Annotated in this window: 41 protein-coding genes and 1 pseudogene (2 of these 42 running past the window's edge); 11 read left to right on the top strand and 31 right to left on the bottom strand. The window is 54.0% G+C overall.

Features of this window, described 5'->3' with window-relative positions:
- Together ACIGCM_RS22330 and ACIGCM_RS22325 are read right to left on the bottom strand one after the other, a co-directional pair.
- On the bottom strand, positions 1-619 hold the 5' portion of the coding sequence (locus tag ACIGCM_RS22330; RefSeq protein WP_397504259.1) for an acyl-CoA dehydrogenase family protein. The gene continues 545 nt to the left of window position 1, outside the view; 619 of the gene's 1,164 nt are visible here — the first part of the coding sequence; the start codon lies at positions 617-619; its stop codon lies beyond the left edge, outside the window.
- A 54-nt stretch (positions 620-673) separates the two neighbouring features.
- Positions 674-1,501: a MaoC family dehydratase N-terminal domain-containing protein gene (locus ACIGCM_RS22325; protein WP_397504258.1), complete on the bottom strand. Its 828-nt coding sequence runs from the start codon at positions 1,499-1,501 to the stop codon at positions 674-676.
- Positions 1,502-1,638: 137 nt separating this feature from the next.
- Between ACIGCM_RS22325 and ACIGCM_RS22320 the strand changes: the two genes are divergently transcribed.
- Positions 1,639-2,553: a LysR family transcriptional regulator gene (locus ACIGCM_RS22320; RefSeq protein ID WP_397504257.1), complete on the top strand. Its 915-nt coding sequence runs from the start codon at positions 1,639-1,641 to the stop codon at positions 2,551-2,553.
- Between the two features lie 97 nt (positions 2,554-2,650).
- On the opposite strand, the pseudogene ACIGCM_RS22315 reads toward ACIGCM_RS22320, so the two are convergent.
- A pseudogene (locus ACIGCM_RS22315) lies at positions 2,651-3,669 on the bottom strand (zinc-dependent alcohol dehydrogenase family protein).
- A gap of 213 nt (positions 3,670-3,882) precedes the next feature.
- Here ACIGCM_RS22315 and ACIGCM_RS22310 point away from each other — a divergent pair.
- The 5 genes from ACIGCM_RS22310 (at position 3,883) to ACIGCM_RS22290 (ending at position 11,983) form a co-directional block, all read left to right on the top strand.
- The gene (locus tag ACIGCM_RS22310) at positions 3,883-4,797 is read left to right on the top strand and encodes a LysR family transcriptional regulator (protein WP_397504256.1); all 915 of its coding nucleotides are present in this window, start codon (positions 3,883-3,885) and stop codon (positions 4,795-4,797) included.
- A 184-nt stretch (positions 4,798-4,981) separates the two neighbouring features.
- A complete protein-coding gene (mexE, locus tag ACIGCM_RS22305) occupies positions 4,982-6,229 on the top strand; it encodes a multidrug efflux RND transporter periplasmic adaptor subunit MexE (protein WP_397504255.1) in 1,248 nt (415 codons plus the stop codon).
- Positions 6,230-6,235: 6 nt separating this feature from the next.
- Positions 6,236-9,409 carry an efflux RND transporter permease subunit gene (locus tag ACIGCM_RS22300; RefSeq protein ID WP_397504254.1) on the top strand — a complete coding sequence of 1,058 codons (3,174 nt, stop codon included), beginning with the start codon at positions 6,236-6,238 and terminating at the stop codon, positions 9,407-9,409.
- Complete coding sequence (locus tag ACIGCM_RS22295) at positions 9,406-10,800, top strand: efflux transporter outer membrane subunit (RefSeq protein ID WP_397504253.1); 1,395 nt, start codon at positions 9,406-9,408, stop codon at positions 10,798-10,800. The genes ACIGCM_RS22300 and ACIGCM_RS22295 overlap by 4 nt, the downstream gene beginning before the upstream one ends.
- Positions 10,801-11,056: 256 nt before the next feature.
- Entirely contained in the window at positions 11,057-11,983 is a 927-nt protein-coding gene (locus tag ACIGCM_RS22290) for a YeeE/YedE thiosulfate transporter family protein (RefSeq protein WP_397504252.1), read from the top strand.
- 23 nt (positions 11,984-12,006) lie between these two features.
- On the opposite strand, the gene ACIGCM_RS22285 is transcribed toward ACIGCM_RS22290, so the two are convergent.
- Positions 12,007-12,741: an SDR family oxidoreductase gene (locus tag ACIGCM_RS22285; protein ID WP_397504251.1), complete on the bottom strand. Its 735-nt coding sequence runs from the start codon at positions 12,739-12,741 to the stop codon at positions 12,007-12,009.
- A 370-nt stretch (positions 12,742-13,111) separates the two neighbouring features.
- Between ACIGCM_RS22285 and ACIGCM_RS22280 the strand changes: the two genes are divergently transcribed.
- On the top strand, positions 13,112-14,119 hold the full coding sequence (locus tag ACIGCM_RS22280; protein WP_397504250.1) for a TRAP transporter substrate-binding protein: 1,008 nt from the start codon (positions 13,112-13,114) through the stop codon (positions 14,117-14,119).
- 44 nt (positions 14,120-14,163) lie between these two features.
- Here the strand turns inward: ACIGCM_RS22280 and ACIGCM_RS22275 are convergent, their stop codons facing one another.
- The 12 genes from ACIGCM_RS22275 to ACIGCM_RS22220 form a co-directional block, all read right to left on the bottom strand.
- Positions 14,164-15,615 carry an efflux transporter outer membrane subunit gene (locus ACIGCM_RS22275; RefSeq protein WP_397504269.1) on the bottom strand — a complete coding sequence of 484 codons (1,452 nt, stop codon included), beginning with the start codon at positions 15,613-15,615 and terminating at the stop codon, positions 14,164-14,166.
- Positions 15,616-15,659: 44 nt separating this feature from the next.
- Positions 15,660-18,767, bottom strand: a complete 3,108-nt coding sequence (locus ACIGCM_RS22270) for an efflux RND transporter permease subunit (RefSeq protein ID WP_397504249.1) — start codon at positions 18,765-18,767, stop codon at positions 15,660-15,662.
- Positions 18,764-21,865 (bottom strand): MdtB/MuxB family multidrug efflux RND transporter permease subunit, encoded by a 3,102-nt coding sequence (locus tag ACIGCM_RS22265; protein ID WP_397504248.1) that lies wholly within the window; start codon positions 21,863-21,865, stop codon positions 18,764-18,766. The genes ACIGCM_RS22270 and ACIGCM_RS22265 overlap by 4 nt, the downstream gene beginning before the upstream one ends.
- Positions 21,862-23,097, bottom strand: a complete 1,236-nt coding sequence (locus ACIGCM_RS22260) for an MdtA/MuxA family multidrug efflux RND transporter periplasmic adaptor subunit (protein WP_397504247.1) — start codon at positions 23,095-23,097, stop codon at positions 21,862-21,864. The genes ACIGCM_RS22265 and ACIGCM_RS22260 overlap by 4 nt, the downstream gene beginning before the upstream one ends.
- Before the next feature lie 222 nt (positions 23,098-23,319).
- The gene (locus ACIGCM_RS22255) at positions 23,320-23,655 is read right to left on the bottom strand and encodes a DUF3325 domain-containing protein (RefSeq protein WP_397504246.1); all 336 of its coding nucleotides are present in this window, start codon (positions 23,653-23,655) and stop codon (positions 23,320-23,322) included.
- A gap of 1 nt (position 23,656) precedes the next feature.
- The gene (locus ACIGCM_RS22250; RefSeq protein ID WP_397504245.1) at positions 23,657-25,213 is read right to left on the bottom strand and encodes a PepSY-associated TM helix domain-containing protein; all 1,557 of its coding nucleotides are present in this window, start codon (positions 25,211-25,213) and stop codon (positions 23,657-23,659) included.
- Positions 25,210-25,500, bottom strand: a complete 291-nt coding sequence (locus ACIGCM_RS22245) for an iron transporter (protein ID WP_397504244.1) — start codon at positions 25,498-25,500, stop codon at positions 25,210-25,212. Before ACIGCM_RS22245 ends, ACIGCM_RS22250 begins: the two co-directional genes overlap by 4 nt.
- Positions 25,497-26,402, bottom strand: coding sequence for an alpha/beta hydrolase (locus ACIGCM_RS22240; RefSeq protein ID WP_397504243.1), 906 nt, complete (start codon positions 26,400-26,402; stop codon positions 25,497-25,499). The genes ACIGCM_RS22245 and ACIGCM_RS22240 overlap by 4 nt, the downstream gene beginning before the upstream one ends.
- Before the next feature lie 104 nt (positions 26,403-26,506).
- Positions 26,507-28,735, bottom strand: a complete 2,229-nt coding sequence (locus tag ACIGCM_RS22235; RefSeq protein WP_397504242.1) for a TonB-dependent siderophore receptor — start codon at positions 28,733-28,735, stop codon at positions 26,507-26,509.
- A gap of 129 nt (positions 28,736-28,864) precedes the next feature.
- Entirely contained in the window at positions 28,865-30,208 is a 1,344-nt protein-coding gene (locus ACIGCM_RS22230; RefSeq protein WP_397504241.1) for a sensor histidine kinase, read from the bottom strand.
- A 2-nt stretch (positions 30,209-30,210) separates the two neighbouring features.
- Complete coding sequence (locus ACIGCM_RS22225; RefSeq protein ID WP_397504240.1) at positions 30,211-30,918, bottom strand: response regulator transcription factor; 708 nt, start codon at positions 30,916-30,918, stop codon at positions 30,211-30,213.
- An 82-nt stretch (positions 30,919-31,000) separates the two neighbouring features.
- Positions 31,001-31,906: a LysR family transcriptional regulator gene (locus ACIGCM_RS22220; protein WP_397504239.1), complete on the bottom strand. Its 906-nt coding sequence runs from the start codon at positions 31,904-31,906 to the stop codon at positions 31,001-31,003.
- A 120-nt stretch (positions 31,907-32,026) separates the two neighbouring features.
- On the opposite strand from ACIGCM_RS22220, the gene ACIGCM_RS22215 reads away from it, so the two are divergent.
- Positions 32,027-33,022: an aldo/keto reductase gene (locus tag ACIGCM_RS22215; protein WP_397504238.1), complete on the top strand. Its 996-nt coding sequence runs from the start codon at positions 32,027-32,029 to the stop codon at positions 33,020-33,022.
- A 73-nt stretch (positions 33,023-33,095) separates the two neighbouring features.
- Here the strand turns inward: ACIGCM_RS22215 and tpx are convergent, their stop codons facing one another.
- The 5 genes from tpx to ACIGCM_RS22190 form a co-directional block, all read right to left on the bottom strand.
- Entirely contained in the window at positions 33,096-33,596 is a 501-nt protein-coding gene (tpx, locus tag ACIGCM_RS22210) for a thiol peroxidase (protein WP_397504237.1), read from the bottom strand.
- A gap of 119 nt (positions 33,597-33,715) precedes the next feature.
- Positions 33,716-35,062, bottom strand: a complete 1,347-nt coding sequence (locus ACIGCM_RS22205) for an alanine/glycine:cation symporter family protein (RefSeq protein WP_397504236.1) — start codon at positions 35,060-35,062, stop codon at positions 33,716-33,718.
- A gap of 248 nt (positions 35,063-35,310) precedes the next feature.
- Entirely contained in the window at positions 35,311-38,982 is a 3,672-nt protein-coding gene (locus ACIGCM_RS22200; RefSeq protein ID WP_397504235.1) for a translocation/assembly module TamB domain-containing protein, read from the bottom strand.
- Positions 38,979-40,718, bottom strand: coding sequence for an autotransporter assembly complex family protein (locus ACIGCM_RS22195; protein WP_397504234.1), 1,740 nt, complete (start codon positions 40,716-40,718; stop codon positions 38,979-38,981). Before ACIGCM_RS22195 ends, ACIGCM_RS22200 begins: the two co-directional genes overlap by 4 nt.
- 134 nt (positions 40,719-40,852) lie before the next feature.
- A complete protein-coding gene (locus tag ACIGCM_RS22190) occupies positions 40,853-41,494 on the bottom strand; it encodes a GNAT family N-acetyltransferase (RefSeq protein WP_397504233.1) in 642 nt (213 codons plus the stop codon).
- A 144-nt stretch (positions 41,495-41,638) separates the two neighbouring features.
- On the opposite strand from ACIGCM_RS22190, the gene xthA reads away from it, so the two are divergent.
- Together xthA and ACIGCM_RS22180 are read left to right on the top strand one after the other, a co-directional pair.
- Positions 41,639-42,451, top strand: a complete 813-nt coding sequence (gene xthA / locus ACIGCM_RS22185; protein WP_397504232.1) for an exodeoxyribonuclease III — start codon at positions 41,639-41,641, stop codon at positions 42,449-42,451.
- A gap of 163 nt (positions 42,452-42,614) precedes the next feature.
- Positions 42,615-44,006 (top strand): substrate-binding domain-containing protein, encoded by a 1,392-nt coding sequence (locus tag ACIGCM_RS22180; protein WP_397504231.1) that lies wholly within the window; start codon positions 42,615-42,617, stop codon positions 44,004-44,006.
- A 163-nt stretch (positions 44,007-44,169) separates the two neighbouring features.
- Here ACIGCM_RS22180 and ACIGCM_RS22175 read toward each other — a convergent pair whose 3' ends face one another.
- From ACIGCM_RS22175 to ACIGCM_RS22165, 3 genes are all read right to left on the bottom strand, one after another.
- The gene (locus ACIGCM_RS22175; RefSeq protein ID WP_397504230.1) at positions 44,170-45,138 is read right to left on the bottom strand and encodes a hypothetical protein; all 969 of its coding nucleotides are present in this window, start codon (positions 45,136-45,138) and stop codon (positions 44,170-44,172) included.
- 1,094 nt (positions 45,139-46,232) lie between these two features.
- Positions 46,233-46,460: a CopG family transcriptional regulator gene (locus ACIGCM_RS22170; protein ID WP_397504229.1), complete on the bottom strand. Its 228-nt coding sequence runs from the start codon at positions 46,458-46,460 to the stop codon at positions 46,233-46,235.
- 335 nt (positions 46,461-46,795) lie between these two features.
- Complete coding sequence (locus tag ACIGCM_RS22165) at positions 46,796-48,025, bottom strand: acyl-CoA dehydrogenase (RefSeq protein ID WP_397504228.1); 1,230 nt, start codon at positions 48,023-48,025, stop codon at positions 46,796-46,798.
- Positions 48,026-48,179: 154 nt separating this feature from the next.
- Here ACIGCM_RS22165 and ACIGCM_RS22160 point away from each other — a divergent pair, with 154 nt between their 5' ends.
- Positions 48,180-49,121 (top strand): LysR family transcriptional regulator, encoded by a 942-nt coding sequence (locus ACIGCM_RS22160; RefSeq protein ID WP_397504227.1) that lies wholly within the window; start codon positions 48,180-48,182, stop codon positions 49,119-49,121.
- 69 nt (positions 49,122-49,190) lie between these two features.
- Here the strand turns inward: ACIGCM_RS22160 and ACIGCM_RS22155 are convergent, their stop codons facing one another.
- The 7 genes from ACIGCM_RS22155 to ACIGCM_RS22125 all read right to left on the bottom strand — a co-directional run.
- Positions 49,191-50,210, bottom strand: coding sequence for a LacI family DNA-binding transcriptional regulator (locus ACIGCM_RS22155; RefSeq protein ID WP_397504226.1), 1,020 nt, complete (start codon positions 50,208-50,210; stop codon positions 49,191-49,193).
- Positions 50,211-50,333: 123 nt separating this feature from the next.
- Positions 50,334-51,347, bottom strand: a complete 1,014-nt coding sequence (locus ACIGCM_RS22150) for a TRAP transporter substrate-binding protein (RefSeq protein ID WP_397504225.1) — start codon at positions 51,345-51,347, stop codon at positions 50,334-50,336.
- 101 nt (positions 51,348-51,448) lie between these two features.
- Positions 51,449-52,726 carry a TRAP transporter large permease gene (locus tag ACIGCM_RS22145; protein ID WP_397504224.1) on the bottom strand — a complete coding sequence of 426 codons (1,278 nt, stop codon included), beginning with the start codon at positions 52,724-52,726 and terminating at the stop codon, positions 51,449-51,451.
- A gap of 63 nt (positions 52,727-52,789) precedes the next feature.
- The gene (locus tag ACIGCM_RS22140) at positions 52,790-53,968 is read right to left on the bottom strand and encodes a gluconokinase, GntK/IdnK-type (RefSeq protein WP_397504223.1); all 1,179 of its coding nucleotides are present in this window, start codon (positions 53,966-53,968) and stop codon (positions 52,790-52,792) included.
- Between the two features lie 321 nt (positions 53,969-54,289).
- Positions 54,290-55,960, bottom strand: coding sequence for an AMP-binding protein (locus tag ACIGCM_RS22135; protein WP_397504222.1), 1,671 nt, complete (start codon positions 55,958-55,960; stop codon positions 54,290-54,292).
- 138 nt (positions 55,961-56,098) lie between these two features.
- A complete protein-coding gene (locus ACIGCM_RS22130; RefSeq protein ID WP_397504221.1) occupies positions 56,099-57,226 on the bottom strand; it encodes an acyl-CoA dehydrogenase family protein in 1,128 nt (375 codons plus the stop codon).
- A protein-coding gene (locus ACIGCM_RS22125) for an acetyl-CoA C-acyltransferase (RefSeq protein ID WP_397504220.1) crosses the window boundary here: on the bottom strand, positions 57,227-57,671 show its 3' end. Its footprint extends 755 nt past the window's final position; the window shows 445 of its 1,200 coding nt (coding positions 756-1,200); the start codon falls outside the window, past its right edge; the stop codon is at positions 57,227-57,229.

Here is a 57,671-nt window from a genome sequence, read left to right as displayed (position 1 = left end):
TGTTGGCAATCGGTTGCACCGTCATGCCGTTACCTATGGCTTCACGCAGATCAACCAGGAAGATCGACATGCCTTCAGATTTCTTCTTCACTTCAGCCAGTGGCGTGGTGCGGGCCAGAAGAATCATCAAATCAGAGTGCTGAACCCGTGAGATCCACACCTTCTGGCCGTTGATGACATATTTGTCGCCCTGCTTGACCGCCGTGGTTTTGATCTTGGTGGTATCAGTTCCGGTCGTTGGCTCGGTGACGCCCATCGATTGCAGGCGCAATTCGCCACTGGCGAGCTTAGGCAGGAAATAGCGTTTCTGTTCTTCGCTGCCGTGGCGCAGCAAGGTGAACATGTTGTACATCTGGCCATGTACCGTGCCGGAGTTACCGCCACAACGGTTTACTTCCTCAAGAATGATCGAGGCCTCGGCCAGTCCCAAACCTGATCCGCCATACTCTTCTGGAATCATTGCTGATAGCCAGCCAGCATCAGTCAGGGCTTTAACAAAGGCTTCCGGAAAGCCTTTGTCTTCATCAATTTTGCGCCAGTAAGCGGCATCAAATTCTGCGCACAGCGCACGCACGCCTTCGCGAATGGCATTAAATTCTGGATTATTGTTCGGGTTCATAATTCGCTTCTCGCTAAGGACTTTCTAAAAAGAGTGCCAAGGGGATTGGCTGTATCAGTCAAATTTCACTTCGCTACGCTGGGCTAAACCGGCTTCGTTACCGGCCCAGAGCTGAGCTTTTCCGACAGATTCGATTTTGCCGCCCACCTGAAAAGGTTCAGGCGCAACCAGCGGACGCAAGCCGCGGTAGGCAAATTCACGTAAACGCGCCTGTGGATTAGCGCGACAGAAAGCGCGCAGGCTCAAGGTAGCGGTCAACGGGCCGTGTACGACCAGGCCTGAATAACCTTCGGTGTCGGTGACATACGGCCAGTCGTAGTGAATGCGATGACCGTTGAAGGTGACGGCCGAATACCGAAATAACAGCGTCGAGGTCGGCGTTATAGACTCCTGCCAATCGCCCTCCAGCATTGGCTGGCCACTACTGGCCTTGGGTGGGCTAGGCTCGCGATAGACGATGTTCTGATCTTCACGAATGGCTAATTCGCCATCCTGAAAGTACTCATGCTGTACGGTGACAAACAACAGCGCGCCGGTACTGCCGTGCTTCTCTTCGATATGGGTGATGGTCGAAACCCGAGTAGCATCGCCCCCCACGCGTAACGCTTGAATAAACTCGATTTTACCGCCAGCCCACATGCGGTTGCGGTTGTCAGCCGGGGGTAAAAAACCACCGCGTGCTGGGTGGCCGTCTTCACCAAGGCCGCTCTCAGCCACAGGGTTCTGAAAAAATGCCCAATGCCACAAAGGCGGTAATCCTTCGCCGTGGGCCGGTGTCTCTTCGCCTAGGGTTGCGGCAATTCGCATCACCAGATTGCGGCTCAGTTGGTCATGAACTTCTTCGGAACGGCCAATCCAGGCAGATAATGCAGCGTCAGTCATGGGTTACTTCCAGCAGTGCTCTTGAGTTGCAACTAGAATGCGACTGAGCTGGCGTTCTGTAAATTTGCATTTACATAACTCGGCGTTCGGTTATGCTGAACGCTTAAGTTCGCTTATTTGCTGATGTTGTGACTGCCATGCATTTTGATCTGCCGGACCTGCGTTTGTTTATTCACATTGCCGAGTCACCGAGCCTCACGCAGGGGGCGCGGCGGGCATTTCTATCCCCCGCTGCTGCCAGCGCGAGAATCAAAGCCCTCGAAGCCCAACTCGACTCACGCTTGCTGTACCGCGATAGCCGTGGGGTTGAGCTGACGCCTGCTGGCGAGCGCCTGCTGCACCATGCAAGGCTGATCATGCGTCAGGTTGATTACCTTAAAAGTGAATTCACCGATTACGGTGTGGATTCCGCCGGACACATCCGCATATTTGCCAACACCACGGCGGTCACCGAATTTCTGCCGGAAGTGCTTGCTGGCTTTCTCGCCGCGCGCCCTGGTGTCAGCGTCGACCTGCAAGAACGCCTGAGCCGCGACATTGTGCGCGGTGTGCTCGATGGCACGACTGATTTGGGTATTATCGCCGGGCCGGTTGAGGTCAGCGGTTTACAAGTGCTGCATTTCAGCACCGACCGTTTGCTGCTGGCGGTGCCGAAGAATCATCCACTTGCAAACAAATCACGGGTGACCTTGCGCGACACCCTTGAATACCAACACATTGGTTTGCATGAAGGCAGCACTCTGTTGAGTTTTCTGCGTGAACATGTCGAAAAACTGGGTAAAAAACTGTCGCTGCGAATTCAGGTATCGAGCTTTGAAGCCATTTGCCGCATGGTCGAGGCTGACGTGGGCATCGGCATCATTCCTGAGTCAGCAGCGCAGCGTCACAGCCGAACCATGCAACTTACTACGATCGAGCTTGATGAGCCCTGGACGGTACGTGAGCGCAGCATCCTGGTGCGCGATCTCGAAGCCCTGCCCGGCAGCGTCAAAGCCTTGATTGCAACGCTAATGCCTGATCCAGAAAAGACAGCAATTAATGAGTCACACTAGCACCTAGCCAAATCTGGCCTGAACCTGAATCAGATCAAACCACCAGACACAAAAACGCCCCAATCTATCGGGGCGTTTGTTGTACAGCCTGGAACGACTAGCTTTGAACGTTAATCACCACTCGGCCACGACTTGGGCATTTACCCATATACAGGTGAGCTTGGCCCACCTTGTCGAACGCAAAGGATTTATCAATAAGCGGTTTTAGCAATCCATCACCGGTCAGTTGATTGATGCCCTGTAGCGCCCTGGCAACCGCCTCTTTATCCTGCGGAATACCAAGTTCCTGTTTGCCGGTAAAGTTACCAATGCAATGGACAAAGAACTGAATATTCTTCTGGAAAGCAGCACAGGCAGGGAATGGCGTTTCATTACCCCCTTGCAGCCCGTACAACACAAGGCGTCCACGTGGTGCAAGCGCATCACCGAGCAAGCACATTTGTGGGCCGCCCAATGTATCCATGACGATATCAACGCCACGATCATTGGTTAACTTTTTGACTCGGCTTACCAAGTCCTGTTCTTCGGTCAGGATGATGTGGTCAGCACCCAACTCACGGACAAAGTCGGTGTTTTCCGGGTTATCAATGGCGGCGATGACATGGGCACCCAAGGCTTTGGCCATTTGCACGACATAAGGCCCCAGCATTGGCTGGCTGCTGTAATAAGCACTGTTTCGCCCGCTTTGACCTTCGCCAACTCGACCATGCCGAACCAGCCGACCATAGACGGTAAGAAGTGCACGCAGGCTTGCTCAGGTGTTAAAGCATCCGAGTAGCGTGACACTGAGGTGCGCGGCAACACCACTTCCTCAGCGTAGGCTGGATAGTCGTTCGGGCTGTGCGCAGGGAAGCTGGCAACTTTATCGCCAACCGCCAAGTCATCAACGCCCTCACCCACGGCTAAAATAACGCCGGCGACTTCATAACCAAGTCCAGCCGGTAATTGAGCCTGAGTTGTTGCAAGATTTTGGCGCCAAAGCACGTCTTGCCAGCTGACACCGATAGATTCGACGCCTATCAACACTTCGCCAGCGGCAGGCGCAGGGCGCGAGCGCTCTTCGATTTTGAGGACATCTGCCTCGCCAAACTGATGAAAACGGATAATGCGGGACATCATAAACCTCTTCGGTTGACCCCTTTAGACTTAGACTTTATCGGGCCTTTGTAAGCAATACCACATGCCAGCAGTAATATTCATCATGTCTGTGGATGATGATTGGTGGTTACAATATTAACAGTGTGCACTAGTGTATTGCTAAGGCAGCATGAACCGCATTAGCCTGAAGTGCACAGAAGGCTGCGCATTTATACCTGATATGGACGACAGATGAACCGTAATGATCTCCGCCGTGTAGACCTTAACCTTCTGATCGTTTTTGAGACGCTGATGCACGAGCGCAGCGTGACTCGCGCAGCTGAGAAACTGTTTCTTGGCCAACCGGCTATCAGTGCGGCCTTGTCCCGCTTACGCAGTTTGTTTGATGACCCATTATTTGTCCGCACCGGCCGCAGCATGGAGCCTACGGCGCGCGCGCAGGAAATCTTTGGCTTGCTGTCGCCTGCGCTCGACTCTATTTCCACTGCTGTCAGTCGTGCGGCCGATTTCGACCCTGCCACCAGCACGGCGGTGTTCCGCATTGGCCTGTCGGATGATGTTGAATTTGGCTTGATGCCACCGCTGATCAAACGCTTGCGTGCAGAAGCCCCCGGCGTGGTTTTGGTCATCAGACGGACTAACTACCTCTTGATGCCGGGGCTACTGTCATCGGGTGAAATCTCAGTGGGCGTGGCTTACACCGAAGAACTGCCCGCAAACGCTAAACGTAAAGTGGTGCGCCGCAGTAAAGCCATGATGTTGCGTGCCGACACTGTGCCGGGCGCACTGTCGCTGGATGACTACTGCGCAAGACCCCATGCCCTGGTGTCATTCGCCGGTGATCTCGGTGGTTTTGTAGACAGCGAATTGGAAAAACTCGGGCGTAAACGCCGCGTCGTGCTTGCTGTGCCACAGTTCAACGCACTCGGCCCCTTGCTCAGCGGCACCGACATTGTGGCCAGCGTGCCCGACTACACGGCGGTTGCCTTGACCGCCGCCGGCGGTTTACGCACCGAACCCTTACCCTTAGAGACACAAACCTTCGAATTGCACATGGCCTGGCGCGGCGCGCAGGACAATGACCCTGCTGAACGCTGGTTACGCTCACGTATTCAGATGTTTGTCGGTGACCCTGACAGCCTGTAAATATGCACCTATTGCGTGCAGCAACCACTGATGCGATCAACCTGCGCACTACTATTGCCCTATGACAATAATAAGACCCACATAATCATTTTCAATAATACTTAACTTCGTAGCATTCGATTCGTTAGCTGGGACTTTGCGACTCAAACTCCGCCCAAACATTACATCCACGGGCGGAAAAATCATGGAACAGCCAAACACCAAGATCTGGCACCTTCCACTTGCAGTACTTGCGGCAGTGGTTCTCAGTGCTTGCGGTAAAACTGAGCAAACCTCTCAACAACAGCATGCAGCGAAGGTCAGTGTCGCTGAAGTTATTGAGCAACCAATCAACGAATGGGACGAATTCACTGCACGCCTGGAGGCGCCAGAGTCAGTTGAGATTCGTCCACGGGTATCTGGTTTTATCGACAAGGTCGCGTTCGATGAAGGCAGCCTGGTCAAGAAAGGTGATCTGCTTTTCCAGATCGACCCCCGCCCTTTCAATGCAGAAGTAAAACGCCTCGAAGCACAACTCAACCAAGCACGCTCAGCCTACACACGAACCCGCAGTGAAGCGCAACGTGGCGAGCGTTTGCGTAAAAGTAATGCCATATCAGCAGAGCTTGCCGATGCCCGTACCAGCAGTGCCCAAGAGGCCCAGGCCAACGTGGCAGGCATCCAGGCTGAGCTCGACAATGCGCGGCTGAATCTGAGTTTTACCCGCGTCACATCACCTATTGATGGCCGCGTCAGCCGTGCAGAAATTACCGCGGGCAACCTGGTTACAGCCAGCCAATCGTTGCTCACTTCTGTTGTTTCCACCGACAAGGTGTACGCCTACTTTGATGCCGATGAACAGGCTTTTTTAAAGTATGTCGAGCTGGCTAAGAAGTCAGGTACCAATACCCGCGACGCCAGCCCAGTCTATCTCGGCCTGTCCAATGAAGTGGGCAACCCACACCTTGGCAAACTCGATTTCCTGGACAACCAGGTGAATCCGAAAACAGGCACCATCCGCGGTCGCGCGGTGTTTGACAACAGCAGCGGCGAATACACCCCCGGCCTCTATGCACGACTCAAGCTGGTTGGCAGCGACACTTACTCAGCCAAGCTGATTCAGGATGCCGCTGTGGGTACGGATTTAGGCAAAAAGTTTGTCCTGGTACTCGCTGATGACAACACCGTGAGCTACCGCGCCATTGAGCTTGGGCCAAAAGTCGAAGGCTTGCGCATTGTTCGCAGCGGCTTGGAAAAAGGCGATCAGATAGTCGTCAACGGCCTGCAGCATGCCATGCCGGGCTCAACGGTTGACCCACAAAAAGTGACCATGGCCGATGAGCAAACGCTGGCCAAACTAGCAAGCCTGCGTAACGCCGTCGACTCAACAGTAGACAGCTCGATTGGTATTGCAGAAAGCCCTGTTCAGCCAAACGCTTCACCTCGCGGGTAAAGGTTTATGAATTTCTCTCAGTTCTTCATCAAACGGCCAATCTTTGCGGCGGTTCTCTCGCTCCTGATATTGATTGCCGGTGCTATCTCACTGTTTCAGCTACCTATTAGTGAATACCCTGAAGTTGTGCCACCCACTGTTGTGGTTCGCACCAGCTTTCCCGGTGCCAACCCAAAAGTAATAGGTGAAACGGTTGCCTCCCCCCTTGAACAAGCCATTACCGGTGTTGAAGGCATGCTGTATATGTCTTCCCAGGCCACCTCTGACGGCGCGCTGACCTTAACGGTTACCTTCGCCTTGGGGTCTGATCTGGATAACGCCCAGGTGCAGGTACAAAACCGGGTTACCCGAACCATGCCAACCTTGCCGACTGAGGTTCAGCGCCTTGGTGTGACAGTCGATAAGGCATCGCCCGACCTGACCATGGTGGTCCACTTAACGTCCCCTGATAACCGTTACGACATGCTTTACCTGTCGAACTACGCAACGCTCAATGTTAAAGACGAGCTCGCTCGACTCGACGGTGTGGGCGACGTGCAACTTTTCGGCTTGGGAGAATACTCGCTACGAGTGTGGCTTGATCCCAATAAAGTGGCCTCACGTAACTTAACCGCTACCGATGTAGTCAATGCCATCCGTGAACAGAACCGTCAGGTTGCCGCAGGTTCACTGGGTGCGCCACCTACCGCGGGCGATAACAGCTTTCAGCTGTCTATCAACACCCAAGGCCGTCTGGTTACCGAGGAAGAGTTCGAGAACATCATTATCCGGGCCGGCAATAACGGTGAGATCACCCGTCTCAGAGATATTGCTCGAATAGAGTTAGGTTCCAACGACTACGCTCTGCGCTCGCTCCTGAACAATAAACCTGCGGTCGCTATTCCGGTGTTTCAACGCCCTGGCTCCAACGCGATCGAGATTTCAGATTCGGTGCGTGCACGCATGGCTGAGTTGAAGAAAAGCTTCCCTGAAGGCATTGATTACGAGATCGTTTACGACCCCACCATCTTTGTCCGTGGCTCTATCGAGGCTGTTGTACATACCCTGCTAGAAGCCATAGTTTTGGTGGTGTTGGTGGTCATTCTGTTCCTGCAAACGTGGCGAGCATCGATCATTCCACTGGCCGCTGTGCCTGTGTCCTTGATTGGTACATTCGCGGTCATGCACCTCTTCGGCTTTTCTCTGAATGCGTTGTCGCTGTTCGGCTTGGTGCTGGCGATCGGCATCGTGGTGGATGATGCCATCGTGGTGGTGGAAAACGTCGAACGTAATATTGGCCTAGGCAAAACGCCGGTTGAAGCCACCAAGCAGGCAATGAAAGAGGTCACGGGGCCGATCATCGCAACGGCGCTGGTGCTCTGTGCGGTATTCGTACCAACGGCATTTATCTCCGGCCTTACCGGCCAGTTTTATCAGCAATTTGCCTTGACCATTGCGATCTCTACCGTCATTTCGGCGTTCAACTCGCTGACCCTGTCGCCCGCATTGGCTGCCGCTTTGCTAAAAGGCCATGACGCACCCAAGGACCGTTTCTCACGTGTGCTCGATCGCATGTTCGGCGGCTGGCTATTCAAACCCTTCAACCGCATGTTCGACCGCGCCAGCCATGGCTACGTCGGCACAGTGGCGCGGGTTCTGCGCGGCAGCAGTATTGCCATGTTGGTATACGGCGGTTTATTGGCCTTGACCTACTTCGGCTTCGCCAGCACACCAACCGGCTTTGTACCGCCGCAGGACAAGCAGTATCTCGTTGCCTTTGCGCAATTGCCGGATGCAGCAAGCATTGATCGCACAGAAGATGTGATCAAACGCATGTCAGAAATTGCCAATGAATATCCGGGCGTGGCCAATACCGTTGCCTTCCCGGGCCTGTCGATTAACGGTTTCACCAATAGCCCTAACAGCGGCATTGTTTTCACCACACTCAAATCCTTTGATCAACGCAAGGACCCCAACCTATCAGCTGACGCCATTGCAGCAGCACTCAATGCCAAGTATGCAGATATCCAAGAGGCCTACATTGCGATTTTCCCACCGCCGCCAGTTCAGGGCCTGGGAACCATCGGTGGCTTCCGTGTGCAAATTGAAGACCGGGGCAACCAAGGCTATGACGAGCTGTACAAGCAAGTGCAGAACGTAATTGCAAAAAGCCGGGATGTACCTGAGCTAGCGGGTTTGTTCACCAGCTACCAAGTAAACGTACCTCAGGTTGATGCCGACATTGACCGCGACAAAGCCAAGATTCACGGCGTTGCCATCAGCGATATCTTCGACACCATGCAGGTGTATTTGGGCTCGCTGTATGCCAATGATTTCAACCGCTTTGGTCGCACCTATCAGGTCAATGTGCAGGCCGACCAGAAATACCGGGTTGATGCAGACCAGATTGGCCAACTCAAGGTGCGCAACAACCGGGGTGAAATGGTGCCGCTTTCAACCTTCATCAAGGTGCAAGACAGTTCCGGGCCTGATCGGGTTATGCATTACAACGGCTTTATTACCGCAGAGATAAACGGTGGCGCTGCACCTGGCTACAGCTCGGGTCAAGCCCAGGCTGCGATGGAACGCCTGCTCAAAGAACAACTGCCGAACGGCATGAGTTATGAGTGGACCGAGCTGACCTACCAGCAGATTCTTGCCGGTAATACAGCGCTGTTCGTTTTTCCACTCTGCGTGTTGTTGGCGTTCTTGGTACTGGCCGCTCAATACGAAAGCTGGAGCCTGCCAATGGCGGTGATCTTGATCGTGCCTATGACCCTGTTGTCGGCCATTGCCGGGGTAATTCTGACCGGTGGCGACAACAATATCTTCACCCAGATAGGCTTGATCGTACTGGTCGGACTGGCCTGTAAGAACGCGATTCTGATTGTTGAGTTCGCCAAAGAACAGCAAGAAGCTGGCATGGACCCAGTGAGTGCAGTTCTGGAAGCTTGCCGCCTACGGTTACGGCCAATTCTGATGACCAGCTTTGCCTTCATCATGGGTGTGGTTCCACTGGTATTTAGCTCTGGTGCAGGTGCAGAAATGCGTCATGCCATGGGTGTTGCGGTGTTTAGCGGCATGCTGGGCGTGACCTTCTTTGGCCTGCTGTTAACCCCAGTGTTTTATGTGCTGATCCGTAAGTTTGTTGAAAAACGTAAAGCCAAACGCTTGCAACGTCCGCAGGAGGCAACGGTATGAAGTTGAAGTTATTCGCACCTGCCCTGCTCGCTTTAGCGGTATCTGCCTGCGCTGTTGGCCCAGACTTTAAACAACCTGAAAATAGCCCAGCGCAGTTGACTCAGTTAAATGCAGGTGAATATGACAGAGAGCACTTTGAGGCCTTGTGGTGGCAACAGTTTGACGACCCGACCCTCAACCAACTGGTGAGCCAGTCGTTACAGGAAAACCGTGAGCTGCGTGTAGCCTTCTCAAGACTGCGGGCTGCCAGGGCAATTCGCGACGACGTTGCCAATGATCGTCTACCGACTGTTACCAGCCGTGCCAGCAGTGAAATCGGCAAGGGGCAGCAGCCGGATGTGACGGAGGATCGGGTTAACACCGAGCGCTACGACTTGGGACTGGACATGGTCTGGGAGTTGGATTTGTTTGGTCGAATCCAACGCCAACTTGAAGCCAGCGATGCACAAATCGAGGTGGCCGAAGCCGACTATTACCAACTTCAGGTCAGTTTGATCGCGGAGTTGGTCGATGCCTACGGCAGTTTGCGGGGTGCCCAGTTGCGTGAGCACATCGCTCGCGAGAACTTGCACAACCAAGAGGAATCGCGGGGGATCACGGTAAAACTGCGCGACGCAGGTGTCGGCAGCGAGCTGGATGTACTGAGGGCCGACGCCAGGCTGGCGGCCGTTGAAGCCAGCGTGCCGCAACTGCAGGCCGAGCAAGTGCGTGCACGCAATCGCATCGCCACCTTACTCGGTCAACGCGCGGATCAACTGAGCATTGACCTCTCGCCCAAACCGATCCCGGCGATTGCCAAAGCGTTACCAATTGGCGACCCAGCTGAGTTACTGCGCAGGCGTCCAGATATACGCTCGGCCGAGCAAAGCCTGGCAGCGGCAACGGCTAATGTCGGCGTCGTCACTGCCGATTTGTTTCCGCGGGTGAGCCTCAGTGGTTTTCTCGGTTTCACCGCTGGGCGTGGCTCGCAGATAGGCTCTTCTGCGGCCCGCGCTTGGGCTGTTTCGCCGACCATCAGCTGGGCAGCCTTTGACCTGGGCAGCGTCAAGGCGCGGATTCGTGGTGCTGATGCCGAGGCAGAAGGCGCGCTGGCACAATACGAGCAGCAAGTCTTGTTAGCGCTGGAAGAGTCCGAGAATGCCTTCAGTGACTACGCCAAACGCCAACAACGTTTGCTGGCGCTCATTCGCCAGTCTGAAGCAAGCCGCGCAGCAGCCGAACAAGCAGCCGTGCGTTATCGCGAAGGCACAGTAGATTTTTTGGTCCTGCTCGACGCTGAACGTGAACGTCTTGCAGCCGAAGACACTCAGGCGCTGGCTGAAGTCCAACTCTATAGCGGTATCGTGGCAATTTACAAAACCTTGGGTGGTGGCTGGCAACCCAATAGTTAAACGCTTTTACCGCCCTAAAAGCCCTGCACGCTCTGCGTTGCGGGGCTTTTTGTTAGCGCAATATAGCTTCGAAGGCAGGCTGACGCTTTTACCCCCCCGCTCTTATCCTTGGCTGGCTCGCGGTGGATCCGTTTAGCGTTGAGGCAGCCGATAACCTCTATTTCCAGCCAAACCGTAACAAAACCGGCTTACGACACTCTAGTGATAACCCTGTGCCTAGCTCTACAAAGCCTGGGATTTAAACAACGAGGTTGTAGTGCTTATTACCCTTACACTGGCATTTATGATCGGCTGGATCTCGCAGCGCATGGGCCTGTGCCTCGTAGCGGCCATTACCATGGCGATGCATAAAAGACCCACACTGTTCGTTGCGCTTGCGTCCTGTGGGCTGTTCGGCCTGCTGCTGACGCCGTTGTATCAAAGCATTGGGGTGTCGCAACCCTTTTACCAGCCGATTGCACCTTACCCACACATCATTCTGGGTGGCTTACTCTTCGGTATCAGTTCGGTCGTTAATGATGGGTGCAGTGTCGGCACTCTAACCAAGCTGGCACGTGGGAATCTCAGCAAAGCCTTTACAATCATTGGCTGGGTTATTGGGATTTTGCTGTGGCATCAGTTCAATATGGATAAGACCGAAAAGCTCAGGCTTACGCCCTCGCCTTCGAGTTTTAATTACCTGCTGGCGATTGGCTTGGTCATTGGCAGTTTACTTCTACTCATCCGCTTTCAACGCGAGAAACACTTTGTTGGCTACGGCATTTTGCTGGGTCTACTGACCAGTGCCCTGTACACCTTCGAGCCAAACTGGACCCCAAGCTTGTTGTTTTATGATTTGGCAAAAGCGGTATGGGTACCCGGGCAATGGCACATCAGTTCGGCACGGATTGGGGTTTTCGCCTTGATGCTGATTGGCATGTACAGTTTTACCCTTGTCCGCAAAACATTCGACTACAGAGCAATCAATCTACGCGACTCATGTCGCTACCTCGCTGCCGGAATACTGATGGGCGGAGGCGCATCAATGATGCTCGGGGGTAATGACGCCCAAATTCTCTTGGTTTTACCCAACCTGCATCTGGTGACAACACTGCCGCTGCTGTCGGTGTGCATCGGCGTTGTTTTGAGTATTGTGCTTAAAAACCACATACTCAGGCGGCGCAACAGACCCAGTGAGCACTAGACCTGCCTTCACCTAGCGCTCACTCAGACGATGCCACCATTGACCCTGATAATCTGTCCATTGACCCATGCACCCTCTTCACTGACCAAAAATGCCACAGCACCTGCGATATCTTCGGGGGTGCCAAGTCGTTCAAGCGGTGGCTGCTGGGTCAGTTTTTCGATCAGGTCATCAGTCTTGCCATTAAAAAATAGGCTGGTTGCAGTCGGCCCGGGTGCAACAGCGTTGACACTAATACGTCGGCCACGCAGCTCCTTGGAAAAAATCTGGGTGAAAACCTCTACGGCAGCTTTAGAGGCGGCATAAACCGAATATCCAGGTAACGCCATACCAATCACGCTGGTTGAAAAATTGACGATCCGCCCACCCTCACGCAAACGGGTAGCGGCAAGACGCAAGGTGTTAAAGGTGCCTTGGGTGTTGATCGAGAAAATTCGCTGATACAACTCATCGTCCGTGTCTTTGAGCGGCACCAACCCTGGCTGAATGACACCGGCATTGTTGACGAGAATATCGATACCACCGAAAGCGACCTCGGTTTGATCAAACAATGCTTCGACAGCGACTGGATCAGCGATATCGGCCAACACCGCATAGGCTCTACCGCCTGTGGCCATGATCTCGCGAACTACATTTTCAGCATCCGCGGGATTGGAGGCGTAATTGACTACGACGCTGATACCCTCTTTGGCTAGGCGCTTGGCAATGGCTGCACCAATGCCTCTCGACGCGCCAGTGACTATGGCAACTTTAGACATAATTATTCTCTCTTATGGATCATTCGCCATCGAATTGCTGAGTGGCGGCAAACTGACATCATGCAAAATCTGTGACTTACATCTGTATAGCTGTGAATTGCCGGTTCTGACTGACCAATCATCTGGATCCAGGCAATCTAATGTTTGGTTTTGATCGCACCTAGCAAAGGGTTAAATCTGTTTAACCGGCAAAATTCCGCTGATCAAACCTCCTTAGATGGCGACATATCGCCACCCTCTGCGAACTGGTTCACCTAGGTTTTTCGGTAACCATTGTCCTCGCGCAAATCAGCGTAATTGGCACAGGCATTGCCATAGGAAGAGACGCGCAAAGCGCCAACACTGATAAAAAAAACAAAAGGAATCGAGCATGTTTAAGCAACTGTTTGCCGTGGCGGCCTGTGCCATAGCGATCACTTCAACACCGGCCATCAGTGCTCAGCAGAATGGCCCTATCGTCATAAAATTCGCCCATGTGGTCACTGATGACACCCCTAAAGGGCAAGGTGCGTTGCTATTTAAAAAACTGGTTGAGGAGCGTTTGTCGGGCAAAGTCTCAGTTGAGGTGTATGCCAACTCTTCACTTTACGGCGATGCTGATGAACTGCAGGCGCTCAAGGACGGCAAGGTACAGTTGCTTGCGCCTTCTTTGGCCAAGTTCGGTGACTACACCAAACAGCTGCAAATTTTCGATTTGCCCTTTTTGTTCGACGACCTGGAGGCCGTGAATCGCTTTCAAAAACGGGCAAAAGGCCGTCAGTTGCTGCGCAGCATGGAATCTAAAGGCATTGTAGGTTTAGCTTACTGGCATAACGGGATGAAACAGTTATCAGCCAACAAAGCGCTGTACGCTCCAGCGGATGCCGCTGGATTGAAGTTTCGTATACAGCCATCGGACGTACTCAGTGCTCAGTTCAACCAGCTAGCAGCGTCCCCTGAAGTACTGCCCTTCTCCGAGGTTTTCAAGGCCCTGCAAACCGGTAAGGTACAAGGCGCAGAAAATCCCTGGTCAAATATCTACAGTAAAAAACTCAATACTGTTCAGCCCTATATCACTGAAACCAACCACGGCGTGCTCGACTACATGCTAGTGAGCAATCCGACCTTTTGGTACAGCATTCCGCACGCCACCCGCGTGATACTTGAAGGGATCATCGATGAGGTGACTTACTCGGTGAATCGTCAGGCGGAGGAAGCCAACATGGCTGACCGTCACCGTATAGAAGCCTCAGGCAGCAGTCAGATCATTGCCCTTGACGACCAGCAGCGCCAAGCCTGGCGTCAAGCAATGAAACCGGTGTGGGCACAGTTTGAACAGCAGATTGGCGCGGATGTGATGAAAGCCGCAGAGGTCGTAAACCGTAAGTCACGCGACTGACTGCACAGCGCTAAGCCCGCCGGCGAAGACGTGCGGGCTTATACTTACTCCAATGTATCGTCTTGATCGGCCGGCGGCACCAACTGGGCGGTTGTCCAGCCACCGCCCAATGCAGCAATCAGCTGCACACTTGCCGTCAAACGGCTGCCCAAGAGCGTTAGGGCCGTGCGCTCATTGCTCAACGCGGTGGCCTGAACGGTGACCACGCTATTGAAGTCGACGGTTCCAGCCTTGTACTGATTTTGGATCAGTCGCAGTGATTCGCGCGCCGACTCAACGGCTTGCTGCTGCACCTGCGCCTCGTGTTCCATGACATTTAACTGGACAAGATAATCTTCAACTTCCCGGAAACTATCGAGTACCGACTGGCGATATTGGGCAACCGTTTGGTCGTATGCTGCCTCAGCACGCTCAACCTCAGCGCTGCGTGCACCGCCATCGAATAAGGTCATCGCCAGATTCGGGCCGATCGACCAAAAGCGGTTAGGCAGGTCAATCCAGTCATGAAAGCTACTGCCACGATAGCCGCCCGAAGCTGAAAGGGTTAAGTCCGGATACCAGGCTGCTTCGGCGACCCCAATATCTGCATTTGCCGCAATCACACGCCGTTCAGCCGCGGCGACATCAGGTCGGCGTTCGAGCAGCTGCGAAGGTAAGGCAACGGGGATTTGCGGCAGCTGCGGCAAATGCTCACGGGACGCAATGCTCAGTTCGGCAGGCGAAACACCCGCTAGCACAGCAATGGCGTGCTCAAGCTGTGCACGCTGCCAATTGAGATCAATCGCCTGTGCTTCAGTGCTTCTCAGCTGAGTAAGCGCCTGGCTGACATCAGACTTCGGCACAATGCCAGCTTTGTATTGGTTTTCAGTTAACTTCAGCGAGCGTGCATAGGCTGCTGACGTGGCATCCAGTAAACGTTTTTGATCATCAAGCACACGTAATTGCAGGTAGTTTTGCACCATTTCAGACTGATAACTCAGCTTTGCAGCCGCCAAATCACCCGCACTGGCCTCGAAACCCGCTTTGCTTGACTCTAACGAGCGACGCAATTTGCCCCAGATATCCAGCTCCCAGGCGACGTTTAACGTGGCATCGTAGTTTTTAGTGATGGTCGATGTGCTGCCACTGCCTGAATTGATAACATCCGATGTCGATACCACGTTACTGCCGCCGCCCTGGCCTGTGCGGGTCACCCCCGTGCTTCCGGAAACTGTTGGGTAAAAACCGGCACGCGCACCACGGACCAATGCCCGGGCCTGACGATATTGGGCTTCAGCAGCCGCCAGGTTCTGGTTAGACACATTGAGTCGTGCAACCAAGGCATTGAGTTCTGCATCACCGTACAGCTCCCACCAGGCACCACGCTCAAGTGCGTCTGCTGGCACCGCTGCCTTCCAGCCCTGCACCTCTTTGAACTGTGCAGGGGTATTGAGCTCAGGGCGTTTATAGTCTGGGCCAACCGCACAAGCACTTAGTGCAATACTCAATGCGAGCATGCTGAATAGGCGCGTGCTGCGTGCTTTTGTAGGGGCTGAAATCATCATAACGGTGTGTCCAAGGCTGCATCCGTACGCACGCCACGCCAGCGGTTAACCCGATGGCGCAAACGGTCGAAATAAAGGTAAATAACCGGTGTGGTGTAAAGGGTCAGCAATTGACTGAGGATAAGCCCGCCGACAATGGTGATGCCCAGTGGCTTGCGCATTTCCGAACCTTCTGCACTGCTCAGGACCAAGGGCAAGGCCCCGAGAATGGCAGCAAGGGTAGTCATCATGATCGGTCTGAAACGCAGCAAACATGCTTGGCGAATCGACTCGAAAGGACTCATGCGTTGCTGGCGCTCAAACTGCAATGCCAAGTCGATCATCAGGATCGCGTTTTTCTTGACCACCCCGATCAGCAAAAACAGCCCCAGTAAAGAAATCAGGCTGAATTCGGTATTGAGCAACTCCAGCGCCAACAAAGCGCCAACTCCAGCCGAGGGCAAGGTTGAAAGAATCGTCAGTGGGTGCACATAACTCTCGTAAAGCACACCCAAGACGATATAAACCACACCCAGTGCCAGCAAAATCATCAGTGGCTGGTTATCCTGGGTTTGCTGGAAAGCCGCCCCGGTGCCGCTCATCATACCCTGCACTTCGGTTGGCAAATTAACCTTGGCGACTGCTTTATCAATGGCCGCGGTTGCCTGATCGAGACTGACACCTTCAGCCAATGAGAACCCGATATTTTCCGAGGCAAACTGACCTTGGTGGTTAACCCGGTCTTCCTCGAGGCTACGTTCCCAGTGAGCAAAGGTTGAGAGTGGCACCCGATCACCATTGGCAGTGATCAGTTTGATCTGATCCAGGGATTCGGGATGCTCGGCATATTGCTTATCAACCTCCATGACCACGCTGTATTGGTTCAGCGTGTCATAGATGGTCGAGACCTGCCGCTGGCTGTAGGCGTTATTCAGCACGCTGGTGACCATGGCCATATCCACACCAAAGCGCTTGGCCATATCGCGGTCAACCACCAAGCTGATCTGTTGCGCGCCTTCGTTCTCCTTGGCGTCGATATCGGTCAGCTCGGGCAATGCGCGCAGAGCCTCACGTACTTTCGGCAGCCACTGGCGCAGTTGATCGAGGTCACCCGACAACAGCATGTATTCGTTTTCTGAGCTTCGCCCTTGCCTGCCGCCAATCTGCAGGTCTTGGTCAGGCATCAGGAACAACCTGCCGCCAGCTACTTTGGGCACATCTCGGCGCAATCGATTGATTACGTCTTGGGATGAGATCTTGCGTTCGGCCACAGGCTTTAGGCGCACGATAATAAAGGCGTTGTTGATGCCGCCTGCACCGCCGACGAAACCGGCCACGCTGTCGACCGCGGGGTCTTTCAGAATAGCCCGGCGGTAGGTCTCCATTTTTGGCTGCATGACCTGGAACGACAAGCCATCATCGCCGCGAACAAAACCAATCAACTGCCCGGTGTCTTGTTGCGGCAAAAAGGTTTTTGGCACGATGACAAACAGCACAATGTTCAAGGCGATGGTTGCGAACAAGCTCATCAGCATCAGTAACGAATGGCGCAACGCCCAATCCAGGCTGCGCTGGTAACCCTTTAAAATCACCGTGCCAAAGCGCTCCAAATACCGGTGCAAGCGGCTCGGTGGCAACTGGTGATCTTCAGCTTTAAGCCAGCGAGCACAGAGCATGGGCGTCAGCGTCAGTGAGACCAGCAAGGAGATAATTATCGACACGGCCAAGGTGATCGAAAACTCGCGGAACAGGCTCTCGACCAAACCGCCCATAAACAGAATAGAGACGAAAACCGCAACCAACGACAGGTTCATCGCCAGCAGTGTGAAACCCACCTCTTTGGCCCCTTTGAATGAGGCCGCCATTGGGGTTTCACCATTTTCGATATGCCGCGAGATGTTCTCAAGCACCACGATTGCATCGTCAACTACGAGCCCTGTGGCCAAAATCAACGCCATCAGCGACAGGTTGTTCAACGAGAAACCGAGCAGGTACATGGCTGCAAAGGTCCCGACCAGCGATACAGGCACCGCCAGTGCAGGAATCATCGAGGCGCGCCAACGACCGAGAAAGCCGTATACAACCAGAATAACCAAAGCCACAGCAATCAACAGCGTGCTTTCAGCTTCATGCAGAGTGGCTCTGATGACGGGCGAACGGTCCATTGCTACTTGCAGATTAACGCTGGCTGGAATCACCGCGCGCAACGCCGGTAATTGCTCGCGAATACTGGCGATGGTTTCTAGGATATTTGCGCCAGTCTGACGGTTGATGACCAGCAGCACCGAGCTTTGGTCGTTATAGAAGCCGCTGTTGTAGCGGTCCTCTACGCCATCGGTGACCTTGGCCACATCACTTAAGCGAACCACAGAACCATCCTGATACCGGATGATCATGGGTTTGTAGTCAGCGGCTTTCTCTAGCTGGTCACTGGCTTGAATCTGCCAGTGATTGTTTTCATCTTCGACTGCCCCTTTGGGCCGTTTGGAGTTGGCATCGCTAATGGCCTCACGCACCTCATCGAGCGCAATACCGTAATGATCAAGCATGCGCGGTTGCAGCGAAACCCGCACCGCAGGCAGAGAACTGCCGCCAATTTGGACTTCGCCTACCCCTGTTACTTGCGACAGTTTTTGCGCGATAACCGACGAGGCGACGTCGTACAGTTGACCTTTGCTCAGTACATCCGATGACAGTGCAAGCACCATAATCGGCGCTTGCGAGGGGTTGATCTTGCGGTAGGTAGGCATGCTGCGCATACCACTGGGCAACAGGTCGCGTGAGGCATTGATCGCCGCTTGCACTTCGCGCGCAGCGGCATTGATATCACGGTCCAGTTCAAACTGGATCATGATCCGCGTGCTGCCTTGGCTGCTGCGGCTGTTCATCTGGCTAATGCCTGCAATAGTGCCGAGCGAACGTTCCAGTGGCGTTGCCACACTCGACGCCATGATCTGCGGGCTGGCACCTGGCAAGGTGGCATCAACGGTAATCACCGGGAAGTCCATGTCCGGCAATGGCGCAACGGCAAGCAGGCCGTAGGTAACCGCGCCGACTAAAATAATGGCCAAGCTCAGCAGCAGTGTCGCCACCGGGCGGCGGATAAATGGCGCTGAAAGGTTCATGGTTTGACCAGAATCCCGGCAGCGCTGCGCCCGGTCAGATGGCGCGCCAAACGGTCAAAGTACAAATAAATCACCGGAGTGGTGAACAATGTCAGGACCTGGCTGACCAACAAGCCACCGACCATTACCAAACCCAAGGGCTGGCGCAACTCTGCACCTGAACCTGTGGCGAGCATCAGTGGCACGGCACCAAACAACGCCGCCAGGGTGGTCATCAAAATCGGACGAAAGCGCAACAGGGCCGCTTGGTAGATCGCCGCTTCAGGTTGCATGCCCTGATTACGCTCGGCGTCTAGGGCAAAGTCGATCATCATGATCGCGTTCTTCTTGACGATGCCAATCAACAAAATGATGCCGATAATCGCAATCAAACCCAGATCATTACCGGTCAGCAACAAGGCCAACAATGCCCCCACGCCGGCAGACGGCAAAGTCGAGAGGATGGTGATTGGGTGGATATAGCTCTCGTAAAGGACCCCGAGGACGATATACATGGTCACCACCGCTGCCAGAATCAGCAGCAATGTGCTCGACAACGATGCACGAAACGCCTGGGCTGCGCCCTGGAACTCAGTCTGGATACCCGCGGGTAAACCAATATCCTGCTGCGCCTGTTCAATGACCTTAACCGCATCACCCAACGCAATGCCGGGGGCCAAGTTGAACGACAAAGTGGCTGCCGGAAACTGACCGATATGGTTGACTAACAGGCTCGCTGCACGCTGCTCAATGTGAGCTAGGTCTGACAGCGCAACCTGTGCGCCATCGGGTGTTGCGACGTGAATTTGGCGCAGTGCGGCCGGGCCAATACTGCCCCCGTTCTCGCTTTCTAAGACAACGCGGTATTGGTTGGCCTGGGTGTAAATAGTCGAAATCTGGCGCTGGCCAAATGCATCGTACAGCGCATCGTCAATGTCCGAGACCTTAACCCCCAGTCGCCCAGCTTTATCACGGTCGATATCAAGGTAAACCTGCAAGCCACGGTTTTGTAGATCGCTGGTGACGTCTGTAAGCTCAGGGTGTTGTTGCAGGTTACTAACCAACTTGGGTACCCACTCCTCCAGCAGGGCCAAGTCCGGCGACTCCATGCTGAATTGAAACTGTGTGCGACTGACCCTGTCTTCAATCGACAAATCCTGCACCGGTTGCAAGTAGAGTTGAATACCGCTGAGCTTGGCTATTTCAGGACGCAGCCGGTCAATCACTTCGCTCGCGCTCAGATCGCGCTCACTGTGAGGCTTGAGGTTGATCAACATGCGTCCGCTGTTGAGGGTCGGGTTATCACCGTCAACACCAATGTAAGATGACAAACTGCTCACAGCCGGGTCTTTGAGTACCACTTCGGCGAGCCGCTGCTGGCGCTCGCTCATGGCGGTGAAGGAAATCGATTGCGGCGCTTCTGAAATGCCCTGGATCACCCCGGTGTCTTGTACCGGGAAGAAACCCTTTGGCACAGCCAGGTATAAAACGACGGTCAGGCCCATGGTGGCGATTGCCACAAACAAGGTCAGAGGTTGACGTTTGAGTACCCATTGCAACCCTATGCCGTAATGGTGAATCAGGCGGTCAATCCACTCGCCGCTGGCCTTGTAAAAACCGGATTGCTCTTCAGGCTTTGGCTCGCGTTTAAGTAAGCGCGCGCACATCATCGGCGTCAGGGTCAGGGAAATAACCAGCGAGATCAAAATGGCTACAGCCAGGGTGATGGCAAACTCACGGAACAAGCGCCCCACTACATCGGCCATAAACAGCAGCGGGATCAATACCGCAATCAGCGAGATGGTCAGCGACACCAAGGTAAAGCCAATCTGCTTGGCCCCTTTGAGTGCTGCATTAAATGGGGTTTCGCCCTCTTCAATATGGCGGGCGATATTCTCCAACATGACGATTGCATCATCGACCACAAACCCGGTGGCAATGGTCAGTGCCATCAACGTCAGGTTGTTGATGGTAAAACCGGCCAAGTACATGATGCCGAAGCTGCCGATCAGTGACAGCGGCACCACAATCGAAGGAATAATGGTCGCCGACAACCGACGCAAAAACAGGAATGTCACCAATACCACGAGCGCGATTGCCATCATCATCTCGTGCTGTACATCGCTGACGGCAGCGCGAATGGTTTGAGTGCGGTCTGTCAGCACTGTGACATCAACGCTGGCAGGCAAGCCTTCCGTCAGGTTTGGCAACAAGGTCTGAATGCGATCAACCACATCGATTACGTTGGCACCCGGTTGACGCTGGACGTTAACCAGAATGGTTTTATTCAGATTGGCCCAGGCAGCAAGGCGTTGGTTCTCGGCACCATCGACAATGGTTGCCACATCCTTAAGGCGTAACGTAGCGCCTTCGCTGTAGCTGATAATCAACTGACGGTATTGATCGACCGAGATCAACTGGTCATTGGCATCAAGCTGCGACACCCGTGTAGGCCCGTCAAAGTTACCTTTCGGCTGGTTGACGTTGCTGGCGGTAATCAGTGTGCGGATATCGGCCAGATTCAAGCCATAAGCGGCCAATGCATCCGGGTTAACGCGGATGCGCACCGCTGGCCGCTGGCCACCGGCTAGAGAAACCAGGCCAACACCGCTGGTTTGCGCTAGCTTTTGCGCCAGACGGGTGTCGACCAGATCGTTAATTTCAGGCAAACGTAGGGTTTTCGAGCTAATCGCCAAGGTCATGACTGGCGTATCAGCCGGGTTTACCTTGCTGTAAACCGGTGGTGCTGGCAAATCATTGGGTAATAGATTGGTCGCACCATTGATGGCTGCCTGCACTTCTTGCTCGGCCACGTCCAATTTTATTTCAAGGTTGAAGCGCAAGGTGATAACCGATGCGCCCCCTGAACTGGTCGAAGACATTTGCTTGAGACCAGCCATTTGCCCGAACTGGCGTTCAAGTGGCGCGGTGACCGCGCTGGTCATTACGTCCGGACTTGCACCCGGGTACAAGGTCATGACCCGGATAGTCGGGTAATCGACTTCAGGCAAAGCAGACACTGGCAACAAACGGTAGGCAATAATCCCGCTAAGGAAAATCGCCACCATAATCAGCGTGGTCGCAACCGGACGCAGGATAAACAGGCGAGAAACATTCATGCTTTGCGCTTCGGTTTGCCATCAGTATCAGCTGCAAGAGGCACGGGTGCAGCCTCAGGCTCAGGCGTAAAGCCTGTACCCAAAACGTCAACTTTGTTGCCATCACGCAAGCGGTCGGTGCCTTCAAGCACCACTCGCTCGCCGACTTTGATGCCCTTTTCGATCAAGGTTGTTTCGCCATTACTTGGGCCGACCTCAACCTGGCGAATACGGATCTTGTCTTCGTTGTCGACGATATACACAAAGGGACCTTGGGAACCGAACTGCAAGGCAGCAGCAGGGATCACATCGACATTTTTCCTGGTTTCGACACGCAAGCGAACATTCACAAATTGGTTTGGATAGAGCATTTCGTCCGCATTGGCGAACCGGGCCTTGAGTTTGACCGTGCCTGTTGCGGTGTCGATCAGGTTGTCCAGCGTCTCCAACTGTCCTTCAGCCAAGCGATTTTTCTCGCTGCGGTCCCAGGCCTCAACTTCAAGGGTCTCGCCGGCACGGTAATGTTTCAACACGGCAGGTAATTCCGCTTCAGGCAGGGTGAACATCACGGCAATAGGTGTGGTTTCAGTAATCACCACCAGCGGTAACTCATCCCCTGATGTCACGAGGTTACCGATATCAACCTGACGCAGCCCCAAGCGTCCACTGATAGGTGCGCGCACCTGAGTGAAGTCAAGATTGAGCTTGGCTTCAGCAACCGCAGCCTGATTGGTTTTAACCGTGCCTCGGTATTGATTGACCAAGGCCGACTGGGTGTCCAGGGTCTGCTTGGCAATGGAGTCTTCTGCGTAAAGACCTTTGTAGCGGGCCAAGTCAATTTCAGCATTTTTCAGCTGAGCTTGATTTTCCAGCACCGCGCCTTGTGCTTGCTGTAAGGCCACCTGATAAGGTCGCGGATCAATCACCGCCAATAAGTCCCCTGCCTTGACCCGCTGCCCCTCACTGAACAGCAGCTTCATAAGCTCGCCATCAACCCGGCCACGCACATTTACCGTGTTATAGGCAGTTACTGTACCCAGTGCTTTTAATTCAATTGGGAAGTCCGCCGCCACCACTTCCGCCACACGCACCGGGACTGGCCCCATATCGCCAAAACGTTGGTTACCGACTTTCTCTGGTTTTGCTGGCCAAAAACCCCACACCAATGCAGCGATTACAGCCAATAAAACCAAGCCAATTAACCATTGGCGTGAGGTTTTTGCAGGGGTCAGGGTATTGTTCGAATCAGGCATATCTCAGATCACATCCTAGAGGAAGCTGAACGATAAGCACTCTTACGGCCTAAGCAAAGCCTCTTTACCAGCTATTTACTTATGGTCTGTTGCAGATTGTGCCAATCACGCACAATTTAGCGCCGTTTCTAGACGCTAGAACGCTGATTGAGAGGGTATAAAGGGGCCTGAGGCTGGAAGCCGAGACGGGTTTATCCAGCCGTGCTCAAAGAAGCATCGCGCTTAGATCAGCGCCCAGGCAATCAACCATACAGGCGAGGTTACAACGGGCAAGGTTAGCGCCAGTTTTGGCCTATAGGGCAGGCTCATGACCAGCAATAAACCGGTCAGGCTAATCTGCCCAAGCCAACCAATAGGCCCCATGGCCCATCCCCAGCTCGATACACAGGCCATAAACCCTACACCCAGCAACAACCATCCGGCTACACGCAACGTAGCGCAGACATAGGGCAGCGGCTCACGCTTCCAGACATTTTTATAATGGCGCTTTATGCCCAGGCAAAGCGCTGACATGGCGCAATAAACCAAGAAAAGTCCGGCAAAAAAATTAATCAGCATCTCAGTTCACCTGCGCCACAGTCGTGGCCTGTCGGCGGGATGTGGTCTGTACTTTTGGTTGGCCTGTCCGCCAAGCGCAGAAGGCCAGTAATGCCCCGCAGATAATCGCAGTGAGTTCAAGATAAAGCCGGATTGGCTCTTCCCAAGGTTGCGTCAATGTCATCGCGCTCACCGCCGGCAGAACTAAGCACAGTAGAGCGGCCACTCCTAACTGCTCACGCCATGCCTGAAGATAAGGACGGCAACAAGCGTGAATTAACGTCAACAACCAGAGACCAAAGAAGACCTGCACTTCTACCGAGCCACGCTGCGCCAACTCAACAGGCAGAATACGGTTTGCCCATAGGTAGCCAATACAGGCGATGCTCAACCCTGCAACGATTGCCACGTTTAAGCGCTCGGCAACGTTGTATAACCAGGCCCCCACAAGACCTTCCGCATCGTACCTGCGGCGGCGTTTAACAGTGAACAGTACCAGCCCGGTGGCGATCATTGCGCAACTGGCAAAGCTGCATAAAAAGTACAACCAGCGCATTGGATAACCGCCGAATTGAGCGAAATGCAAACCGGCGATGACCCGCTGCGTCAGCATGGCTCCACGGTTCTGCTCCGGTTGCTGCAAAATCTCGGCACTGACCCCAGCAAAGGTCATGCTTTTGCCCTTGGTGAGCTCGATTCGGTTACCTAACACCGGGCGCACTTCAATCTTTGCATCACTGTGCCCGGGTTTACTGATAGACAACGAGCCTATCTCTCCCATCACCCGCTCTGCCTCGATCAGCACCGGCCCAATGGAGGTCAATTCTGCTGCAACAGTAAGCGGTTTTTCAGCCCTCTGCCCCTGCCTCACACCTTGCTGCTGTTGCTGCTGGCCGCGGCCAAATGCAGCCTGGCGATCACCATCGAACAAGGCATCAACTGCAGCCGGCATATAAATCACCGAAAAAATCACCAAGCCGCTGTAGGTGATCATCAAATGAAACGGCAGCACCAATACGCCGGTCGCGTTATGCGCATCTAGCCACGAGCGCTGGCCTTTTCCAGGGCGAAAGGTAAAGAACTCCTTGAAAAATTTCTTATGGATAATCAGGCTGCTAAACAGTGCAACCAACATACCGATGGCGGCAAATCCAACCAGCCATATGCCAATATTGCGCGGCATATTGAGGGTGAAATGAAAGCGAAAGAAATGCCCGCCCCCTGCACTGTCGCGTACGCTTATGGGCTGCCCGGTGGCAGGGTCGAGGTACTGTCGCGGCCCACCCCGGCGCTGCTCACCGGCTGAAACCGTAAGATCAGGTGAGCGCTGGGTTGGCAGGCTGATGTTCCAAGCTGAAGCATTGGCATGATTGGCTTGCAGGTAGGCAATCGCCCGCTGCGCAGCTTGGGTTTGCTCAACCTTGTGCGCAGGGGCTTCCGGGCGCATCCAGACATCGATTTCTTTGTCGAATACAGCCAATGTACCGGTTAGAAAAATAGCAAACAGCAGCCAGCCAAATACCAGCCCTGTCCATGTATGTAGCCATGACATCGACTGGGTTAATGATTGCGACTTCATGACAGAGTGCTCGTTAATTGTGGCCAAAATCCGGCGATCAGCAGCGCACTGCTGGTCAAAAGCAAAGCGCCCCAGACGACCTTCACCCGCTCGCAGGCAAAGGCCCAGAGAATCACCAAGGGGTAAACCACAAACGCTGGCAGGGTTGCCACGGTCATGGCAGTGCGTGGCTCAGCGGGAAGCCACTGCGCCAGTGCAGCGGTGAAGGCATAGGTGAACAAATAGCCTGCAAATATGGCAGCCAACGCCCGCGACAGGATCGGCCAGCTGAAAGCCTGGGTTTTCATTGTGCTGACGGCTCCGTCGAGATTTTCAGCGCCCATGGGATGGACGCAGCCAACATTGGCCCGTGGCCAAGCGCTGGCAATTGCTGGTATTGAGCCGATAAACCAGATATTTGGCTTAAACGCTGGACCATCTTGGGTAAAGCATCAACACCCACTGCAGCCATGGCTTCGGCTCTGGCCTTAGGCATGTCCCGGCCATTCCGGGCCTGTCCCTCCTGCTCACCGCGCAAGGCTAATAACTGTGCCTGAACGCCTTGGGGCATGTGTTTTTCGACGTCCAGAATCAAACCAGATTGCCACCAGAGTGAGGGGCTGGCAGCGATATAACGATTAAAGGACTGCGGCTGAGTAAATAAGGTATTGAGAACAAACAACCCGCCAAATGAATGCCCCCAAAGGCTTTGCCGCTGCATATCCAATCTGTATTTAGCCTCAACAAGGGGTTTGATCTGACTTTCGATCAAGGCCAAAAAATCGGCAGCACCACCAGCCTGATTGCCCCGTGACGATTCATCTACAAATACCTGGCCATTCTGCAACGCCGGGGTGTAGTCCAGCGTTCGGCCTTGCGTGTTAATTAACCGTTCACCGGCATAACCGATCATCACCAGCAGAGGTGTTTCCGGCAAACCTTGAATCCAGTCATCCTTGAGCGCAGCCAAGGCGGCGTTGCCATCGAGCATATACAGCACCGGATAGCCTGAGGGCGCAGCAGGTTGCTTGGGGATAGCCAGATAAACCCGATAGTGGCGCTGGCCATCTTTGGACGGCAGATCAACCTGATCAAAATTGAAAAATGCTGAACCACGATCTGCCAGGGTTTCACCCATGGTTCTGCTCAAATCTGGCTTGGCCTGGATTGCCCAGGATAGAAACGACAACAACAGCAGCAAATACTTCATTTCATCCGCTTCCTTGATTCACACCACACTCTAAAAAAACAACTCCGCCAGGGTCGCTGGCAGAGTAAGAGCCGCTGATTAGAGCGGCCAAAGGAGCACAGTAATCAGAAGTTCGCAGTCACCGATGCGAAGTAGGAACGGCCCGGTTCGTTGTAGGTATTGGCACCCTCACCGCCTGAGTTGGCTTCTCGCTTGATCTCTTTGTCGAACAGGTTGTTAATCCCGGTTGAGAAACTCCAGGTGTCATCCAATTGATAATTCCCGGTTAAACCAAAGATGCTGTAGCTGCCACGAGTTCTAAGTTCATCACCAGTAGCAGCAGCCCCACGCGAGGTGAGGTTGCGTGGCTCCTGTTTGCCGTAATGGCTCATGTTGAATGAAAGGTCGAGACTCTCGGTGACCGTCCAATCGAGCATCGAGTTGATGGTGTATTCCGGAATGATCGACAAGGGTTCATTGGTCGATTTATTGGTGTTCTCGATCATGTAGGTGAAGTTGTTGTTCCAGCTAAGCACTTCACCTTCATTGCCCAGCAGTGGAATGTTCAAGCTGCCTTCCCAGCCGGAAACCACGGCTTTTGGTGCGTTCTCCCATTGGAAAACACGGCCATTGCTATTAGTCAGCGCGACTTGATCAAGCCCGGCGGTGATCTTGTCTTTGTAATCGTTATGGAAGTAAGTAATTCCAGCATTCCAGCCGGCTTCGTCATAGACAATGCCGATTTCCTTGTTGATGCTGGTTTCTGCATCGAGATCGTCGTTACCCTGCACATAGCAGCCGCTGCCTAAGTTCGGCGCATCAACCGGGCAGCCATTACCGCGGGTGTAGTACAGGTAATTGGTGTTGGACTGGTACAGGTTCGGCGCTTTAAACGCCTTGGCAACACCGCCTTTTAGCGAGATGGCATCGGTGATTTTGTACGTGCTGTTGAGGCTTGGGCTCCAGTTGCCACCAAATTGACTGTGGTGGTCATAACGCAGCCCTGGAGTCAGAATCCAGCGATCGGTGAGTTCAATATTGTCTTCAGCAAACACCGCATAGTTGTCAGCATCGGCCTTGCCCGAGCGCACGCCTGTATCGGCACCCGGAACGTCACCGCCATTGCCGGTGCTTTGCGTCATCGAATATGGGTCGTCCAGTTCATCACGAGTCAGCTCGGTGCCAAGCGTAAGCACCTGTGGGCGACCAACTTGCAGCGGCATATTGACTTCACCGGCCAGGCGATAGGCTTTAAGCTCAGACGTCGAGCGGTCATCTGAGCTATTGATACTGCCTTCCGGCCCACCGGCCAAGCCTTCATTGAGGCGACGGTTGCGGGTGTTTTCGTAGGAAGCAACCACTTGCGAAGTGCCGAAATCCCAATCGCCGCGATGGGTGACCGAAGCCGATTGGCGGTACATGACATTGGTTTCTTTGCCATCACTGGCTAATTGGTTGATCAACTCCGTGCCGTTGGTGCTGACAGCGCGGTCACCCGCATAAATGTTGCCCTGGCGACTAAAGCCACCTTCAAACTCAAGCACTTGGTGGGGGTCCAGATCCCAACGCAACAAACCATCGATATCCTTGTTGCGTACCCCTTCACGACCGGCTGGCGGGGTCGCCGTTGGGCTGGCGGCAAACGCTTCATTGAGCGACAAATCATCAGCGTCGGTCTTGTTGAAGTTGCCGTACAAACGGTAGGACAGCGCCTCCATAATGGGCCCGGCCATATTGAAGTTAATGCGTTTGGTTACACCCTCGGCGTCATTTTCAGGCAGGTTGGTGTAAGCCGTTACCTGACCGCTGTGTTCAAGGGTCGGTGCCTTGGTGATGATATTGACTACACCGCCCGCCGCACCGGAACCATAACGAGCCGCCGCGGGACCACGCAAAACCTCAATACGCTCTACTGCGGATGCAGGCACCCAGTTACTGTCGCCCCGCGTATTGCGCTCGCCACTGCGGCCCATGCGCACGGAGTTACGCGAGCTAACCGGCTTGCCGTCAATCAGGATCAAGGTGTTTTCCGGGCCCATGCCGCGGATGTCTATCTGGCGGTTATTGCCATATTGGCCAGTAGCGCTGTTGCCGGTGAGGTTAACCCCAGGCATCTTGCGGATGATATCGGAGAGATCGTTTACCGGAGGGCGCTTCTTGATGTCTTCAGCGGTGATGATTGAAACGCCCGGTGCCTGCTTAAGCTCTTCTTCGGCAGTACCCAACACATAAGTGTCCTGAAGCTGAAGGCTGCCATTGGAATTGCTTTGCTCATCAGCGGCCAACGCGACCGGCGAACCACTCAGCGCCAGAAGTGCCAGTGTCAGGTGATTAAGTTTTGGGCGGTACGGCATCAACATCTCTCCTTGTCTGCAAAATAAGTGCGACGCGGGGAGCTATAAAGCAACTTCAGCGCTCCAGCCCGCACACTTGACGGCGGAGATGATATTGATTCTCGTTAGAGAATAAAGATCATTTACAAACTATACACTTTGTAAGCGCAACCAAAGTCTCAAACCAGTGTCGCCATTATCGGCCCAGAGCTGACCGCCTTGCAGCTGCACAGCGCCTTTGGCGATAGCCAAACCCAGACCAAAACCTTCTCCGCCCGGCCTTGCAGCACTTAAACGGGTGAACGGTTGGAATATCCTTTCAAGCTGTGATTCATCAACACCACCGCCCTGATCTTCGATCGTCAGCAACCAGCCATCCGCCTGTGGCTGACCGCTTAACACCACGCAACCTTCGGCGGGTGAATGGCGAATCGCGTTGCGCACGATGTTTTCCAATGCCTGCGCCAAACTGTTCAAATGCCCGCGCACATGACAATTGTGCGGCAACTCGCAGCGCAGGCGATTGGGCTGCCAACTGCTTTCAAAGCAGGCATCTTCACAGATCACGCCCCACAAGGCGGCTACATCAATGTCTTGTAAATCCAACTGTGGGCGCTCGGTGTCCAGCCAGACCAACTCCAGCGTATCATCGACCAGCACTTGCATCGAGTTAACTTCTCGCTCAAGACGCAGACGCAACTCTGGTGCATCTGCGGCGCACTCCCCGGCCACCCGCAAGCGCGCCAGGGGCGTGCGTAACTCGTGTGAGACATCGCGCAGCAATTGGCGTTGTAACGATACCGTTTTATCCAATCGCTCGGCCATGCGATCAAATGCCCGCCCCAACCTGCCCAATTCATCTTGGCGCTGGCTGAGCTTGGGAGAAACTCGAGCACCCAGATTATCGCCGCCCAATGCGTTGACCTGCTCCAGCAAATAACCAAGGGGCGCTATCACCTGGCGATAGATCAACAGGCACAGCAGCAAAGCCAAGACCGCTGGCACCACGCCCTGCAACATCACCTGCATTGACCAGGTAAAACCTTCAGGCACAAAACGCCGTGGTAATTGAATAATCACCTGGCCTTGGTCAACTGCTTGGACGAATGGCACACCAATAAAAGGTAAGCCACTCACGCGCTTGCTCATGGGGCCGTCAACACTGCGTAGCCTGCGCAGATGAGTAAACTCTTCGGCGCTTAAGGGCTGGCTGCTCATGCTCGCTTGGCTGCGGCCTACTACAGCAACCCAAATCTCGGGTTCGCGCTCGGCCATTCGTGCGACCCATTGATCAACCCCCTCAGCGCCCTTTTGTATCCACGCCTGCTCTGCCTCATGGGCATAGGCGTGCAACTGCTGCTGAGCCGCTTTACTGAGGTAAGCCGTGCGTTGCTCAATTACGCCACTCCAATACCAAGCGCCCCACGCAATCACAATGCACAGCCCCAGAAGCTGCGCAGCAAGACGCCAGAACAATGGATAGGTGGATCGCATCTTCAACTCGGATCAAGTTCGAAGACGTAGCCCTTGCCCCAGGCCGTCTCCACACGCCCGCTGAGATAGCCAATGGCAGACAGTTTTCGCCGGACATGGCTGATGTGCATGTCTAGACTGCGGTCATGCTGGGAGTAAGCCCGGTGCAAGACTTGCTGATAGAGAAAGGCCTTGCTCAGGACTTCACCGGCATTTTCGATGAGTAATTCCAGCAGGCGAAATTCAGTGGTGGTCAGTTGCGCCCACTGGTTTTGATGGCGCACATCAGTTTGCTGCTGGCTCAGCTCAAGGCTGGGTATCTGCGCTGCGACCTTCTGATAACCACGCTCATAAGCGACGCGACGCATAATGGCGGCGATACGCACTTCCAGTTCCGCCATGGTAAAGGGTTTGGGCAAGTAATCATCGGCCCCCTGACTAAAGCCGGCAATGCGATCCTGCTCGGCCCCCAATGCTGAGATCAGTATCACCGGCACACTACTGTGGTGACGCAACTGCTCAAGCACATTAAGCCCGTCAAGATTGGGCAACAGGATGTCCAGCAGGACCAAATCGAAGGGTTGCGTCAGTCCTTGTGCCAGGCCAGCTTTGCCGTCCTTGTGCAGGGTTACCTGAAAACCGCGGCTGCAAAGATGCTCCTGCAAATGCACAGAAAGCACAGGATCATCTTCAATCGCCAAAATATGAGCTGTTACCGAGCCGCTAGTCATGCCAATCAAACGCAAATAATAACCAGTTGCGATAATGCCAGATATTACTCGGCTTGAACATCTGTTCAAACGCGCTAAAGGCTCAACTCAGCCAGCCCTCTTTGCTAAACAACTCAACCAACCAATCAACAAATACCCGCACCCGCCTGGAAAGTTGACGGTGCTGCGGATACAAGGCGGTTAACGGCATGGCAGGTGGTCGATGCTGAGGCAATATTTCAACCAAACGCCCTGCCGTAACTTGCTCACGCAGGTGATAAACCGGCCCTTGAATAATGCCAAGCCCTGCTTCGCACGCCGCTACATACGCTTCTGCGTTGGTTACCGTGATTTTGCCCGGCTGGGCGATTTCAATTAACTTGCCATCAACCATAAACTCGAAGGGGAACACCCGACCATTAAGGGGCGAAGCAAAATTCACGGCGCGGTGCGCTGGCAAATCATCCAAGCACTGTGGCATGCCAAACTGGCGCACATACTCAGCGCTTGCACAGGTGATCTGCGGCAGTTGCGTCAGGGGTCGTGCAACCAGACTCAGATCATGGATATGCCCTGCCCTGACCACGCAATCAACACCTTCGCGGACCAAATCAACCGGCCGGTCAGATGAACCAACGATCAGCTCGATTTTAGGGTAGCGCGAGCAGAATTGTGTCAGCGCCGGGATTATTAACCGATGCCCCAGTGACGCCGGTAAATCGATGCGCAGCAGACCTTGTGGGTTATTCCGGGTTTGCGAGAAGAAAGACTCGGCCTCTTCAATATCAGCCAGCAGGTGCACACAGCGCTGGTAATAGGCTTGACCATCCAAGGTTGGCCGTACTTGCCGGGTGGTACGCTGCAGCAACTGCACCCCTAAATGGCTTTCCAACTGTTTGATCAACTGGGTGACCGAAGCTCTGGGCAAACCTAAGCTGTCAGCTGCTTTGCCAAAACCACCTAGCTCAACAATTCGGGCAAATACCTGCATTGCCAACACTCGATCCATAACAGCCTCGCATGGCTCAATTATTTAGATTATCCAAATAGTGAATGCGAGTTTACCCAGTTTATCTGTCAATAGATAACACTCACAATCAACCTACATTTACTCGACAGAGGCTTACCGATGAAAACGCGTCAACTTGGCCATAACGGCCCACAGGTATCCGCAATCGGTTTGGGTTGCATGGGCATGAGTGATTTCTACGTAACCAATCAGGATGACAACGAATCAATTGCAACCTTGCACCGCGCCCTTGAATTAGGTTTGAACCTGTTCGATACCGCCGATGCTTACGGCCCGCACAGCAACGAAGTTTTGCTCGGTCAGGCGTTGGCCGGGAAGCGCCAGCAAGCGTTTATTGCGACTAAGTTTGGCTTGCTACGCGACCCCAAAAATCCTCATGTGCGGGGCGTCAGCGGGCATCCTGACTACGTACGCTCATCCGTTGAAGGCAGTCTTCAACGCCTACAAACAGACTACATAGACCTGTACTACCAGCACCGTATCGACCCCAACGTACCGATTGAAGAGACAGTCGGAGCGATGGCTGATCTGGTTCGCGAAGGCAAGGTTCGGTATTTAGGGCTCAGCGAAGTGGCTCCACAAACGCTTCTGCGTGCCAACAAGGTGCATTCCATTAGCGCCGTACAAAGTGAATACTCATTGTGGACACGCGACCCGGAAGAAAATCAGGTGCTTGCCACCTGCCGTGAACTGGGTATCGCCTTTGTGCCATACAGCCCTCTGGGCCGTGGATTTCTGACTGGGGCGTTAAAGAGCCCCGAAGATTTCGCAGAAGATGATTACCGACGTTTCAGCCCACGCTTTCAGGGTGAGAACTTCGCTAAGAATTTGCAGCTCGTTACTCAGGTTGAACAATTAGCACAGGACAAAGGCGTCAAGGCCTCACAACTGGCATTGGCCTGGGTCTTGGCTCAGGGCAATGACATTGTGCCGATCCCCGGCACCAAACGCCGCCGGTATCTGGAAGAAAATATTGCTGCGCTCGAGATCAACCTGAGCACTGCAGAGCTGGGCGCACTAAACGCGATTTTCCCGGCTCAAGCCGCAGCCGGTGATCGCTACGGCGCAGAGTCAATGGCCATGCTCACGCTGTAAACTGTGCGTTGTGCCACTCAAAAAAAAGCCCACAGTCAACGCGACTGCGGGCTTTTTGCGCTGCAATTAAGCCTTACTTGAGTACGGCAATTGCTGCTTCATAGTTAGGCTCGGTACCGATTTCGGCAACCAGTTCGCTATGCAGAACCTTGTCGTTTTCATCCAGAACCACAACTGCACGGGCAGCAACACCCGCCAAAGGACCAGAAGTCAAAGCGACGCCATAGTCTTCAAGGAATCGAGCGCCACGCATGGTCGACAGGTTGACGACGTTTTCCAAGCCTTCAGCACCGCAGAAACGTGCTTGGGCAAACGGCAGGTCAGCCGAAATACAGGCCACTACTGTATTGGCCAAGCCGCTGGCCTCAGTGTTGAATTTACGCACAGACATCGCACAGGTAGGCGTGTCGACGCTTGGGAAAATGTTCAGTACTTTACGCTTACCTGCAAGGCTGCTCAGGCTAACGTCAGCCAGACCCGCACCAACCAGCGTAAATGCCGGAGCCTGCTGGCCTACCTCAGGCAATTTACCTGCTACATCTACAGGGTTGCCGCGCAAGTTTACTTGAGTCATTGCAATGATCCTCTCGGTTTTGGATGGTCGAACTCGATACACCAGTAAAACATGTCAGGCATAAAATAGCCCCGATTTGCGGGGCTATTTCAATCAAGGGCTAACTGTGGGAATCACACTTAGCCTTGATTGTTGAAATGCTCTTTTGTCAGCTTCACCACCACTGGGCTGAGTAGCAACAGCGCCACCAAGTTAGGCAGAGCCATCAAGCCATTGAGGGTGTCAGCCACCAACCAGGCAAAATCCAACTGAGCAATTGCACCAAAGGGTACAGCCAACACCCAGATAATACGGAACGGCAGGATTGACTTGGTCCCCACCAAGTATTCCCAGCAGCGCTCGCCGTAGTAGCTCCAGCCCAAAATAGTGGTGAAGGCAAAGATCACCAACGCGATGGTCAGGATTGGGCCGCCGATACCCGGCATTGCCGAGTCGAATGCCGCTGCAGATAACGCTGCACCACTGGTACCACTGTTCCACACGCCCGAGCAGATGATTGCCAAGCCGGTCATGGTGCATATTACCAACGTGTCGATAAAGGTCCCGAGCATGCCGATCATGCCTGAACGAATCGGGCTGTCAGTTGTACCGGCAGCCTGAGCGATACCCGCAGTACCAAGACCTGCTTCGTTAGAGAAAATACCCCGCGCAACACCAAAACGAATCGCTGCCATAACCGCTGCACCGGCAAAACCACCAGTTGCAGCAATCGGAGTGAAGGCGTGTGTAATGATCAGGTCAAATGCAGCAGGAATGGCGGCGGCATTAACCACCAACACCACGATTGCCGCGATGATGTAGGCCACGCACATAAATGGAACGAGTGAAGCCGCCACCTTACCGATACGGCGAATACCGCCCAAAATCACCATGCCCACCAGCACCATGCTGACAACACCGGTCACCAGAGGCGAAACATTGAAGGTCTCTTGCATGGCGCTGGCCATGCTGTTGACCTGGACCATGTTGCCGATACCAAAGCCTGCAAAACCACCAAAGATGGCGAAGGCTGCGCCCATCCAGGCCCACTTCTTACCAAGGCCGTTCTTGATGGCATACATCGGGCCACCGACAAACTCACCCCGTGAATCTTTTTCACGGTAGTGAACAGCCAATACAACTTCACAGTACTTGGTGGCCATACCCACCAGAGCGGTACACCACATCCAGAACAACGCACCTGGGCCACCCAGGAAGATCGCAGTGGCAACACCGGCAATGTTACCGGTACCGACAGTCGCGGCCAGCGTGGTCATTAATGCTTGGAACGGGGTAATCTCACCGCTTTCGTTGTCGCCTTTAGTGCGACCTTGCCACATCAGACGGAAGCCTGTGGCGATGTGTGTCAGCGGCATAAACTTCAGCCGCAGCATCAGGAAAAGACCTGTGCCGAGGATCAACACCAACATCGGCGGCCCCCAGACGAGACCGTTAACCTGGTTGACCAGATTGTTGATGAACTCCATCGCTAGCTCCTTTTTTCTTGTTGTTCAGCGCCAGCTGTTACCAGCGCTGATTCGTCAGGACATGCCGCTGATAAGCGCCACTGTCTATGCTGACAACTGATCGAGGTTACGGGTCACGTAAAGCCGACCAGCGTTGCAGCAACCCAGTTGTGTCAAAGTGCTACAGCACCTTGATGGCTTTGGATGCTACCACGCCTCTTTTAAGAATGGAGCGTTGATTTTCAAGAGTTTTTCCTCTGAACAAACAATCAGAAATCACGCTTAAAGAAAATATCCAACGAACTGGCTAAACCACTGGCGGCTTCTAGGTACAGGCGCTTGGTCAACTCATAGCGCAAGGCCACGGTATTGACTGGCTCAAATACCCCGACGCCATAACGCAAACTAAGGCGCTCAGACAGCTTGCCGCTGGCAACCACGCTGGTGCTGTTGCCACTGCCTTCACTGTCTAGCTGGAAGTCTTGAATCCCCAAGGTTTGTGCAACGTTGCCTGCAAAGGGCGTTCCGCGCTTGAGGCTCATTGCGACAACGGCCTGACCGATTAGATTATTGTCTTCACTGTCTCCAATTGGTCGCCCTAGTACCAGATAGCTCAAGGCTTGGTTCTGACTCATCGCCGGTTCGGAGAAAACTTCACTGTGAGGTTCAGTGGCAATGCCGGTAAGGCGCAGGCCCGCCACCACATCGTCGACAGTCCGAATGGCCTCAACATCCAGGTAAGGCTGATCAATCGGCCCAGCAAAGAGCAAGCGCGCACGGCGGATGGTGAGTTTCTGCCCATAGGCGGCGAATTTACCGTTATTGAGGTCCAGCACACCGCGGGTATCCAAGTCATTACCTATGTGAACCCTGCCGGCAATTTCAGCCTTAAGACCAAAGCCACTGAACTTGAGCAAATCGTCACCGACAATCACATCAACATCCATAGCAATTGCCACGGGCTGCTTGTCTACCGCTTGGCTGCCGACAATTCGCGCATCGCTCGATACCTGCACGGTAGAAGGCGGCAGTTCACGCACCTCAATACTGCCGCGTGGCACCAATACCTTGCCACGTACTGACATCTGCTCATTGGCAACGACGATTGTTATATCGGGCTCTACTTCCAGCGCGGCGTAAGGCTCGACATTAACCGGCAACTGCTTGGCGCTGATGTTCACTTGCCCTGCAAGACCATCTCCCCAGGCCAGATTGCCCTTCAACTGCCCTGCGCCCTTCTCGCCACTGCGCCAATCGCCAGTTAATTGCAGGCTTTGGCCATTGATCAAGACCAGCAATTGCAAGCCTTCGAAGTTGGTCGGTAACTGGCCGCCGGAGATTTCAGCATCACTCAGCTGCACACGGCCGTTAACCAACGGAGCCAGAAGAGTGCCCGATAATGTGCCGCTGCCACTGATGCGCCCGGCTAAGGTGTCAACCATGGGCACGAAGGGTCTGGCGATCGAAATATCGACGCCTTGCAAGTTGAAAGTACCTGATATTGGCCGCTTACCCGGGCGCGGATCGAGCTTGGCCTGAACATTGAGCTGACCAATTTTAGGGCCGCTAAGCTGGAGATTACTGGTGATCTGGGTTGGTTTCAGATCACTGGTCAAACGCAGGCTGTCATAGCTAAAGTCATTCCACTGGCCGGCGTTACGCACCTGCCATGAACCACGCCCGGCATCTACAGTGATCTGGCCGCTCGGCCCAGCGCTTGGTATATCGAGCTTAATCGCCGCATCCAGTTGTCCCTTCCATCTAAAGTCATCCGGATACCACTTGGCCAAACTGTCCAGCGGGAAACCTTTAAGCTGGTAGCGAATTCGCGGGTTGGGTAGTAGACGTTGATCCTCACCGCATAAAGATGCGCTACCGGAACGCCAGCAATGTTTACCCAGCGTTATCTGTCCATTGGCCAGACGTTCTAAAGCAGCCGCCTGCTGTAAATTCCAATCCTGCCCGCCACTTTTGATCTGACCGCGATCAAGGCTGCCGCGCCAAACTCCTTTGTCGTTTAATACCCCGTGCAAGGCCGTAGAAGTTTCAAGCAGCGGGCCTTTTAGGTCGAGCCTGAGGCTTTGTCGCTGCTGATTGCCTTGCGCCGCGGCCTCTAAACGCCCGAGTTGGGTCTCGCCAAGGGCAATACCTTGCGCAACCAGTTTTAAATCAGCCTGCTGCGCACTGTTTAAGGTTGCATCGAGGTTCAGGCTAGAAACTCGCTGATCTGTGTAGGCGATTTGTTCGCCTTTCAATGTCAGCTTACCCTGCGGCGCGTTAAGGCTTCCTGCCAAATCGACCTGACCGTTAACCTGACCTTGCAGCCCCGGCCAGAGCTGACCTAAGCGCGGTAAATTCAAACGTACTTGGCCGGCCAAGGCTTTATTAAGCACAGCATTACCGGTAATGCTGTTATCGCCCAGTTTGATATTCAGCGCGCTTAGGTTCCATGCCTGACCAGCACCAGTGGCATCAACTTTAACCTGTGCCGTTTGGCCGCGCAGCTTGCCGTTAATGTCCAGCGCAGCATTCAGGCTGAGCGCTTCATTCTTCAATTGGCCTTTGCTGACCAAGGGGCCAGCCAGTTTACCCGGCATTTCCGCCACCCAATATGCAGGGTCGATGTCGATGAGTTGCAGTTGCGTATCCCAACTGATGCCGTCAGCAAAACCGACTTGTACCCGCCCCTCAGCCTTACCTTGCCCGGCCACGACGTGTAAGTCTGGCAAGTGCACTTGAGTGAGGTCCCCACTCACAGGGGTCGTCACACTAAATGCGCCCGCAGGCCCAAGCAGGTTGGCGTCGATATTTCCCAAGTAGTTGCCATCAGCAAAGCTGATATCGCCTTTGAGGGTTTTAACACTCACTGGAGGTGGCGTTTCCAATGGATAGAGCATCAGCCATGGGAAATCTTGCCAGTCGAATGTGGCGTCGACGCTGAAGCCATCGCTCCAACTCATCTTGGCGTTAAGGTCTAGCTTGCGTTGCTCATCGGCGCGCAGTTGCAGCTGCGAGATATCCGCGCCCTCGCCCGTAACCACCCCCTGTAGCAGCAGGGCTACATCACCGCCATCACCCGGCAGTTGTGCATTACCCTTGATTTTATAACCTTGCTTGAGATCACCCTCTGCGTTGAGTAAAACCTTGTTCAATCGCAGTGTCTCTGGCAACTCTGCGCTGCCTTTGAAGCCATCGGCAGTGAGCTGCACCTTAGCGGGTAAATTATCTGCCAGGGCTTGTAATTCACCACTCAAGTGCCCCGGTAAATAGCCGCTGCTTTGCGCCTCTATTTTGAGGGTCTTTTGCAGGTCGCCAGTGATGTTAACGGCCAGTTTCCATGGACCTGCATCCGGTGAAGGCAGATTTACATCCCCGTTAACCGTAAGTGGCCAGTCACCGCTTGGTTGCAGCAGGCCGGTCAAGGCAAGGCTTAAATCCTCACGTTGCAAGTCCAGCTTATCGATTTTCAGGCCTTCACTGGTCCAGTGTGCAACCAGCTGTAACCCCTGCAATTGTTCAACACCATTAAGTTGCAGGCTCCCGACCTTAATCTCGCCCAGCTCAACAGCCACAGGCAATTTCAATTCGGGTAAGGTTATCGGCCCGCTACTCGGCTCATCTGTACTTGCAGGTAATTGCAGCGTGATGGCTTGCGCCTTGAGTTGGTCAATACACAGCGTCATGCGCAGCAAACAATCTGGCGACCACTCAAATTCGGGATGATTGACCTCAACAACAGTGGAGTCTTGTTGCCAATGCAGTGAATCGGCCTGCCAGTGCCCCGCTAAACGGCCGGTGTAGTTCTCAACTTGTAGCCCAGGCACTTGACCTAATAACCAGCGACTTCCCGCCTGCGTCCCCAACAGGCAGACAACAGCCACAAGCATGAGTAAAAACACAGCCAGGACAGCCAAAAGACTGCGCTTCAACAGGCGGCTCAAAGCTCCGGCCCCATCGAGAAGTGAATATGGATGCCGTCATCATCATCTTTGCCGGGATTGATCGGCTGAGCTAAGTCCAAACGCAACGGGCCCAGTGGTGAGATCCAGCGCACCCCAAAACCAAATGACTTTTTGAGCGACGGAAACTCCAAATCGTTGAACGAGTTACCTTGGTCGAAGAAGGTTGCAACCCGCCATTTTTCGGCGACGCTGTATTGATACTCGACTGAACCAGCGACCAGATAGCGCCCGCCAATTTTGTCACCATCGGAGTTTTCCGGTGACAAACTGTCGTAATCATAGCCGCGCACGCTTTGGTCACCGCCCGCGAAAAAGCGCAGCGAGGGTGGCACATTGCTGAAACCGTTCGACTCAGTGCCCCCCACCTGCGCCCGTGCAAGAAATCGGTGTCTCTTGGCCACGGTATAAAGGCCCTTGGCTAATGCATTGGAGTGCACCACGTCGGAGTCGGAACCTAAGCCTTCTTTACCCGCAGAAAGGTCGAACTGCAGACGATAACCCTGACTGGGGTCAATCTGGCTGTCACTCTGCAAATAGGCATAGCTAACACCTGGCAACAATAAGGTGCTCAAGCCTGAGTCATCACCCAATTCGTACTCTTCGCGCTGCCACTTCAGTGAAATCACTCGCTGCCAGCCACTATCAAGCTGACTATGCCATTCAGGGCCAACAGTGATCAGCTTGCTCAAGGTGTCGGTGTCTGGCAGGTCTTCGTATTGATAGCCCCCGGCAAAGCGAAACTTGTCAGTTAAGGGTGGGTCGAGCGGCACATCATAAAACAAGCTGACGTTTTGCCGAGGTGCGGACAACTCCATTTCTGCGCCATAACTGTGCCCCTGCGGGTTGGCATAGTGGCGGGTCCAGTTAGCACGGCCTCGTGGGCCTACGTCAGTTGAGAAACCCAGACCCAACCCCATACTCCGGGGCTTACGCGCTGCGAGCTGAACAGATACCGGGATAGTCTCGCCAACCGCCTGAGACGGATTGGCATCCACTTGCACGTTGTCAAAGTAGTCACTTGAGCGCAGCGCCTGGTAAAGCGCTGCAATTTTGTCTGAGTTATAGGGAGCATTCGTCTCGAACGGCACCATGCGTTGAAGGAGTTCATTATCAAGGTCGTAATCCCCTGAGAACACAACATCGCCGAAGGCATAACGTGGGCCACTGTCATAAATGAGAGAAATGTCGGCAATACCCGCGCGCGGGTCAATTTCAAGCTGCTGGCTGGTGAACTTACCCGCGAAAAAGCCGTAGCGGGAGCCTTGGCTGAGGATGAAGCGTTTAGTCGCTTCGTAGGCTCCGTGATTAAGTACGTCACCCGTCTTGAGGCGTGACGCCTTGGGCAATTTAAATTGGCTCAGTTGCGCTGCTGGCCCATCGACACGAACCACAACATCGCGCAGGTGCACAGGCTCACCAGGGATGATAGTAACCTTCAGCTGCGGCGGGGTTGATGCAACCACCTCTGTGGTGATCTGCGCTTGATAGTAACCAAGTGCTTGGGCCGCTTTCTCAGCTTGGGCTTGGGCCACAATTTTAAAACGTTGCAATGCATCGGCATTCCGTTCACCGAGTGAACCGATATAGCCTTCCACGTTGGCCTTGAGTTCTTTATTCGCCGGTTTGACAGAAACGCTTAAACGCGATTCAGCCAACAGATTGGCGCAGAACATTATGAGCGCCACTCCGGCGCAAAGCTTTTTCACCACTGTCATAGATGCGATGCTAGCACGTCGCGGGTCCAAGCCTAGAGCCCTTAGTACGGCTAAAGATTTCAAGAGCAGGCATCAGGGTGCCACTGCTCAGTGCTCTCAAGGCTCAACCGGAGCGTTAGTGCTGGGCGTCATGTTCAGGCGCTGGCCTTGTGCAAGTGCTGCGGATTGAGGTGTAGAAACACATGCTCAATGACAGGGCCGACTGCAATCTGGCCAATTTCTTCATACCCCTGGCGCTGGTAAAAGTTAAGGTAATGCGGGTTGCCAGTATCGACCACAATCCCTTGTGAGTTAGGGTCATCAGCGCACCAGTTATGCAATGCCCCAAGCAACTGTTCACCCCGGTGCTGGCCTTGGAACTCAGGGTGAATGCCGATCAATGGCAATACGTGATAAGCACCCGCTGGCACGATGGTCATCAATGAGCCATGGTATTCGAGATAGCGCTTGGTGCAGCGAAAACCTGTGGTTAATAACATGCGCATGCGCCATGCCCAGCTTTCGGTGATATCCAGCCTACGCTGCGGAGGCGCGATCAGAGCGATGCCGATCAGCCTGTCTTCAATCAGCAACCCGATTGCCGGTTGGTCCTCACTGAAGTGCTGCTGCACAAGCTCACGCACAGTGGCGCGCACGCGCTGATCAAAACCAGGGCGCTCAGCTTCAAATAGATAAGCGAACGTGGGATCGTGCCGGTAGGCATGGTAGAGCAGTGAACGCGCCTCATGGGAATAACCAGAGTCGAGCATTCGAACTTCAGCAGGGCTATTTGGCATCGGTGAAGACCTCTCGTATTTTCCGTAAAGGGCCTACCCCCACCCTAGCACCGCTAAACCAAGGCTGCTAGATGGCTGGCCGCCACAGGTCGCAATCGGCTAGCATCTGTCTCCTCACCGATAAAGAATTCAGGATCTGCCGCCATGAAGATTGTCTCCTTCAACATCAACGGCCTGCGCGCCCGCCCGCACCAATTGGCGGCTTTGATTGAAAAGCATCAGCCAGACGTCATTGGTTTGCAAGAAACCAAAGTGTCTGACGAGCAATTCCCAGAGGCTGATATTCGTGCACTGGGCTACCACGTCCATTATCACGGACAAAAGGGGCACTACGGTGTAGCCCTGCTCTCGCGTGAAGAGCCGCTCGAATTGCATAAGGGTTTTCCCGGCGACGAGATTGACGCCCAGCGGCGTTTTATCTATGGCACCTTTGCCGATAAAAATGGCAACCCTGTGACCGTTATGAATGGTTACTTCCCGCAGGGAGAAAGCCGTGACCACCCAACAAAATTCCCGGCCAAGCAACGTTTTTACGCTGACTTACAACAACTGCTCACCACTCAGTTCCAGCCAAATCAAGCGCTGGTGGTGATGGGTGATATTAATATCTCGCCGGAAGACTGCGACATTGGCATCGGTGAAGTGAACCGCAAACGCTGGCTGAAAACCGGAAAATGCAGCTTCCTCCCTGAAGAGCGCGAATGGCTCGCCACCCTTAAAAGCTGGGGCCTGGTCGACAGCTTCCGCCTGCAAAACCCGAGCGTCGATGATCAGTTCAGCTGGTTTGACTACCGCAGCCGTGGCTTTGAAGACGAACCCAAGCGTGGCCTGCGCATCGATGTCATTTTAGCCAGCGCGCCACTACAAGACAGAATCAAAGCCACCGGCATTGATTACGCACTGCGCGGCATGGAAAAACCCTCGGATCATGCGCCTATCTGGCTAGAGCTTGAGTAAACCTGAATCGTGCGGCTGATATAACACTCATCTGCCGCGCGAAAATATCCTGCCGGGTTGGCAACCCTGCAAGAATTCCAGCGACCCACTCGCCACGTCATATCTTCGTCATAATATTGTCTTATCTTCGCGGCACTTCTCACCCATACAAGGTGTTTGCCGCATGTCGCGCGCTTTGCTCGATACTGAATCTCATACGTGGAGCCGTGCCTCCACCCTTATTCTGCTCGGTTTTATTTGCTACGCCCTACCCTGGTCGGTATTTGCAACGCAGCAACCTGTAGCCAGCGGCAATCTATCAAACAGCACGCTTGTGCGCATTCAAGGTTCGAACACCATCGGTGCCAAGCTTGGGCCAGCGCTGGTTAAAGGCATGCTTGAGGCTCAGGGTTATAGTGCAATCAACAGCCAACCCAGCAAGGTAGAAAACGAGCAGACCATCAGCGCGACTTCGGCTAAAGGCCAGAAGGTAAGCATTAATGTTGCTGCCCATGGTTCGAGCACCGGCTTTGTTGGCCTGCAAGATGGCAGCGCAGATATTGCTGCGGCCTCGAGGCCAATCAAAGCTGCAGAAATCGCCAGCCTCAGCAGCTTGGGTGATATGAAAAGTCGAGATGCCGAACAAGTCATTGCCATTGACGGACTGGCTATCATTTTGCACCCAAGCAACCCAATCAATTCACTGCGCACCGATCAACTGGCCCAAGTGTTCTCGGGCGAAATCGATAACTGGGCGCAACTGGGCGGCGAGTCAGGTGAAATTCATTTATATGCCCGCGATGACAACTCAGGTACCTACGACACCTTTAAAGAATTGGTGCTCAGCGCCAACGGCAAATCTCTGGCCCCGACTGCCATGCGCTTTGAATCCAATGACAAGCTCTCTGACACCGTAAGCGCTGATCCACAAGGCATCGGCTTTACCGGCCTGCCTTCAATCCGCCAGGCCAAAGCCCTGGCCATTGCCAGCGGTGACTCGCAACCGATGTTGCCAACACGAACAGCCATTGCAACTGAAGATTACCCACTCTCTCGGCGGTTATTTCTCTATAACTCGCCAGCGCCAAGCAACCCGTGGGTAAAAGCCTTGGTTAACTTCGCTCATAGCCCACAAGGCCAGGCCATCGTTGCGCAAAATGGCTTTATTTCGCAGACCGTCAGTGCAGTCAAAATCACCCCAACCGCACAAATGCCGGCTACCTACCAAAAGCTGGCCAACAATGCCCAGCGGCTGTCTGTTAACTTTCGCTTCGCCGAAGGCAGTGCCGAGCTCGATAACAAGGCCTTGCGCGATTTAGATCGGGTGCTGGACTACTTAACCGACCACGACAAGCTGCATCAAAACGTGGTGCTGATCGGCTTCGGTGACCCTAAATCAGACCCAGCGCGGGCCGAGTTGCTATCAAAACTTCGCGCCATGGCCGTTCGCCGAGAACTGGCCAAGCAGGGCGTAATTTTCAAGGAGATTATTGGTTTGGGCGATCGTCTCCCAGTCGCCGCAAATGACGATGAAGGCCGAATCAAAAATCGCCGGGTTGAGGTCTGGGTTTACTAGCTGCAAGACCATGAAAAAAGGCGCTTGATGATCAAGCGCCTCTTAGGTTGGCGTTGGCTAGAATACGAAAATAGCCAGCAAAATGATTATCGGGATCGGCACGCCTAGAAAAAACAATAGTATCGAGCGCATATCAGTCTCCTTAACTCAATTGTTGTTGTGATCAAAGGTCACGTTGACGACCACCGAAGGTGGCGGCAAAGCTCGCGATGAAAGCGCCTATCAAGAGTGAGATAAACAACCAGATCGCGGCATAAGCAGATGCTTTACGGGCATCATCGGCAGTCTTGCGAGCTGCCGTCTCAGCTTCGCTTAGGGTGGTTTTGACCCGGGTGAATGTCTCAGTCACACGCTGCTGCGCTTCTTCCTGAGTAAGCCCGGTATGCTGAGCGACGACTTGACCCACATACTGAACATCTTCAGCGGGCAAATCCCCGGTCCGTATGGCGTTCATAAAGATACGGGTCACTTCAGCCATCGGCACGGCCGTGTTTTGCGCAGGGTTCAACGTACTCTGTGCACTGCCCTGCATCGCGGTATTGGCATTCATGTTAGGGCGGAACAGACCATCAAGTGCGTAGCGCATAAGGCCATTGCTGCTCTCGCCTGAGGTCGAATCAGCGTTAGCCGCAGCAGCACCGGCACCCGCCATTACGGCAGAAGATGCAACGCCTCCAGCCACCGAGGCACCAACTTTGGCGCCGCCACTGACAATCGCACCGGCCACTGAACTCAAGAGCACGGCAGTGGCCAGGGTGGCGACACACCACGCCAGAAATCCGTGGGCAGTATCGCGGAAGTAGACCTCATCAGTATGTACATCAATCCATTTGGCTCTTAGCCGACCCGCCAGATATCCGCCCATACCCGCAGCCAATAGTTGGGTGAAGGTGACCCAGACAATGGTCGAAATACCGAAGGTCGTGGCGCTAACGCCATCGTTGGCCCACGGCGAAACCGACGAGAAACCCAGGCCCGTGCCCAGTATCAATAATATTAGCGATAACGCCGCTGCCCCGGCTGCACCTGCGAAAATAGCGCCCCATGAAACTGCGCTGACAGAAAATTGCGGAGCATCTAACTCCGTTCTGACTGAATCGTATAATGGGTTCTGCTCAATTGTTGTTTTCATCATATTCTCTCTTAGGCAGCGTGCAAGGATGCAGTAAACGGGACACTGGCAATGACACTTGCTGGCGGTGAATCAGTGCACTTAGGGGCACAAAACTTGATTCAGGCCATCACATCCATGTTTAACCAGTTGTGCATCTAAACCCTTTAAATGCACAGACAAGCGTCCCGCTCATACTTCAATAGAGCAAGGTGCATGCCACCACCTAACGAATATAAAACATCATATTAATCATATACTTACGATCAATATCGAGGGAGAAATATCTTGCATCATGCACGACCCTGTCGAGCAAAGCCGTGCAGTTTGCATGGTGCAAGAGAGAAAAAGGTTGTGTGTATTTACAACGCGCTGGTGTGCCCACTCATTTGAAGTAAGCACCTTTCACTTAATAGGCTTGAAAAGAGAACCCTTCACATTTAAAAGCGCGACTGCTGTTAGTCGCCGATTCATATAAGGCGCTTGAGCAAGCGTATTAGGTTCTGTTCAAGCACTTCGGTCCGTCTGTGGCCCCTTCCCTCAGTGTATGTCCAGAGCCTTACATCGTGGTCTACGGGTTCAGGAAATATTGATAGCAATGGATCTGAGTTCGATACCCGTGTTGCTGACCTTGTGACCTGGGCCAATTACCAAAGGTGAGGCTACGCGAGCCAGTTCGCGAACTTCATCAACAATTTCTTTCTAAAGCGTATGGTATGGGCAAACCTTAATCAGGCGTCAGGATAGGCTGAGGCCGGTATTTTCTGACGCCTCGGCAGTGGTTCGGAGATTTCCATCCGTGGATCAAGCGAAGAGGCGTCCTGTGGTCGCCGTCCTACTTCGCTTCAAGCTGCGGCGGCGCGCCGATTAATGTTTTGTGGCAATACAACACCGCATTAGGACGCCTACGGCGTCAGCGCTCTAAACCTCGAGGCTTCCCGCGAGCAGGGTGACAGCGGGTTACGCTGGTTTCAGCGGTAAACGTCTCGACGGTTGCCTTGCCAGTAGCTCGGGGATCATCCCTACTGGCCACCCGCTCATCCATAAAATCAAGAATTCGTTTCGCTGACGGCTTGTCGAGCTTACGCAACTGTGTTTTGGCCGTGTCGGTGTAATCAATCGTCCAGGCCAAGGTCTTGCCTTACGTCCGCAACAGAGTGAACGACCTCTGTATTTTTACGGACGCGCTCCAAGACCTCAGCTGCGAGGTAGTAATCCTCAAGGTCAGTCAGGCCATGATCGATGATTTCGCGCAGATAATACGCCTTGGTACGGCCTGTGCTGGTCGCTAAGAAATTTAATCGCCGCTCGGTTTCTGGTTCCAAGCGAATGGAAGTGGCCATGTCTAAGGCTCCTATGTGATACGTGTATTCACGTTTATCACAAGTCTGTCCAACCGCACTCGAGGAGGTACAGGTCGAATGCATAGCGTACGATTTTTTCAGAATTCTGTTCGTTCCCCAATTAGACAGTGACTCTTTTTGACTTAACCAATTGCTCGACCGCCCTCCTTTATCCACCAGCCGCCGAACGTTTGGGGTTGTGCTTGATTGGCACACCATCAGGCTTCTGCGCCTGATTGGCCCTATCACCCAGCCAGTAGGGCCACGCATAGCAAAACGCCCAATACACTGTATTGGGCGTTTTGCGTGTGTAGCTACTTATTAAGCGGCTCTGGTTATCGACTGGCGTTCATCGCTTCGCGGGAGATGTATTTGCCGATCTCGAACTTGCCAATGGCAGCACGGTGAACCTCATCAGGGCCGTCAGCCAAACGCAGGGTGCGTTGCATTGCGTACCAATAAGCCAGCGGAAAGTCATTTGATACACCGCCACCACCGTGCATTTGGATCGCACGATCAATGACTTTAAGCGCAACATTGGGCGCGACTACTTTGATCTGAGCGATCTCACTGCGCGCCACCTTGTTGCCGACGGTATCCATCATGTAGGCGGCATTCAGTGTCAGCAGGCGTGCCATGTTGATTTCCATGCGCGAGTCAGCAATCAGGTCAACGTTGCCCCCCAGACGCGCCAACGGCTTGCCAAATGCAGAGCGCTCGATCGAGCGCTCGCACATCAGCTTAAGGGCACGTTCGGCCATACCGATCGAGCGCATGCAGTGGTGAATCCGGCCTGGGCCAAGGCGACCCTGTGCGATTTCAAAACCACGACCCTCGCCCAACAATACATTTTCATAGGGCACACGCACGTTTTCAAAAACCATTTCTGCGTGACCGTGCGGCGCGTCGTCATAGCCGAACACAGGCAATGGGCGAATGACTTTGACACCCGGAGTGTCCATCGGCACCAAAATCATTGAGTGCTGTTGGTGGCGCGGGCCATCAGGGTTAGTCAGCCCCATAAACACCAGGATCTTGCAACGTGGATCACAGGCGCCAGAGGTCCACCATTTGCGGCCATTGATCACCCACTCATCACCTTCGCGCACAGCTGTTGCTTGCATGTTGGTGGCATCGGATGAGGCCACCTGCGGCTCGGTCATGGCAAAAGCGGAACGAATCTCCCCGCTGAGCAAGGGCTCAAGCCACTGCTTCTTCTGCGCTTCATTGGCGTAGCGCACAAGTACTTCCATATTGCCGGTATCTGGCGCGGCGCAGTTAAATGGCTCCGGACCAATCAGCGAGCTGCCCATTATCTCTGCCAAAGGTGCGTATTCAGCATTGGTAAGCCCCGCTCCCAGTTCCGAGTCTGGCAAGAACAAGTTCCACAGTCCTTCTGCCTTAGCCTTGGCTTTGAGCGTTTCCATAATTGCTGTCGGCTGCCAGCGATCACCCTCACTGACTTGCTGTTCAAACACAGCTTCAGCGGGATACACATTGGCTTCCATAAACGCTGTGACGCGCTCACGCAGGTCCTGAACTTTGGGCGAATAAGCGAAATCCATGGGCGCTACCTTTTGACATTGGGCGGTAAATTAATTGACTGAAAATTATGCTAGATCACAGATGAAAATTTACCTAAGCTATTTTCACCGTGTATAAACATTCATCACCGATATATGATTCACTGATGCTGGCACACCTCGGAGCAATTACGGAATGAATCTCAACAAGGTCGATCTGAACCTCTTTGTCGTCTTCGATGCAATCTACACCGAGGCTAACCTGACGCGTGCCGGGCAAATTGTCGGCATCACCCAGCCGGCGGTGTCTAACGCCTTGGCACGCCTGCGTGAAACGTTTAACGACCCGCTGTTTGTGCGAACGGCGCAAGGCATGGTGCCCACACCGATGTCGCAAAACATCATTGGCCCGGTGCGCAATGCGCTGCAGCAACTGCGGATATCGGTTCAAGAAAGCCGCACGTTTAACCCGGCTCAGGCCAATAAGACTTATCGCATCAGCATGACCGACCTCAGTGAAGCGATGATTTTGCCTACACTGTTCCAGCGTCTGCGCCGCATGGCTCCAAAGGTCTGTATCGAAAGCATGTTGGCGCGCCGCCGCGAGACCACCAAGGAGTTGGCAGCTGGTCGACTCGATTTTGCCGTGGATGCGCCGCTTAACACTGACCCACAAGTGCGTCACGTCAAGCTGCTTGAGGACCGCTACGTCTGCGCCGTGCGTAAAACCCATGCGCTGGCTAAAGACAAAATCAGCCTTGATGAATACCTTTCACTCAGCCATATCCACATTTCCAGCCGCCGCAGTGGTTTGGGCTACATCGATCTGGCGTTGGGTAAAATGGGGATTCAACGCAAGATCGCTCTGCGCTCTCAACATTACCTGATGGCCAATACGGTATTGCACAACACCGATATGGCGATGACGGTGCCAGAACGCTTCGCACGCAGTAATGACCTGCACTACATGCATTTGCCGGTTAAAGAAATGCCCACACTGGAGACGCACCTTTACTGGCATGAAAGCACTGATCAAGACCCGGCTAACCGTTGGATGCGTGAGCAGATTATCGAGATTTGCCAACAAGTGATTCAGCGTGAAAAGAAAGCTGAACAAGCCGACGTGCAAGGTGAATGACGTGCGCGTCGGTTTCGCCGAACCAGGATGGGCGCGCTTGGTCTTGCCCTTCCTGCTAGAGCGCAGCGCTTAGGCGCTGTCGCGCATCACAATTTCATAGCCCACATCGATCCTGGCCTGTTTCGGTTGCTCACCGCGCATCAGGCTCAGGAGCATATCAGCCGCCAGTTCGCCCACTTTGCCGCGTGTTGTACGTACTGTGGTTAATGCCGGATGCACCCAAGCCGCAGCAGGTAAATCGTTGAAACCGGCGATGGCAAGACGCTGCGGTACCGCAAGCTCAAGTTGCCGCGCACGGAACAAGGCACCGAAGGCCAAGTCATCGTTATTGAAAAACACGGCATCGGTTTGCGGATGCTGTTCCAGCAAGCGATCAAGCAAGTTGGCACCCAAGCCAATCGATGACACTTCTGGCGTCAGCATTTCCAGAGACGGGTTATAACGGCCCGTCTCACGCATAGCATGCCGATAACCTTCGGCACGCTGCAGGGTACGTGGGTCAAGCTGCGCGGCGGCAAAGGCGATGTGCTGGTAACCACGTTCAATCAGTGCACGGGTCATTGCCGCGCCTGCCTCGAACTGGGAAAACCCCACACAATAATCCTCTGCTGATTCACTCAGCTCCATCATGGTTACAATCGGCCCGCGATAATTAGCCAGTACCTCCCGGGCGATATCGCTACGCTCAAAACCGGTCAAGAGTAAACCTGCTGGCTGATGGGCCAAGAAGGAACGCAACAGCCGTTCATCCTCGTTGTCACTGTAGTGACTGACACCAATCATCATCTCGAAACCCGCAGGCATCAGCACCCGTTGAATCGCTTCAGCGGTGTCGACGAATACTGAGTTGGATAATGATGGAAGAATCGCTGCCACCAGGTTTGAACGGGAGCTGGCCAACGCCCGCGCCGCTGAATGTGGCACGTAACCGAGCTTTTTCACGGCCTGCATGACTTGCTCACGCAAACTGTCGGAAACCCGTTCAGGTTGCGAGAGTGCCCGCGATGCCGACATCAACGAACAACCGGCAGCCTTGGCTACATCATTCAAAGTGACGCGCTCCGCTGTGCGGCGACGACGTTGACTCATAGCGGTAAACTCATTTTCGGGAAATAGCAGTTAAATCGGTCAGCAATATTAGCAAGACATCGGTGCCAACCGCTGCACAGCCTTTAATTCAGCATGCAACGGTTGGCAATTAATGCCGCGGGCTTATTGGTCGGCTTTTTTAACTTCAGCCTGTACTTGGTCAAACAGCTGCTGGCCAACAGTATCGGCCACTTGCTTGATCGCTGGCTGCGCTTTGTCACGCATACGCTGGACTTCAGCAGGACTGATTTCGTTGATCTGCATGCCGTTCTCTTTCAGCTTAGCCAAGGCCTTGGCTGCTTCCTCACGGGTGTCTTTACGCTCAAAATCACGGGCTTTGACAGCCGCTTGCATGATGATGTCTTGTTCGGTTTTGGATAGGCCATCCCACCAACGCTTGGACGCAGTGACAATCCATGGGCTGTAGACATGGTTGGTGACGGTCAAGTACTTCTGCACTTCAAAGAATTTTGAAGACAGAATGGTGTTGAACGGGTTTTCCTGACCATCGACCGCTTTGGTTTCCAGGGCGGTAAACAGCTCCGAGAATGGCAGCGGTACTGCGTTTGCACCCATCAACTTGAAGGTTTCAAGGAACACTGGGTTTGGCATTACGCGCAGCTTGATGCCATCAAAATCTTCCATCTTCTCAATGGGGCGCACGTTGTTGGTCATATTGCGGAAGCCATTCTCCCAATAGACCAGACCCACCAAGCCCTTCTCTTCCAGCTTGTCCATTATTTCGCGGCCAACTGGGCCATCCAGTACTTTGTCAGCTTGCTCGGCACTGTTGAACAGAAACGGCGTATCCCACACGGCCATTTCCTTGGTGATGCCAACCAGTGTTGCAGTCGAGCCGACCATCATTTCCTGTGCGCCGCCGATCAGCGCGTTCTGCATTTGATCATCCGGGCCAAGGCTGGCAGCACCAAAGGTGCGGACTTTGAGCTTGCCGCCCGAGGCTTTGGCGACCTCTTCCGAGAGCAGCTTGGCGGCACGGCCTTGGTTACTGTCTTCGTTGAGGCCATAACCAAAACGGATCATACGTGGGCGAATATCGTCTGCATGGGCAGCAAAGGTCGCCAGTGGGCTAAGCAGGACGGCGGCGGTCAGGCCAGCGATCAGTGTACGTCTCATGGATTGCACCTTTTTTGTTGTTGAATGAGTCGGACCAACAGTAATAAAAGCAGTGTGCTGCGCGCCTTTAGCCAAGCGCGCAGGCAACATGGCCGCCACGATCAGCGCAGCCATGCAAGGGGGACTGTGACAATCGCCGGAAACGCGATCAGCAGCAGTACAATTGCCAGGTAGATCAGGAAGAACGGCATGACACCCCGTACCAGAATTTCCATTCGCAGCTTGCCAATGCCGCCCACCACGTTGAGCACAGTGCCAACGGGAGGCGTGATCAGGCCGATGGAGCCGATCAGTACGAACATCACCCCGAAGTACACCGGATCAACCCCCGCCTTGGCAGCAATCGGGGCCAATACCGGGGCTAGAATCAAAATGGTTGGCGTGAGGTCTAGCACCATACCGATTGCAATCATCAGCAGCATGATTGCCGCGACCAGCAAGCGCGGATGATCGGCCAATGGACCCAACATAGAGGCCAGTTCGGCGGGCAACTGGGCTAAAGTGACCATGTAAGCGGACACCGTTGCAGCGGCGCACAAGAACATCACCGAGGCAGTGGTGCGACTGGCGCGGGTCATGGCTTCGATTAGGGTTTTCCAATCAAGTTCGCGATAAAGCAGGGTCGACACGGCCAACGCGTAGGTTGCAGCAACCACGGCCGCCTCAGTGGGCGTGAAAATACCAAAGCGCAGACCGCCGACAATAATCACCGGCAGCATCAGCGCCGAGGCGCCATCAATCAACGCCGCCCGGCGCACTTCTTTACTGGCTTTAGGCGGCGAAGGCTCGGTAAAACCGCGAGCGATCAAGGTCCAGGCGAAAATCAAGCCAGCGCCCATAATCAAGCCAGGCACCAAACCGGCCATAAACAATTGGCTGATCGATGTGTTAGTCACTACGCCGTAGATAACAAATGGCATTGAAGGTGGGATGATTGGCGCAATAATGCCCCCGGCCGCGACCAGGCCAGCAGATGAATGCAACGGATAGCCACGTTGACGCATCATCGGCAGCAACAGTGTCGCCAGTGCGGCGGTATCTGCAAGCGCGGAGCCAGACATACTGGCCAGCAGTACGGCCGCAGCGATCGCCACAAAACCCAAACCACCACGCTTATGGCCGACAAATGCTTGCGCCATGGTGATGATTCGCCGCGAAATGCCGCCCGAATTCATCAGCTCGCCAGCCAAGATAAAAAATGGGACCGCCAACAGCGGAAAGCTATCGGCACCTGCCAGCAGGTTTTGCGCCAGCAGTTGCACGTCCCAAAAATCCAGATACCACATTAACACTGCGCCCGTGAGCATCAGCGCAAAGGCGATTGGCATACCAAATGCCATGAAACCAAGCAGTGAAGAAAGGAATACAGCAACCGTCATGTGCGTGTCCTCGGTGGGCGTTGCCCATTGTTCTTATGGCTGAATTAAGGCTCGAAGACCCGCTTAATCGATTGTCACATTGGCTGTTGCATTGGCCAGTTGCTGGCTTCTGCGCCAGACGTTGACCAACTGCACAAACGCCAATAGCACCAGCACAGCCATGCTCGCCAACACTGGAAGCATGGCTACCGCTAGGGGATAACCCACCACGGGACTGCTGTTGCTCCAGCCATACTGCATCTGCTCCCATGCCCCTTTGACTGAAAGTGCACTGGCGGCAGCGACCAGTAGCCAGCTCAATGAGTCGACTACTTTGCGTGTCATCTGTGGGAAGCGATCTCGAATCAGGGTGAAACTCATCAGCTCACCACGGCGCATGCTCGACGCCACACCCACGAAGACCAACCAAACAAAAGCCAGCCTTGAAAGTTCTTCGGCACCCGCCCAGCCAGTGCCAAAGGCATAACGCAGCACGACATTGCTGAACACCACGATGACCATAAAGGCCATTAGCGCCGCCATCATCATGTCTGTCACTTTGTCGAACATCTGGGCAACACCGCCGGTATAGATCGGCTCACCGGTTAAACGTGCGCCCTCTTGCTCGGCGTCAGTTTGAGTCGCATCGTCAACTTTAAAGTTGTTAGCGCTATCAAAATCAGCGCTTTGATCAACCGCTGAAGCAAGCAACACCTGCTCCGGCGCATTGACTTGCGCCCAACTGACAATCTCAGACACCACGACTTCGCGGCTTTGGCTGGCATCCACAGTCAGGACACGGGCTTCAGCTGCTGGGGATTCAAGGGTGGCGAATTGGCTATCGACCAATGAAGTCGGCATAAAATGCCCTGGCCGAGCCCCCACGCGCTCAAGCGCGGTGGCGTGATCAATATCCAGATGCGCAAAGTACAAATCGCTGATTGCCGCCCTTAATTGCTCGCGGTAGCTATTTTTCAGCGCCGAACAGGCCAAGACAAAGCCCTTTCCAGCCCCTTGTACGGACTGCATTTCAGTAATCAGCGCATCCAGCCACACCCGGCGATTCTCATCACTAAGTGGAATACCGGCGCTCATGCGCTGAACATTTTCCTGAGGGTGAAATAAATCGGCTTCAATGTGTTGCAAGCCAAGTGCGTCAGCCACGGCACGGCTGATATCACTTTTACCTGAACCGCTAACACCCATAACCACGAGTGCACGCATAGCTGATTCGGTGCCTTGGGCAGGAAGGCTGGTTTTCATTCATGTCTCCGACGCGCCGTCACAGCAGCACTGTTTTGTTTTAACCGATGTTAGCGCTACCAAATTTATCAAGCAAGTAAAAATCTTCAGTCTGACTGGATCGCATCGTGCGGGGACATGATTCGGTTGCTGGGAATCCAGTCGGATACAGGCGTGCGTATAGATGGGGACTAAGCATGATAAATAACATTATATAAATCAGGTAAAGCATTGTTTAGATTAGAATTAATAAAGTTAAAGCCATTTCTAGGAAATGACTTTAACGCAAACCAGCTCCCTTCTTGAACACTCTCGCCAGCGCAGAACCCATACACCGTTGGTCTATAACCCCAGCTCTAAGATCGTCACCTCACGCATGCGAAACTTCTGAATCTTGCCGGTCACGGTCATTGGAAACTCATCAACAAACCTGTAGTAACGTGGCACTTTGAAGTGAGCGATATGGGCTATACAGAACGCTCGCAACTGGTCTTCATCACATTCAGTCCCCGGATGCAGCTTGACCCATACCGCCACCTCTTCGCCGTATTTGTTGTCAGGTACGCCTATCACTTGTACGTCGGCGACAGCTGCATGGGTGAACAGAAACTCCTCAATCTCTCGCGGATAGATGTTCTCACCGCCGCGAATAATCATGTCTTTATTACGCCCAACAATGCGCACGTAGCCGTTTTCGTCCATCGCAGCTAAGTCTCCAGTGTGCATCCAGCCTTCCGGGTCTAGCGCATCAGCACTGGCTTGCGGGTTATCCCAATAACCGAGCATGACGCTATAACCCCGCGTGCACAGCTCCCCCGTTACCCCGCGGGAAACAATCTGGCCCTGCTCATCGACGATTTTGCTTTCCAGGTGCTGCTGGGTACGCCCCACACTGGTAACCCGCACCTCAAGATCATCATCCGCAGCAGTCTGCAGCGACACCGGACTCGTCTCTGTCATGCCATAGGCAATCTGCACCTCACTCATGTGCATCTCTTTGATTACCCGACGCATCACTTCAATTGGGCAGGTCGAACCGGCCATGATCCCGGTGCGCAGGGAACTGAGGTCAAATTCCTTGAGGCTCGGATGATCAAGCTCGGCAATGAACATGGTTGGCACGCCATACAGTGCAGTCGCCTGTTCTTGAGCGACCGCTTGCAGAGCAGCCTCAGGCTCAAAACCTGCAGATGGATAAATCATCGTCGTACCGTGGGTCACGCACCCCAGATTCCCCATGACCATGCCAAAGCAGTGGTACAGCGGCACGGGGATCACAAGCCGGTCAAGCTCGGTAAGGCCCAGGCTTTCGCCAACCATGTAGCCATTATTGAGGATGTTGTAATGGCTCAAGGTTGCACCCTTGGGTGCCCCGGTCGTGCCTGAGGTGTACTGAATATTGATCGCCTGATCCGCGTGCAACTCTGCCTGGAGCGCGACCAACTCCTCCTCCGTTACGGCCTGGGCAAGTTCGGCCAACTCACGCCAGTGCAAAAACCCTGCAGGTGCTTGATCCGCTAGCGAAATAACCCCGCGTAAATCAGGTAAGCGTGCGCTTGCAAGCTGGCCGCGAGTGCTGCTTGCCAGTTCTGGCAATAAGCCAACCAGAATGGCTTGATAGTCAGACGTCTTGAAGGCTTCTGCGCAAACCAGCCAACTACAGCCCGAATGTTTGAGCGCATACTCGAGCTCGTTACTGCGATACGCCGGATTGATATTGACCAACACTGCGCCGATCTTGGCACTGGCAAACTGGCTGATACACCACTGCGCACAGTTAGGTGCCCAAACGCCAATCCGGTCACCGGTTTTAATCCCCAGCGCCATAAACGCCCGGGCCGTACGATTGACCTCATCCGCCAACTGCGCCCAGCTATAACGCACCTGCTGATGCACCACGATCAGAGCATCGCGCTCAGCGAAACGCGCCACGGTGTTATCGAATGCATCGCCAACGGTCATGGTCAGCAGTGCTTTGTCTTGAGGTCCTTGGGTATAGCTCGGCGCAGTCATTGGATACCTTTTTATAGTTGTTAATGGCTTGTAAGCTGTGGCAAAGCGAAGCTTGCCCACCGAGGCTCACGCAAATACCCCGAATATTTACGACCCTAATGGTGGGTGTAAACGCGTCACCCCCTACTTATCGTTAACTCAAAAACCCCGTGCGATGACCATACGCTGTACATCGCTGGTGCCTTCGTAGATCTGACAAACCCGCACATCGCGGTAGATGCGCTCAACCGGGAAGTCTTTCAGGTAACCGTAGCCGCCAAAGGTTTGAATGGCCGCCGAGCAGACTCTTTCAGCCATTTCTGAAGCAAACAGCTTGGCCATTGAGGCTTCGGTCAGGCACGGCAGTCCAGCCTGGCGTAACGCTGCTGCATGCATGACCATTTGCCGGGCCACTGCAATTTCCGTGGCCATGTCTGCTAGCCGGAATGCCACGGCCTGGTGTTCGATGATTGGCTTGCCGAAGGTTTCGCGCTCATGGGCGTAGTCTCGCGCCGCTTCAAATGCTGCCCGGGCCATGCCGACGGCTTGGGAGGCAATACCAATACGCCCGCCTTCAAGGTTACTCAGGGCGATTTTGTAGCCTTCGCCCTCCTCACCCAAACGCAAGCTAGCCGGGATGCGCATATCGTCAAATTGCAGCTGACAAGTGTCGGACGCGTGCTGACCGAGCTTTTCTTCAACCCGGCTGACACTCAAACCGGGCGTATCGGTCGGCACGATAAACGCCGAAATGCCGCGCTTACCCAAACTCGCATCTGTGACAGCAAAAACAATCACCACGCCCGCATGGCTGCCCGAGGTGATAAATTGCTTGCTGCCGTTGATCACATAATCATCGCCATCACGCTTGGCCTTAGTGCGCAAGAAACTGGCGTCTGAACCGGCTTGTGGTTCAGTAAGGGCAAATGCACCAAGCATTTCACCTTGAGCCAAAGGTTGCAGGTAGTTGCGCTTTTGCGCATCGGTGCCGTATTTCAGGATCGGCATGCAACCGACCGAGTTATGCACGCTCATGATGGTCGAGCAGGCACCATCACCGGCTGCTATTTCTTCAAGTGCCATGGCATACGCAAGGTGGCCGGTATCGGCACCACCCCATTGCTCGGGTACCAGCATGCCGAGAAAGCCAAGCTCAGCCATCTCCCGTATGGCCTCAGCGGGAAAACGGTGTTGGCTATCCCACTCGGCGGCAAAGGGCTTCAATCGCTCCTGAGCAAACTGGCGTGCCACATCACGAATTTGCAGCGCTTCATCGCTGGGTATCATTTATCGACTCCCGTCCAGTTCGATGGCAACAGCAGTCGCCTCACCGCCACCAATACAGACCGACGCCACGCCTCGACTCAGGCCGTGTTGCTGCAAGGCGTAAAGCAAAGTGACGATGACTCGCGCCCCGGATGCACCAATGGGATGCCCCAAAGCACAGGCCCCCCCATGAATATTTACTTTGTCGTGGGCTATACCCAGATCACGCATGGCGGCCATCGGCACCACGGCAAATGCTTCATTGATCTCAAACAGATCGACCTGATCAAGCTCCCAACCGGTCCGCGCCATCAAGCCCTTGATAGCTCCAACCGGGGCTGTGGCAAATAAACCCGGCGCCTGCGCATGGGAGCTATGCCCAACCAAGGTAGCCAACGGCTTGAGCCCACGCGCTTGCGCTTGCGAGCGACGCATCAGCACCAGGGCCGCAGCGCCATCAGAGATG

Source organism: Pseudomonas sp. NPDC078700 (assembly GCF_044542375.1).
GTDB lineage: Bacteria > Pseudomonadota > Gammaproteobacteria > Pseudomonadales > Pseudomonadaceae > Aquipseudomonas.
Note: the sequence above shows the minus strand (reverse complement) of the source record. Positions and strands in the feature narration are given on the sequence as shown.

Excerpts from the sequence above, each read along its gene's own strand:
- ACIGCM_RS22325 (WP_397504258.1), bottom strand. The coding sequence starts at position 1,501 with ATGACTGACGCTGCATTATCTGCCTGGATTGGCCGTTCCGAAGAAGTT.
- ACIGCM_RS22320 (WP_397504257.1), top strand. The coding sequence starts at position 1,639 with ATGCATTTTGATCTGCCGGACCTGCGTTTGTTTATTCACATTGCCGAG.
- ACIGCM_RS22310 (WP_397504256.1), top strand. The coding sequence starts at position 3,883 with ATGAACCGTAATGATCTCCGCCGTGTAGACCTTAACCTTCTGATCGTT.
- mexE (WP_397504255.1), top strand. The coding sequence starts at position 4,982 with ATGGAACAGCCAAACACCAAGATCTGGCACCTTCCACTTGCAGTACTT.
- ACIGCM_RS22300 (WP_397504254.1), top strand. The coding sequence starts at position 6,236 with ATGAATTTCTCTCAGTTCTTCATCAAACGGCCAATCTTTGCGGCGGTT.
- ACIGCM_RS22295 (WP_397504253.1), top strand. The coding sequence starts at position 9,406 with ATGAAGTTGAAGTTATTCGCACCTGCCCTGCTCGCTTTAGCGGTATCT.
- ACIGCM_RS22285 (WP_397504251.1), bottom strand. The coding sequence starts at position 12,741 with ATGTCTAAAGTTGCCATAGTCACTGGCGCGTCGAGAGGCATTGGTGCA.
- ACIGCM_RS22280 (WP_397504250.1), top strand. The coding sequence starts at position 13,112 with ATGTTTAAGCAACTGTTTGCCGTGGCGGCCTGTGCCATAGCGATCACT.
- ACIGCM_RS22275 (WP_397504269.1), bottom strand. The coding sequence starts at position 15,615 with ATGCTCGCATTGAGTATTGCACTAAGTGCTTGTGCGGTTGGCCCAGAC.
- ACIGCM_RS22270 (WP_397504249.1), bottom strand. The coding sequence starts at position 18,767 with ATGAACCTTTCAGCGCCATTTATCCGCCGCCCGGTGGCGACACTGCTG.
- ACIGCM_RS22265 (WP_397504248.1), bottom strand. The coding sequence starts at position 21,865 with ATGAATGTTTCTCGCCTGTTTATCCTGCGTCCGGTTGCGACCACGCTG.
- ACIGCM_RS22260 (WP_397504247.1), bottom strand. The coding sequence starts at position 23,097 with ATGCCTGATTCGAACAATACCCTGACCCCTGCAAAAACCTCACGCCAA.
- ACIGCM_RS22255 (WP_397504246.1), bottom strand. The coding sequence starts at position 23,655 with ATGCTGATTAATTTTTTTGCCGGACTTTTCTTGGTTTATTGCGCCATG.
- ACIGCM_RS22250 (WP_397504245.1), bottom strand. The coding sequence starts at position 25,213 with ATGAAGTCGCAATCATTAACCCAGTCGATGTCATGGCTACATACATGG.
- ACIGCM_RS22245 (WP_397504244.1), bottom strand. The coding sequence starts at position 25,500 with ATGAAAACCCAGGCTTTCAGCTGGCCGATCCTGTCGCGGGCGTTGGCT.
- ACIGCM_RS22240 (WP_397504243.1), bottom strand. The coding sequence starts at position 26,402 with ATGAAGTATTTGCTGCTGTTGTTGTCGTTTCTATCCTGGGCAATCCAG.
- ACIGCM_RS22235 (WP_397504242.1), bottom strand. The coding sequence starts at position 28,735 with ATGCCGTACCGCCCAAAACTTAATCACCTGACACTGGCACTTCTGGCG.
- ACIGCM_RS22230 (WP_397504241.1), bottom strand. The coding sequence starts at position 30,208 with ATGCGATCCACCTATCCATTGTTCTGGCGTCTTGCTGCGCAGCTTCTG.
- ACIGCM_RS22225 (WP_397504240.1), bottom strand. The coding sequence starts at position 30,918 with ATGACTAGCGGCTCGGTAACAGCTCATATTTTGGCGATTGAAGATGAT.
- ACIGCM_RS22220 (WP_397504239.1), bottom strand. The coding sequence starts at position 31,906 with ATGGATCGAGTGTTGGCAATGCAGGTATTTGCCCGAATTGTTGAGCTA.
- ACIGCM_RS22215 (WP_397504238.1), top strand. The coding sequence starts at position 32,027 with ATGAAAACGCGTCAACTTGGCCATAACGGCCCACAGGTATCCGCAATC.
- tpx (WP_397504237.1), bottom strand. The coding sequence starts at position 33,596 with ATGACTCAAGTAAACTTGCGCGGCAACCCTGTAGATGTAGCAGGTAAA.
- ACIGCM_RS22205 (WP_397504236.1), bottom strand. The coding sequence starts at position 35,062 with ATGGAGTTCATCAACAATCTGGTCAACCAGGTTAACGGTCTCGTCTGG.
- ACIGCM_RS22195 (WP_397504234.1), bottom strand. The coding sequence starts at position 40,718 with ATGACAGTGGTGAAAAAGCTTTGCGCCGGAGTGGCGCTCATAATGTTC.
- ACIGCM_RS22190 (WP_397504233.1), bottom strand. The coding sequence starts at position 41,494 with ATGCCAAATAGCCCTGCTGAAGTTCGAATGCTCGACTCTGGTTATTCC.
- xthA (WP_397504232.1), top strand. The coding sequence starts at position 41,639 with ATGAAGATTGTCTCCTTCAACATCAACGGCCTGCGCGCCCGCCCGCAC.
- ACIGCM_RS22180 (WP_397504231.1), top strand. The coding sequence starts at position 42,615 with ATGTCGCGCGCTTTGCTCGATACTGAATCTCATACGTGGAGCCGTGCC.
- ACIGCM_RS22175 (WP_397504230.1), bottom strand. The coding sequence starts at position 45,138 with ATGAAAACAACAATTGAGCAGAACCCATTATACGATTCAGTCAGAACG.
- ACIGCM_RS22170 (WP_397504229.1), bottom strand. The coding sequence starts at position 46,460 with ATGGCCACTTCCATTCGCTTGGAACCAGAAACCGAGCGGCGATTAAAT.
- ACIGCM_RS22165 (WP_397504228.1), bottom strand. The coding sequence starts at position 48,025 with ATGGATTTCGCTTATTCGCCCAAAGTTCAGGACCTGCGTGAGCGCGTC.
- ACIGCM_RS22160 (WP_397504227.1), top strand. The coding sequence starts at position 48,180 with ATGAATCTCAACAAGGTCGATCTGAACCTCTTTGTCGTCTTCGATGCA.
- ACIGCM_RS22155 (WP_397504226.1), bottom strand. The coding sequence starts at position 50,210 with ATGAGTCAACGTCGTCGCCGCACAGCGGAGCGCGTCACTTTGAATGAT.
- ACIGCM_RS22150 (WP_397504225.1), bottom strand. The coding sequence starts at position 51,347 with ATGAGACGTACACTGATCGCTGGCCTGACCGCCGCCGTCCTGCTTAGC.
- ACIGCM_RS22145 (WP_397504224.1), bottom strand. The coding sequence starts at position 52,726 with ATGACGGTTGCTGTATTCCTTTCTTCACTGCTTGGTTTCATGGCATTT.
- ACIGCM_RS22140 (WP_397504223.1), bottom strand. The coding sequence starts at position 53,968 with ATGAAAACCAGCCTTCCTGCCCAAGGCACCGAATCAGCTATGCGTGCA.
- ACIGCM_RS22135 (WP_397504222.1), bottom strand. The coding sequence starts at position 55,960 with ATGACTGCGCCGAGCTATACCCAAGGACCTCAAGACAAAGCACTGCTG.
- ACIGCM_RS22130 (WP_397504221.1), bottom strand. The coding sequence starts at position 57,226 with ATGATACCCAGCGATGAAGCGCTGCAAATTCGTGATGTGGCACGCCAG.